The organism is Streptomyces sp. LBL (assembly GCF_029893585.1).
In the GTDB taxonomy this organism is placed as follows: Bacteria; Actinomycetota; Actinomycetes; order Streptomycetales; family Streptomycetaceae; genus Streptomyces.
Genome location: NZ_JARXYX010000034.1, coordinates 56,036 through 113,706 on the forward strand (window position 1 = coordinate 56,036; position 57,671 = coordinate 113,706).

Genomic DNA, 57,671 nt, shown 5'->3' on the forward strand with positions numbered 1-57,671 from the left:
AGCTGCTGTGTCGTCGTGCGAGCTGTTGCTTACAGCTTCTCGATCACGTAGTCGACGCACTTGGTGAGCGCCTCGACGTCCGCCGGGTCGATCGCCGGGAACATCGCGACGCGGAGCTGGTTGCGGCCGAGCTTGCGGTAGGGCTCGGTGTCGACGACGCCGTTGGCGCGCAGGACCTTGGCGACGGCGGCGGCGTCGATCTCGTCGCCGAAGTCGATCGTGCCGATGACCTGGGAGCGCTGGGCCGGGTCGGTGACGAACGGGGTGGCGTACTTGCTCTCCTCGGCCCAGCTGTACAGGCGGGTCGAGGAGTCCTTCGTACGGCCCGTGGACCAGGCGAGGCCGCCCTGGCCGTTGATCCACTCCAGCTGCTCGTTGAGGAGGAAGAGGGTGGCGAGGCCCGGGGTGTTGTACGTCTGGTTCTTGCGGGAGTTGTCGATCGCCGTGGGGAGCGAGAAGAACTCCGGGACGTGGCGGCCGGAGGCGTGGATCCGCTCGGCGCGCTCGATCGCGGCCGGGGAGAACACGCCGATCCACAGGCCGCCGTCGGAGGCGAAGGACTTCTGCGGGGCGAAGTAGTAGACGTCGGTCTCGGCGATGTCGACGGGGAGTCCACCGGCGCCGGAGGTGGCGTCCACCAGGACGAGGGACCCGGCGTCCTCGCCCGCGACCCGCTTGATGGGGGCGGCGACACCCGTGGAGGTCTCGTTGTGGGTGAAGGCGTACACGTCGACGCCCGCCTCGGCCTGCGGCTCGGGGTGGGTGCCGGGGTCGGCGGAGATGACCGTGGGCTCGGCCAGCCAGGGCGCCAGCTTGGCGGCCTTGGCGAACTTGGAGCTGAACTCGCCGAAGCTGAGGTGCTGCGACTTGTTCTCGATCAGACCGTGGGTCGCGACGTCCCAGAAGGCGGTGGAGCCGCCGTTGCCGAGGATGACCTCGTAGCCCTCGGGGAGCTGGAACAGCTCGGCGATGCCCTCGCGGACCTTGCCGACCAGGTTCTTGACGGGGGCCTGACGGTGGGACGTGCCCATGAGGGACGTCCCGGTGGAGGCGAGTGCGTCCAGCGCCTCCGTCCGCACCTTGGAGGGACCCGCACCGAAGCGTCCGTCGGCGGGCTTGATGTCAGCGGGAATCTCGATGTCAGCCACGAGGCGGAGGGTATCTCTTCGGCGAAACCGGACGGAAACGTGTCCGTTCGATGAGACAAGTCCTCCGGCCCGTGGACTTGTGAGGTTGTACCACCAGCTGCGCGCGTCTACGAGGACGGAGCTACGAGGACGGAGCTACGAGGACGGAGCTACGAGGACGGAGCTACGAGGACGGAGCCAAGGATTCGGATCTACGCGTTCGGATCCGACGGCGGATCTGCGACGGCGGACTACGGGGTCAGCCGTATCGGCAGCTCGAAGAGGTCGTTCTGGGTGACCACCGGCTTGTTGCGCAGTTCGCTCGCGGGGACCGCCAGGTCCAGCCCGGGGAAGCGCTCGTACAGGGCGGGCAGCGCCACCCCGGCCTCCAGGCGGGACAGGGCCGCGCCGGGGCAGACGTGCGGGCCGTGCCCGAAGGAGATGTGACGGTTCTTCGTGTTCTTCGTCTGACGGGTGATGTCGAAGTCGCCCGCTGTGGGGCCGTGTGCCCGCTCGTCGCGGCCTATCGCGCCGTACGAGACGATCAGCGCGTCGCCCGCGGGGATCACCTTGTCGCCGACCGGTACGTCCTCGGTGGCGAAGCGGATCAGGACGTGGGAGGTGGGGGTGGAGTAGCGCAGGGTCTCCTCGACCACCGCCGACCAGTCCACTTCGCCCGAGAGGACGAGGGCACGCTGGTCGGGGTGGGTGGAGAGGTTGACCACGGCGTTGACGATCAGCGAGATCGTCGTCTCGTGGCCTGCGGCGACCATCAGCTGCAGGGTGGAGACGATCTCCTCGTCGGTGAGGTGGTCGTCGTCCTCGGAGGCAAGGATCAGGGCGGACGTCAGATCGTCGCCGGGCTGCGCGCGCTTCGCCGCGACCGTCTCCGTCATGATGTGCGCCAGCTCGGTGAGCGTGGCGATGACCTCCGCGGGCGGGGTCAGGGTCGAGAAGAACTTCTCGAACAACGCCTTCAGACGCGGCAGCGTCGACTCCTCGATGCCCATCAGGTCGGCGATGACGTACATCGGGAGCGGGTAGGCGAAGGCCGCCTTCAGATCGACGACGTCACCGGAGGGGGTGGCGTCACCCGAGGGGCTGATGTCACCCGAGAGATCGTCGAGCAGTCCCTGCGTGAGCTTGGTGATCCGCTCCCGCAGCCGCTCCACGCGGCGCGGCGTGAGCGCCTGCGCGACGAGCGTGCGCATCCGCCGGTGGTCGGCGCCGTCCACGGTGAGCATGGAACGGCCCGGGTTGGCGAGGCCGATCAGCGGCCAGTCCGCGGGAATCTCGCCGCGCTGCCAGGCACCCCAGACGTTGATGTCCTTGACCAGTCTGGGGTCGGTGAGTAACTCCTTGGCTTCGGCGTGGTGGGTGACGGCCCAGACGGGGACGCCGCCCGGCAGTTCGACGGCGGCCAGCGGGCCCGCCTCGCGCAGCCTGGCGCTCTCGCCGCCCAGGTCGGCGACCAAGGGGTCGAGGGCGATACGGGTCGCTGCGGTGCCGGTCTCTTCGATGCCGATCGTCATGGGGAGTGCCTCCAGAGGCGGGAGTCGGTGTACTGCGTCATTACGGAGCAGCACGGACCCGGCCGGAGGAAGGCCGGCCGGGGACGGCCACGTGTCAGATCAACGCCCGGGCGTCAGATCAACGCCCGGGCGTTCATCAACATCCGAGCGTCAGATCAACGCCAAGTGCCAGGTCAACACCCAAGTGCCAGATCAACACCCAAGTGTCAGACCACAGGCACCGGCGTGAAGCGGACCGGCAGCTCGGTCAGTCCCCTCAGCCAGGGCGAGGGTCGGCGCGTGAGGGACTCGGCGGGTATCGCCAGGTCGATGTCCGGCAGCCGGTCCAGTACGACCTCGATGGCCGTCCGCGCGATGACCTCGGCGATCTCCTGCGCCGGGAACGGGCAGCGGTGGTCACCGTGCCCGAAGGAGAAGTGCGCGTTGTTGCCGCCGGTGAGCGCGGACCCGTCGGTGCGGACCTGCGGGTCGGAGTTGGCGCCCTGGAGGCCGAGCAGCAACAGGTCGCCCGCGCGGATGCGGCGCCCGCCGAGGTGGGTGTCGCGGGACGCCCAGCGGCCGGCGACGGTCTGCGAGGGGGTGTCCTCCCACAGCACCTCGTTCATGGCCTCGGCGACGCTGTTGCGGCCGCCGAAGAGGGAGGCGGCGAAACGGTCGTCGGTGAGCATCAGCCGCAGCGAGTTGCCGATCCAGTCGGCGGTGGGCTGGTGGCCCGCCGCCAGCATCACCATGAGGTCCTGGACGATCTCCTCGTCGGTGAAGCCGGCGGGGTCGGCGAGCATCCGGGACACGACGTCGTCGGCGGGGTCCGCCTTCCGGTCGGCCAGCAGCTCGGCCATGGAGGTGCCCAGGTGGACCTGGCCCGCGATCGCCCCCTCCCGGCCGTTGATCATGTCGTTGAGGGCGGTGACCAGGCCCGGGCCCTGCTCGTCGGAGAAGCCGAAGAGGCGGGCGAGGACCCGCACCGGCAGCAGCATCGCGTAGTCGGCGACGAGGTCCGTCTCACCCTTGGCGCACACCGCGTCGATCAGTTCGTCGGCGAACCGCTCGGCGTGGCCGCGCAGTTCGGAGGCGTCGACCTCCTCCAGCGCATTGCTGATCATGCCGGCGCGTTCGCGGTGCGCTTCGCCGACGGTGTAGAGGATCGACGGCTGTTTGCGGCCGATCATCGGCAGCATCGGCCAGTCGTCGGGGATGGTGTCCCACTGGTTCCACAGGTCCGAGTCCCGGCTGAACAGGACCGGGTCGCCGGTGACCTGGTGCAGCTCGCGGTAGCCGAGGACCAGCCAGGCGGGCACGTCGCCGTCGAGCAGCACCGGCGTCACGGGACCGTGCTCGCGTCGCAGCTCCCGGTACAGGCGGGCGGGTTCGGACTGGAACCGGGGCCCGCTGAGCGGGACGGCGTCGGTGGTCACGCGAACTCCTGTCGGGGCAGGGCGGCTTGGGCGGCCTGACCGGCGTACCGGCCCTTGCCGGCGTACTCGTCCTTGATGTGCTGGACCAGCGTGATGAGGACCTGCTTGCTGGACGCGCGGGAACGAGCGTCGCAGTCGACCAGCGGCACGTGCGGGTCGAGGTCGAGGGCCTCGCGGACATCCGCCCGGGCGAAGGCGGGGCCGCCGAAGTCGTTGCAGGCCACGATGAACGGCGTGCCATGGTGTTCGAGGCGGTCGATGGCGTACCAGGAGTCGTCGATACGGCGGGTGTCGACGAGGACGACCGCGCCCAGCGTGCCGGAGAACAGGCGGTCCCACAGGAACCAGAACCGTTCCTGGCCGGGCGCGCCGAACAGGTAGAGCACATTGCGGGCGTCGAGCGTGATGCGGCCGAAGTCGAAGGCGACGGTGGTCGCGGTCTTGCCGCTCACCTCGCTGATGTCGTCGACCGCTTCGCCCGCCCGGGTCATCGTCTCCTCGGTGTTGAGGGGACGTATCTCGCTCACCGAGCGGACCAGGGTCGTCTTGCCGACGCCGAAACCGCCGACGACCACGATCTTCAGGCCGTTGTCGGCGGAGGCACCCAACGGGGTGCGCGCGTCAGAGATTGCGGAGTCCAACGAGCACCTGCTCCAGGAGGTCGGGTTCGGGTACGGCTGCCGTGTACGGGTGGCGGGCGCTGACGCGGCCCGCCGCGAGGAGGTCGGAGAGCAGGACCTTGGTGATGCTCACCGGCAGCCGCAGTTCGGCGGCGACCTCGACGACCGCGGTGGGGCGTTCGGCCATTTTGAGGATCGCCACGTGCTCCGACTGCATGCCGGGCCGCGGGTCGCCCTCGGCGACGACGAGGGTCACCAGGTCGAACGGGCTGTCGGGCCCGGACCGGGTGCGCCCTCCGGTGAGGGTGTAGAGGCGGTCCGGGGCGTCGTCCCTGCCGGGCCGGCTCATGACGTACGCGGCTGCGCGGTCAGATGCTCGCCGAGCTGCTCCACGAGTTCGCTCATGTTGTGGCCGACGAGACCGACGTCCGCGTCCTCGGTGGTGACCACGGCGAGGTGCGCGCCCTGGCCGGCCTCGACGATGAACAGGACGCCTCCGTAGAACTCCGTCATCGCCGACCGCACACCCCCGCTGCCGTCACCGAACTCGACGGACGCCCCGTGGGACAGCGACTGGATGCCGGCGGCGATCGCGGCGAGCTGGTCGGCCTGGTCGACGGTGAGCTCCGGCGTACGGCACAGCTTCAGGCCGTCGCGGGACAGCACGAGGGCGTGCCGTGCGCCCGGGGTCCGCTCCAGAAGGCCTTCTATGAGCCAGGTGAGCTTCTCGTCGGCGGTGGTTGTGCCGGTCATGAGGTGGGGTCGCCTTCCGGGTGCGCGTGCTGGTGGGACGGAACGTCGGCGGTCGCTTCGGTCGCTTCGGTCGTCTCGGCCGCTTCGGGTGCCGTGGCGGTGGCGTCAGGTGGGCCGCCGTCCCGGTCCGGGGCGTCCCGGTCCGGGGCGGCGGGGTCCGGGAGCGCGCCGATCCGGTCCGAGGCAGCCGCGGGCTGCGGATCGGTCTGGTCCGGCGCGGCGGCCCGTACGGCCTGACGGAAGCTGTTGAAGCGGGTCGCCCGGGTCTTGGCGTCGTCGACGGCCGGCGCGGGTCGCGGCTCGGTGGTACCGGCCGAACCGAGCCGACGCTCGGCCTCGGCCAGGGTCCGGCCACGGCGGCGCTTGGGCAGCCCCGAGGGCCGCTCGTCGGCCGCACGGTCTACGGCCGCGCGGTCTGCGGAGGCGCGGTCTGAGGCGCGGTCTGCGGAGGCGCGGACGGGCAGCGGGTCGGGGTCCGTGGAGTCGTGCCGGGGTACGGGTTCGGGGTCCGCGGAGTCGTGCGGTCGTACGGGATCGGGGTCCGGGCCGGTGGCGGAGTCGGCCGGGGCGGGGGTCGCCCGGGGGCGTGACTGCTCGGCGGGCGGTTTCGACTGCTCGGCGGACGCCTTGGCGGGCGGGCTCGGCAGCGTGGCGGGCGCCTCGGCCGCGGCCGGGTTGGTGAGGATGTCCTGCGGAAGCAGCATCAGGACGCCCGTTCCGCCACGCGCGGACGGCCGGAAGGAGACCTTCAGGCCGTACTTGCGGGCCAGCCGTCCGACCACGCCGAGACCGAGCCGGGTGCCGGTGAGACCGCCGATCCCGGCGGACTCGCCGGAGACCGCCTCCTCGGCGCGGCGCAGCTGCACCTCGCCCATGACGAGTCCGCTGTCCTCGACGGACACGATCACACCGGCCGGCACCTCCTCCACGTACACGTGGACCTCGGCGGTCGGCGGCGAGAAGTTGGCGGCGTTGTCGAGGAGTTCGGCGAGCGCGTGCATCACACCCTCGGCGGCGTGGCCGGCGACGGCGGCCTCGCTGGCCGAGTGGACGCGCACCCGTTGGTAGCCGCTGATACGGCCCATCGCGCCCCGCAGGATCGACTCCATGACGATGGGACGCGCCCAGCGGCGGCCGGAGCGGGCGCCGGTGAGGACCGCGACGGAGTCGGCGAGCCGGCCGGCCTGCGCGGTGCGGTGGTCGAGGTGGAGGAGGTCGGCGAGGACCTCCTCGTCGCTGTGCCGTTCCTCCATCGTCCGCAGGTCGGCGAGCATGCCGGTGGAGAGGGCCTGCATCCGGCCGGCCGCGTTGGCGGTGGCGGAGACAGCGGCGGTGCGCTCGCTGGTGGCCCGGCGGAGCTGGACGGTGAGCCGGGAGTTCTCGCCGGCGAGGCGGTCGCGTTCGTCGGTGAGCTGGGTGCGCTCCTCGGCGAAGGACTTGGTGAGGCGTTCGCGTTCCTCGGCGAGGGACGCGGTGAGCTGGGCACGTTCTTCGCCGAGGGACGCGGTGAGGCGTTCGCGTTCCTCGGCGAAGGATTCGGTGAGCTGGGCACGTTCTTTGCTTGCGGACTCGGTGATCCGGGTGCGTTCCCAGTCGAGCTCGGCCGTCAGCCGGGTGCGTTCCCGGGCCAGTTCGCCGGTCAGACGGTCGTGCTCCCGGCGGGACTCCTCGGTCAGGCGGACCCGTTCCTGGAGCAGCCGTCCGGCGTCCAGGGTGACGGCCTCCAGCCGGCGGCGGGTGAGGCGGACCGTCTGGATGCTGTGGGCGGCCAGGGCGACGGCCGCGCACAGCAGGAGGGCGGCGGCGCTCGCACCCCAGGCGAGGGGCGTGCGCACCGACGAGGGTGCCGCGGCGACCGCGCCGGCGACCGCCAACGCGGACAGGGCGGCGGTGAGCAGCAGGGCCGGCGCGACGGTGCGGAAGACGGGGCGGTCGCCGGAGAGGGTGGGCGCGGTCATGAAGGGGATCCTCGGTCGGGTGCTCGGGCGGTCGCCGTCGTGTCGTGGGCGGCCCTCTGTCGGGTCCTTTGGGTGCGGGTGGGTGGTCTTGGGCAGGCTAAGAAACACCACTGTCTGTTCAATGTGCTCAACTGGCGGTCACTATATGAGACTTCCTGATTGAATTGGGAAGGTCCTGGTTCCGTATTTGAAAAGTGGCCTCGGACCGGACGCGGATCGGGATCCCACCTGTGGACAAACGACGCCGCCTGTGGATAACCGGCCTCGTCGTCGGTGGTCGGATGCACCCTGGGTGCATGACGGATCTCGAGGCAGAGCTGCGCAGGGCCGTCCGGGGTGAGGTCGGGTTCGACGTCACGTCCCGGGCGCTGGTCACCATGGACGCGTCGAACTACCGGCGGGTGCCGCTCGGGGTGGTCGCCCCGCGGGACACCGACGACGTGGCGGCGGTCCTCGCGGTGTGCCGGGCGCACCGGGTGCCGGTCGTGCCACGCGGCGGGGGCACGTCGATCGCGGGGCAGGCGACGGGGACGGGCGTGGTGCTGGACTTCACCCGGCACATGAACCGCCTGCTGGCCCTCGACCCGGAGGCGGGCACCGCGGTCGTGCAGCCCGGCCTGGTCCTCGACCGCCTCCAGGAGGCCGCCGCCCCTCACGGTCTGCGCTTCGGCCCCGACCCCTCCACCCACAGCCGCTGCACGCTCGGCGGAATGATCGGCAACAACTCGTGCGGCTCGCACTCGGTGGCGTGGGGGACGACCGCGGACAGTGTGCGGGAGCTGTCCGTGGTCACCGCGCGCGGTGAGCGGCTGCGGCTGGGGCAGGGGTGGCAGGGCGCTCCCGAGGGCCTGCGAACTCTGGTGGAGGGAGAACTGGCGAGGTTGCGTACCGGCTTCCCCGAACTGCCCCGCCGTATCTCCGGATACGCGCTGGACGCGCTGCTGCCCGAGAAGGGCGCCGACGTCGCCCGTTCCTTCTGCGGTGCGGAGGGCACGCTCGGCGTGCTGACGGAAGCGGTCGTACGCCTGGTTCGGGCCCCCCGCGCGCGTGCGCTGGCCGTGCTGGCGTACGCCGACGAGAGCGCGGCGGCGGAAGCGGCGGCGGGCCTGCTCGTGCACGGTCCGCTCACCGTGGAGGGGATGGCGGCCGACCTGGTGCCGTCCGCGGCCCGGCTGCCCCGGGGCGGGGCCTGGCTGTTCGTGGAGACCGGCGCCGACAGCGAGCCGGAGGCACGCGCGCGTGCGGAGAGCATCGTGCGGGCGGCGGACGTCGTCGACGCCCTGGTGGTGACGGACCCGGCCCGGCAGCGGGCACTGTGGCGCATCCGGGAGGACGCGAGCGGAACGGCGACGAGGATGCCCGACGGCTCCGAGGCCTGGCCCGGCTGGGAGGACTGCGCGGTCCCGCCGGCCCGGCTGGGCGCGTATCTGCGGGACTTCAGGGGACTGCTGGGAGAACACGGGCTGCGCGGCACGCCGTACGGCCACTTCGGGGACGGCTGCATCCACGTCCGCATCGACTTCGACCTGCTGACGGAGCCGGGCGTGGCCCGCTTCCGCCGCTTCTCGGAGGACCTGGCCGACCTGGTCGTCGAACACGGCGGTTCGCTGTCCGGGGAGCACGGCGACGGGCAGGCACGGGCCGAGCTGCTGCCGAGGATGTACGGCGAGGAGACGGTCGCGCTGTTCGAGCGGGCGAAGGGGATCTGGGACCCCGACGACCTGCTCAACCCGGGCATGCTGGTCCGCCCGGCACCCCTCGACACCAACCTCCGCTTCTCCGTGCTCCCGCGCGAACCGGTGGACGTGGCCTTCGGCTACCCCACGGACGGCGGTGACTTCTCGGCCGCGGTACGCCGCTGCGTGGGGGTCGCGAAATGCCGTACGACGTCCGTGTCCGGGTCGTCCGTCATGTGCCCGTCCTTCCGGGCGACCGGCGAGGAGCAGCACTCCACGCGCGGGCGGGCCCGGCTGTTGCACGAGATGCTCGCGGGTGAGCTGGTGACGGACGGCTGGCGATCGGAGGAGGTCCGGGGCGCCCTCGACCTGTGCCTGTCCTGCAAGGGCTGCCGCTCCGACTGCCCGGTCGGCGTCGACATGGCCACGTACAAGGCGGAGTTCCTCCACCACCACTACGCGGGCCGCCGCCGCCCGGCCGCCCACTACAGCATGGGGTGGCTGCCGGTGTGGCTGCGGTGGGTGTCCCGTATGCGGGCGGGGGCGCTGGTCAACGCGCTGGCGGCGGTGGGCCCGTTGGCGGCGGTGGTGAAGCGGGTGGGCGGTATCGCCGGGGAGCGGGGGATCCCTCGGGTGGCGGGGGAGACGTTCAGCGGGTGGTGGCGGGGAAGGAGTACGCCGGTGAAGGGCCGGGCGGGGGTGGGGGTGGGGGCACGGGTGTTGTCGCGCGCGAGGGTCCGGTCGCAGATCCGGTCGCAGGTACAGGTGCAGGTGCAGGTGCAGGTGCAGGCCGAGGTTCAGGCCCCCGGTGACCTGGTGGTCCTCTGGCCGGACACGTTCACCGAGCACCTCTCGCCGGCGGTGGGCCGGGCGGCCGTACGGGTTCTGGAGGCGGCGGGCCTGAGGGTGGCGCTCCCGCCGACGCTGCGGCTGCGGGGACGGCCGGTGGGTGACGGCAGGTCGGCGGCCCTGAACCCCCTGACGGTGTTCCGCACGCGCGGCCGGGTCTGCTGCGGCCTGACCTACGTCTCCACCGGACAGCTCGACCGCGCCCGTACGGTGCTGCGCCGCACGCTCGACCTCATGACCCCGGTACTGGAGACGGACACCCCGGTCGTCGTCCTGGAACCCAGCTGCGCGGCCGCGCTCCGCACGGACCTGCCCGAGCTGCTGCACGACGACCCGCGCGCGGCCCGCCTCGCCGCGAGGGTCCTCACCTTCGCCGAGGCCCTGCAACGCCTGGCCCCCGACTGGACCCCGCCCCGCGTCGACCGCCCGGTGACCGGCCAGACCCACTGCCACCAGCACGCGGTCCTCGGCGACAAGGCCGACCGCCACCTGCGCGAAGCCGCGGGCCTCACCGGCGAGCTGGCGGGCGGCTGCTGCGGCCTCGCGGGTGACTTCGGCTTCGAGAAAGGCCACTTCGAGGTGTCGGCCGCGTGTGCGGAGGACCAGCTCCTGCCGGCCGTCCGGGAGGCCCCGGACGGCACGGTGATCCTCGCCGACGGCTTCTCGTGCCGGACACAGTTGGCGCAATTGGCGGGGGTACGGGGACGGCATCTGGCGGAGGTGCTGGCGGAGGGGCTGATGGAGGGACGGGACTGACGGGCCCCGGGACGGACCTGCGGGTGCCGCCGTACGACATACCCGCTGCGGTGGGCCGGCTCGTCACGGAGTGCGCCTACCCGGAGATCGCGGAGTGGGCCGACCACCACCTCAACGCCCGGGCCACCGACACCGACGCGCTGAAGGCGTTCGGACCCCGGGACAGCCGTGCCCGACCTCCTAATCTGGCCGGACCAGCCACGCCATCCGGGGGGATCAGTCACGTCAGGAGCCTGCGCATGCCTCTCCGCCTGCGGACCATCACGCGCGACGAGCACCTCGCGTTCGTCGCGGCCCGTCCCTCCGCCAGCCATCTGCAGGTCCCCTCGTGGGGCGAGGTGAAGCCGGACTGGCGGGCGGAGAGCCTGGGCTGGTCCGACGAGGAGGGGCGCCTCGTGGGGGCGGGGCTGGTGCTGTGCCGGCCGGTCCCGAAGCTGAGGAGATACCTCGCGTATCTGCCCGAGGGCCCCTTGATCGACTGGCACGCGACCGACCTCGACCGCTGGCTGGAGCCGCTGCTCGCCCACCTCAAGCGGCAGGGCGCCTTCTCGGTCAGGATGGGGCCGCCGGTCGTCGTACGCCGATGGAGTGCCGACGCGGTCAAGGCGGCGATCGCCGATCCGGACGTCCACCGGCTGCGGGACGTCGCGGCCACCTCGTACGAACCCGGTGCCCTCGACATCGCCGAACGCCTGCGCAGGGCCGGGTGGCGGCAGTCCGAAGCGGGCGCCGAGGACGGCTTCGCCGCCGGTCAGCCCCGGTACGTCTGCCAGGTACCGTTCGCCGGACGGTCGTTGGAGGACATCCAGGGCGGCCTCAACCAGCAGTGGCGGCGCAACATCAAGAAGGCCGAGAAGGCCGGCGTGAAGGTCGTCCGCGGGGGATACGCCGACCTCCCGGCCTTCTACGAGCTGTACGCCGAGACCGCCGACCGCGACCGCTTCCTCCCGCGCCCTCTGCCCTACTTCCAGCGCATGTGGACCGCGCTCACCGCCGAACACCCCGACCGGATGCGGCTCTATCTCGCCCACCACGACGGCGATGTCCTCGCCGCCGCCACCATGCTCACCGTCGGCGACCACGTCTGGTACTCCTACGGTGCCTCCACCGCCCGCAAACGCGAGGTCCAGCCCAACAACGCCATGCAGTGGCGGATGATGACCGACGCCCACGAACTCGGCGCCGCCGTCTACGACTTCCGGGGCATCACCGACACCCTGGAGGAGACCGACCACCTGCTCGGCCTGTTGCGTTTCAAGACGGGCGCGGGCGGCGAGGCCGTCGAGTACCTCGGGGAGTGGGACTTCCCGCTCAACCGGCTGCTGCACAAGGCTCTGGGGCTGTACATGGCACGGCGCTGACCGCACGGGCGGGTACGCGCGGACCTCTCGCGTTACGCCGGGGTGGCCGGAGAGGCCGTTGAGACAGTGGCGAAAAAGGTGCACACCCCTGACGAAGTCCACTACTCTGGACTTCAACGTACAGCGAGATGAACGAACCTCGAGTCGCCCCGGAAGGCCCCTCCGTGAGTACCCCCTCCGCCCCGACCCCGACCCCGGTCACCTCAAGCCAGGCCGGCACCGGCGCCCCGGTCGGCGCCCCGCCCCGCCGCGGCTCCCTCGGCCCGGTGGGCATGGTGCTCGCCGGAGGGATCTCGGTGCAGTTCGGCGCGGCCCTCGCGGTGACCCTGATGCCGAGGGTCGGCGCGCTCGGCGTGGTCACGCTGCGGCTGCTGGTGGCGGCCGTCGTGCTCCTGGGGGTCTGCCGTCCCCGGCTGCGCGGCCATTCCCGTGCGGACTGGGGCACGGTCGTCGTCTTCGGCGTCACCATGGCCGCGATGAACGGCCTCTTCTACCAGGCCCTCGACCGCATCCCCCTCGGCACCGCCGTCACCCTGGAGGTGCTCGGCCCGCTCGCCCTCTCGGTCCTCGCCTCCCGGCATGCGATCAACGTGCTGTGGGCCGCGCTCGCCCTGGCCGGCGTCTTCCTCCTCGGCGGCGGAGGCTTCGACGGCCTTGACCCGGTCGGCGTGGCCTTCGCTCTCGGCGCGGGCGCCATGTGGGCGACGTACATCCTCTTCAGCGCGCGTACGGGCCGCCGCTTCCCGCAGGCCGACGGGCTCGCGCTCGCCATGGTGGTCGCGGCGCTGGTGTTCCTGCCGCTCGGCATCGCCGAGGCGGGTACGAAGCTCCTCGACCCGACGGCCATCGCCCTGGGTTCGGCGGTCGCCCTGCTCTCCACCGTCCTCCCCTACACCCTCGAACTCCTCGCCCTGCGCCGCCTGCCCGCCTCCACCTTCGCGATCCTCATGAGTCTGGAACCCGCCATCGCCGCCACCGCCGGCTTCCTGATCCTCGACCAGGCCCTGACGGCCACCGAGGCCGTCGCGATCGCCCTGGTCATCGTGGCCAGCATGGGCGCGGTGCGGACGCAGGTGGGGCGGACGAGGGCGAAGGGGACCGAGGCCTGAGGGCGCGTCGGACCCGCGTCGACCCGCGTCGGACCCGCGTCGACCCGCGTCGGACCCCGCAGGGCTACGCCGACACCGCCACCACCTGCTTGCCCACGGACCCGCCTCGCTCGAACGCCTCGTGTGCCGCCGTGATCTCCGCGAGCGGGTACACCCCGTCGACCACCGGGCGCAGCGCGCCCGAGGTGACGTGAGCGGCCACATCGCGGAGCACCGCCGTGCCGGGGTTCGCGCTGAACGTGCGGATGCGGCGGGAGCCGTACACCGTCGACGCCGCGATGGCGGCCATGGCGGGGGCCGACAGGCCGACCGTGACCATCCGGCCGCCCTTGGTCAACCGGCTGCGGTAGCAGTTCAGTTCCGTGCCGACCGTGTCGACGATGACGTCGAACGGGCCGAGCCGGTCCGAGGTGGTGGTGCCGTAGTCGAGGACCTCGTCGGCGCCCAAGCTGGTGAGGACCTGGGCGTGGCGCTCGCGGGCCAGTGCGGTCACGTGACAGCCCAGCGCGTGGGCCAGTTGGACGGCGGCCGTGCCGACTCCGCCGGCCGCGCCCCGGACGAGGACCCGTTCCCCCTTCGCGGCGTGCACGGAGTCCCGCAGCGCGAGAAGCGCGGTCGCGCCCGCGACGACCAGGGAGGCCGCGTCGACGGACGAGACGCCCTCCGGGGCGGGCGCGATCCGGTCCGCGAGGACCACGACGTACTCGGCCGCCCCAGCGGTGGTGTGCCGCTGCCGGGGATGCACCATGCCCCACACGCGGTCCCCGGCCCGGTAGCCCTCGACACCGTCGCCGGTCTCCACGACGACACCTGCGAAGTCCAGCCCCGTGCCGATCGGGAAGCGGCGTCCCGACATCATTTTCAGCTCCCCGGCGCGGACGACCGCGTCGTGTCCGTTCACGCTGGACGCCTCCACCGACACCAGCACCTCGCCCGCGCCCGGGGCCGGGCGGGCGACCTCGTTGACCCGCAGGACGTCCGGGGCACCGAAACTCGTGATCTGGGCTGCCTTCATGGGGTGTCCTTCCGGGGTCGGCTGGTGTCGATCTGATTCTGGGCCCTGCGCGCGGCATCACGGTCGTTCGGCTTTTCCTGGGACTGGCAGACCCACCCTCCGGGTCCGCACCGGCGCCATACTGACGCGGTGACCGATGACTCCGCCGCCGTGCCCCTCGCCCTGACCGATGACTCCCTCGCCATGCCCGCCGCCGTGACCGACGATCCCCGGCGTGAACTCGCCGAGTTCCTGCTGACCCGCCGGACTCGCGTACGCCCGGAGGACGTCGGGCTCGAACCCGGCCCGAGGCGGCGCGTCGCCGGGCTGCGGCGGGAGGAACTGGCGCTGCTGGCGGGGGTGAGCTCGGACTACTACCAACGCATGGAGCAGGGACGGCAGGTGCACCCCTCCGAGCAGGTTCTGGACGCCCTCGCGCGCGCCCTCAACTTCACCGCCGAGGAGTCCCGGCACCTGCACGGCCTCGCCGCCGCGGCCCGTACGCCCGCCCGCCGTCCGCGTGAACACGCGCCGGAGGAGGTGCCGTCGACCACGCTGCGGCTGCTGAACACCATGCCCGCGCCCGCGCTGGTCGTCGGCCGCTTCCTGGACGTGCTGGCCTGGAGCCCGCTGGCCGGGGCGCTGCTGGGCGAGTTCACCCGGCTCCCGCTGACGGAACGGAACCTGCTGTCGCTGCTGCTGCACCCGGAGGCCGACCAGACCTGCCCGAACCGGACGGCCACCGTCGCCGAGTTGATCGCGATGCTGCGCACGCAGGTCGCCGCCTGCCCGGGGCACCCGCGCGCCGTGCAACTGATCGGTGAACTCGCGGTCAACAGCGACGAGTTCGCCACGCTGTGGGCCCGGCACGATGTGGAGGAAACGACGCGCGGCCGGATGCGGGTGAACCACCCGCTGGTCGGGGAGCTGAATCTGGACTGGGACGCGTACCCGCTGCCCGGTGATCCCGGTCCCATGCTGATCGTCTACACCGCCGAGGAGGGCGGCCCCGACGCCGAGCGACTCCAACTGCTCGCCGGTCTGGTGCAGGGCTCGTGACCTCTGGTCCGGTGTAGGGCTTGTGCTCCCGGCCTGGCGGGGGGCCGTGACCTCTGGTCCGGTGCAGGGCCCGTGCCTCCGCCTGGAGTAGGGGGTCCCCGTAGTAATCGCCGAAAAAACAACGGATTTCCCTGACCTGCGCGGATGTGGTCTGGCTCGTTGATCAGCCGTCCTGCCCGACAGGTTCGGCAGCGGCGCCGTCGCGGTGCTTGCGCAGTTCCCGGTAGAGCGTGGAGCGGCTGACGCCGAGTTCGGCGGCGACTTGCTCGGGGATCGCGCCATCCTTGATCCGTTGGGCGGCTCCAGCGCGGGTGGTCGCGTTGAGCTTCCCGGGGCGGCCGGTCGGCAGGCCGCGGGCTTCCTTGGCCGCGCGGGCACCGGCGGCACGTTCCCAGCATGTAGATCCGCTCCATCTGGGCGAACATCGCCAGCAGTGCGATGGCCATGTCGGTGCCGAGTCCCGGCTCGCTGGTGTCCACGGCGAGCTTGTCGCCGAGCGTGCGCAGGAAGACACTTCGCTCGGTGAGGTCGTGCACGAGGTTCAGGGTCTCGCGCATGTTCCGGCCAAGCCGGTCCAGCGTCAGCACGTTGATCCGGTCCCCGGGACGGGCGAAGCCAAGCAGAGCCCTCAAGCCCTCGCGTTCCATGTTGGCGCGGGTGCGCTTGTCGACGTAGACGTGTTCCTCGGCGACGCCGGCATCCCGCATCGCGTCGATCTGCCGGTCGAGGTCCTGAGCGGTCGTGCTTACACGGCAGTACGCAAGATCCATCCCGCGACTGTCCTCCCATAACTTGACGCCGTGACGCAGGTTTTGACCAAGCCTTATGACACCAGCTTCTGAGACAGTGCGACCTGCGGCAATGCGATCACGTGTCGACGGTCGGCCTCCTGTGTCACATCCATGCTTGTGACACACGGAACCGGGGGTTCAGGACCCGCGGCATGTGGTGGATCTGCGTTGTTCGCTTTCCTGGACGACCACAGCCGAGTGATGGTCGGGCACCGCTGGGGCTTTATGGAGGACTCCGTCCGTCAGTCCCGCACCTTACTTATTAGTAGGCGTCGCGGCTCAGCGCCGCCCTGAGCCGCCGGGCCTGCTTGATCAGCTGTGATGAGCCCTTGCGTGCCGCCAGCTCGTCGATCTCCGGTATCGCGCCGCGGGCCCCGGACCGCTCCGCGCAGTCGGCCGCGAGCGTGAGCAGAGCGCCGCCGGCGGGTGCCGGTTCTCCCGCCAGGAGCCCGGGGAGGGCGCCCGAGAACACTGCCCACACCGTGGCGTAAGCACCGGTGCGCGCCGCTTCCTGCAGCGCCGCCACGACCCGCTTCAACGTGAGGCGGCGCAGGCCGGTCAGCTCGGCGATGTCCCGGCCGAGCCCTTCCGCGTCGAGCTGTCCGCGAGCGGCCAGCACGAGCATCGCGTCCACCGCGAAGAGTTGTTCCTCGATGCGCCGTGCCCCGAGCCCGTACGCCACCAGCAGATGGGTCGCGGGCCCGGCCGGCCCGCCCGACTCGGCCAGCGCGGGCAGCACGGGCACCCCGTGACCGAGGTGGTCGGAGTCGGCCAGGGCCGAGAAGGCCGACAGCATCCGTGCCGCGATGATCTCCCGGTGCTGGGGCAGGAGGGCCAGGGCCTGCGGGGTGCACTGCCCGCCGCCCCGGCACTTGCATGGAGCGCCGATGGGGTCATGCGCGCCGAGCAGGGAGCGGAACGGCTCGGGATAGTCCTCGTGCCCGGGAAGGGCCTCGGTGCGCACGAGCACACCGGGGCGGGTAATCCTGAGCCTCAGCCCCTCGGTTTCCCGGGAGAGGACGGGATCGGGCAGGCCGCCCGAGGCGAGCCAGGCGGCCAGCCGCCGCCCCGCCGGGGAGGTGAGCCGGTCCGCCGCGGCCCGCGCTTCGAGCGGCACCTCCCGGTCCAGCCGCAGCAGGGCCTGGTCGAGGTCCGCCGGGCCGGGCTCGGTGCCCGAGTCCTCGTACGCGGCGAGCCGGGCCGCCAGCTCCGACGGGTCGATGGTCCCCGTCGTCCAGGTGGGCGTGGCCAACAGGAACGGCAAGGGGTCCCCGAATTCCAGCCGCGCCCCGATCTCGGCCACGCGGCTGAGGCAGACGGACCAGATCGCCGTGTGCGGGCACTGGTGCTCCTGGAACCGGAAACGGAGGGCGCCCAGGCCGGACTGGATGCGGAGGGTGCGGGTCTTCTCCTCCGCAGCCTTGCCCATGACGAACATGACGACAGCTTCGAGCGCTTGTGCGAAGACGTTGTCGCTCAGCCATGAGGCAGGCTGCCGGTGCGCTGCGACGACCGGTTCCAGGGCCGTGCGGAGCCCCGCCAGGTCGGCGTGGGCGTGGACCACGAGGCTGTTCAGCGCCCGCTCCTCCTGCGTCGGGGTGCCCTTGCCGCGCAGCAGCGCGACGACCTCCTCGGCGAGTTCGGCAGGGGCGAGCGGTGCGGGATCCAGGCGCTCGGGGTACGGCACGGGCGGCAGGACGTCGCCCTCTGCGGCGGGCGGATCGGCCTCCTCGTCGGCCACGGCGCCGCCGAACGCCTCGACCGCGCGTTCACGCAGGTCGGAGGGGAGCAGCTCGGCACTCGCCGCCAGTTCGGCGAGGATGGCGTCGCCCGCGTGCTTGCGGTGGCGGACGGCCAGGGCGAGGGCTTTGCCCTGGAGGCTGTGGTCCTCGTGGCCGAAGGCCTCGGCGGTCACCGGCAGCAGCTCGTCCGTGAGAGACCGATCGTGCTTGATCGCCTTGTCGAGCATGGCCAGTTGGGCGCGCACGATCTTCTTCTCGGGCCGGAACAGGGCGGCCCTGGATGCCTCGACCAGGTGCTCGGTCTCCAGACGGCCCGCCTCGTCGAGTTCGGCCAGCTTCTCCTGGGCGCGGGCGGCCGCCAGCGAGTGCCCGCCGGAGAGCATCCGTACCCAGGTGAGGGTGTGCGCCGCCCGCTCGTCCGCGGTCAGGTCCAGGGCGGTCAGCAGGGCGAGGAAGCCCTTCACGATGCCGAGCCTGCCACCGCGCAGCAGCCGCGACAGACAGCCCTCGACCAGCATCTCGCGGCTGAGCAGTCCTTCCCGGGCGAGTGCGGCGAGCGCGTCGGGCCATCCGGGGTCGGTGTCCCGGGTGTACTGGAAGTCCGAGCCGGCCTCGTCCACCTCGAAGAGCCGGGGGACCGCCGCTTTAAGGAACGGATCGTCCCGCAGCCTTTCCTCGATCGTCTTACCCCGCTCCGGGATGTCCCTCTCCCAGCCGAGGATGAAGCTGTCCGTCATGGGCGGCTCGCAGCCGGCGATCAGCGACAGCCGCTTGATCAGCCCGTACTCCCACCCGCCGACGATGCGGCGCTCCGCCAGCCGGCGCGCCACCTCGGCCAGCCACTCGGGGGCACGGTCGCCCATCACGCCGACGACCACCTGGGGATCCTCGGGCCCGAGCCACCACAGATCGCGGCTCGTGAGCCACTGGACCGCGGCCGCCGCGCCGGTGCAGCACCCCGCCCCGGCGAGCAGCAGGCCCCGGCGCACCAGCAGGTGCCCCTCGCCCCAGAAGTCCGGGGTGTCCTTGCGCCACTGCTTGAGCACCGGCAGCCCCTTCCGCCGCTCCGCGTCGGTCAGGGCGCCGACCAGCTCGGGGATGTCCTCGACGCGGCCCTCGCGCACCGCTTCCAGCAGGGCGCGGATGCCTTCCACGGTCCCGTCGGATATCCGGTAGTCGGGGAAGTCGTGGGTGAAGGTCATCGGGTGTCTCCGGTGGGGGTGTCGGCCTTGTCCTGGGCGGTGGCGGTCGTACGGGGCGCGGCCGCGCGGCGGGCGATGCGGACGGCGAGGGCGTGCTTGCACGGGCCGCGTCCGCCGCGGTATTCGGCCCACCAGCGGCAGGTGCAGGTCAGCCGCCCTTCGGCGGACCTCACGCGGTGGCTGTGGTCCTCGACGGTGACGGTGGCCGTCTCACCGTCGACGCGCACCGCGCCCGCGTCGACGAGGGCGCGGGCGGCGCGCAGCCGGGGGTTGTCCCGCTCGGCCCGTCCGGTGTCGTATGGCAGCTCCCGGTGGAAGTATGCCGCCTCCGCTGTGTCGTAGCCGATGCGCCCGGCCGTTGCGAGGCGGGTGAGCGCGGCCCGTACCCGCTGCGGGGTCAGCCCGGACTGCGCGGCGAGGTCGGCGATGTCGACGGCGGGATCCCAGGCGAGCAGCACGGACACCAGGTCGGCGTCCTCGGCCGACTCGTCCGCCGCCAGGGCGTCGAGGACGCCGCCCTCGCCGGAGAAGCCCCGTGTCGTGTCCGGGGACAGGGTGAGGGTCAGCCGCATCCCGGGGAGTCCGATCTCCCACGCGCTCGCCACCGGGCCGCTGCCCGCCGTGACGGCCGGGCCGTGGATCCGCAGCCCCGTCGCATGGCGCAGCACCCGGGTCAGCGCGGTCAGCCGCTCGGGCCCGGGCAGGCAGACCGCGCCGGGGACCGGCCGGGTGGTGGCGCGCAGCGAGCGGCCCGCCGGGACGACCCAGCGCGCTCCCTTGGAGGCGCCGCGGGTCGTGCTGGGGCGTGGCAGCGCGCGGAGGAAACGTACGGCCTCGGCCGCGGGGAGTTCGGCCCGCAGGTCGAAGCCGGAGGTGATCACCTGGGTCTCGGCGAAACCGCGCAGCCAGCGCTCGGGCAGCGGCACCTTCTTCTCCACCACCGGCCCGTCGAAGGTGGTGACGGTCATCTCGTCGGGCCCGACCTCCAGACGCAGCGGATCGCTCGCGCCCACCCGGGTCAGGGCGTCCCGCAGCGGGATGTTCACGTCGACGTTGGTCGTGCCGTGCCCGATATCACCGTCGAGGGCGTCGCCCAGCATGTCGAGCCGCGCGTACACCCCGCAGCAAGCGGAGAACGACTCTAACCTCAGCCGGTCCCCGTTCCCGGTGACGACCGGGTCACGCCAGTGGTCGAGCTGCGGCTGGTAGTAGCGGGCGGCGGCGATGTCCGCGACGCACAGCAGCCCGGCGGCGGTGGCCTGGGGGTGGGTCAGGAAGCCGCTGAAGAAGCGCGGATGGGCTTCCTGTCCGGCCGGGGTGGCGCCGCCGGAGGTCTCCAGACCGATGCTCCGTCCCTCTGCCGTGCTGTGCACGGCAGAGGGACGGAGATAGGTGTACGTCTGTGCCGTTCTCGTCATGGCCGAGATGCTAGGGGCCACCACTGACACTTCGCTGGGGTGCGTGCCAGGTCGGACATCAGCATGTCGAAGACCTCGATCGCCTCGTCCGCGGCCCGGTTCCGCATCGCGGCGGCGAACGCCACCAAGTGGCCATCCGCCGGGGTTCGGCGAGGTCGGCGACCGAGGACTGGAGCCGGCGTTATGGCCGCGCGACCCGGCTGTGGAAGAACCGTTCCTCATCAGTGAGCAGGAGTGAGTCTTGGACCCACTGCCTGTCGCTGCGCGCATCCCGAACGGTTTTGGATGCACTGGTCGCCCGCGTTCCTTGTTTTCTCCCTGTCCGGGCCGGTGGCTCTTGACCACGGTCCGTGACGGGGCGGCGGGTTCCCTCACACCCAAGAGCACGCCGGTCGGCCTGGACGGTCCGATGCCCGTAACGATCACTCTGGTCGTTACGGGGCGGTGTCGTCCTCCCCCAGCTACCGCTGGGAGGTGCCCCCAGCCGGATCGGGTGCATCTCCAGGCGGTCCGAGAGCCGGGCCACCGCCGCCGGCGGAGCCGAGGCGACATCGTCCGGCACGAAACCGAGCCAGGGCAGCGTGCACAGCTGGACGGCCAGCCCGATCCGGTCCTTGGGACTGCGGCCACGCCCCGGGTCGATGAACCCCACGTCCGCCGGGGTCAGCGTGAAGAACCGGATCAGCTCTTCCTTGTTGATCTCGGGGAAGCCCCGCAGCCGTTCCAGCTCGTCATCCGCGAACACACGGGTCGCCACCCGGAACCTCCACCGTAACCGCCCACGTCTCGTGGGCACCGTGCGCCACGCCGTAGAAGCCCCGGCGGGACACGGTCAGACAAACGGCCACATCGCGGCGTATCAGATGCCAAGCCGGCCATGGCCGTTGCCCATCTGCGCGACCAAGCCGACCATCCCCAGGCCACATCACCGCAGGCCAGGGATATCCGTTGTTTTTTCGGCGATTACTACGGGGACCCCAGTAGGGCCCGTGCTCCCGAGCACTCCCCGCAAATCCATGCAAGCACGCTTGATTGTTTCCGACCCCGCTGCCATGCTCCCCCCCATGGCCGACCCGACGCCCGTGTTCGACGACCTGTGTGCCGAGAGTGACGAACTCGACCTCCTCGTGGCCGAGTTGGCGCCGGAGCGGTGGAGGCTTCCCACCCCCGCGCCCCGCTGGACCATCGCCCACCAGATGGCGCACCTCGCCTGGACCGACCGGTCGGCGCTGACGGCGGGCACCGACGAGGGCGCGTTCGGAGCGCCGGCCGGGAAGGCACTCGCGGCCCCCGCCTCGTTCGTCGACGAAGGAGGGTCAGGCCGGCCGGAAGGGTCAGGCCGGCTGCTCGAGGCAGCTCCGCTGCAAGGGTCAGGCCCGCTGCAAGGGTCAGGCCCGCCGGAAGGGGCAGCTCCGCCGGAAGGGTCAGGCCCGCCGGAAGGGGCAGGGCAGTGACCACCGCAGCCCTGCGCATAGGCAACGCGTCCGGCTTCTACGGCGACCGCTTCGACGCGATGCGCGAGATGCTCACCGACGGTGAACTCGACGTCCTCACCGGCGACTACCTCGCCGAACTGACCATGCTCATCCTCGGCCGGGACCGCCTGAAGGACCCCGGCGCCGGATTCGCCCGCACCTTCCTGCGGCAGGCGGAGGAGTGCCTGGGGCTCGCCCATGAGCGCGGGGTCAAAATCGTCACCAACGCGGGCGGTCTCAACCCCGCCGGACTCGCCGGCCGGGTGCGGGAGGTGGCGGACCGGCTGGGACTTCCCGTCCGGGTCGCGCACGTCGAGGGCGACGATCTCACCGCCGCCCACCCCGGCAGTCTCGCCGCCCACGCCTACCTCGGCGGTTTCGGTATCGCGGCCTGTCTGCGGGAGGGCGCCGACGTCGTGGTCACCGGCCGGGTCACGGACGCCGCGCTCGTCACCGGTCCCGCCGCCGCCCACTTCGGCTGGCAGCCCGGCGACCACGACCGGCTCGCGGGAGCCGTCGTCGCCGGGCACGTCCTGGAGTGCGGGACACAGGCCACCGGCGGCAACTACGCCTTCTTCACCGGCGGCAACGACGCCTTTTTCACCGGCGGCAACGACGCCTTCTTCACCGGCCACGCCCCACGGCGGTCGGCCCGCCCCGGCTTCCCGCTCGCCGAGATCCACGAGGACGGCACCGCCGTCATCACCAAACACCCCGGCACCGGCGGCTTCGTCGACGTCGGCACGGTCACCGCGCAGCTCCTCTACGAGACGTCCGGCGCCCGGTACGCCGGCCCGGACGTCACCGCCCGCCTCGACACCGTACGGCTCACGCAGGACGGACCCGACCGGGTACGGATCGAGGGTGTACGCGGGGAAGCCCCGCCCCCGACGCTCAAGGTCGGCCTCAACCGCCTCGGCGGCTTCCGCAACGAGGTCACCTTCGTGCTGACCGGCCTCGACATCGAGGCCAAGGCCGCCCTCGTCCGGGAGCAGATGACGGACGCCCTGGCCACGTCACCGCCCGCCGACGTCCGCTGGGACCTCGTCCGCACCGACCGGCCCGACGCCCCGACCGAGGAGACCGCGAGTGCCCTGCTGCGGCTCGTCGTACGGGACCCGGAGCAGGAGGCCGTCGGGCGGACGCTGAGCGGGGCGGCGATCGAACTGGCCCTCGCGAGCTACCCCGGCTTCCATGTGCTGGCGCCACCTGGAAAGGGCGCCCCCTATGGGGTCTTCGAGGATGTGCACGTCCCCCATGGTGCCGTCGACCACAGGGCCGTCCTCCACGACGGACGCCGGATCCCTGTGGCGCCGGCCCACGAGACCGTCGTACTCGACGACGTACCGGAACCGCCTCTGCCGGAGCGGCTTCCCCCCGGACCCGCCCGCCGTGCCCCGCTCGGTCTCGTCGCCGGCGCCCGCAGCGGGGACAAGGGAGGGAACGCCAACGTGGGGGTGTGGGTCCGGTCCGAGGACGCCTGGCGATGGCTCGCCCATGAGCTGACCGTCGACCGCTTCCGGCAGCTGATCCCCGAGAGCGGCCCGCTGAAGGTCACCCGGCACACCCTCCCCGGCCTCCGCGCCCTGAACTTCGTCGTCGAGGGCATCCTCGGCGAGGGTGTCGCCGCCCAGCACCGTTTCGATCCGCAGGCCAAGGCGCTCGGCGAATGGCTGCGCTCCCGCCACCTGGACATCCCGGAGGCCCTCCTTTGACGGTCATCACCTCCACCCTGGACACCTCCGGCGCCGACTACCGCGCCCACCGCGAGACCATGCTCGGCAAACTCGCCGACCTCGACGCCGAGCACACGAAGGCCCTCGCGGGCGGCGGCCCGAAGTACGTGGACCGGCACCGCGAACGGGGCAAGCTTCTCGCTCGTGAGCGCATCGAGCTGCTCCTCGACCCCGACACGCCCTTCCTGGAGCTGTCCCCGCTGGCGGCCTGGGGGAGCGATTACACCGTCGGCGCCTCCCTGGTCACCGGCATCGGGGTCGTCGAGGGCGTGGAGTGCCTGATCACCGCCAACGACCCGACCGCGCGCGGCGGCGCCAGCAACCCCTGGAGCCTGAAGAAGGCCCTGCGCGCGAACGACATCGCGCTCGCCAACCGGCTGCCCTGCATCAGCCTGGTGGAGTCGGGCGGCGCGGACCTGCCCTCCCAGAAGGAGATCTTCATCCCCGGCGGCGCGATCTTCCGGGATCTCACCCGGCTCTCCGCCGCCGGGATCCCGACCGTCGCCGTCGTCTTCGGCAACTCCACGGCCGGGGGCGCCTACATCCCCGGCATGTCCGACCACGTGATCATGGTCAAGGAGCGCGCGAAGGTCTTCCTCGGCGGGCCGCCGCTCGTGAAGATGGCCACCGGCGAGGAGAGCGACGACGAGTCGCTGGGCGGCGCGGAGATGCACGCGCGCGTGTCGGGTCTCGCGGACCACCTCGCCGTGGACGAACAGGACGCCCTGCGGCAGACGCGGCGTGTGGTCGCCCGCCTCAACCACCGCAAGGCGTACGGCGACCCCGGCCCGGCCATCCCTCCGAAGTATGACGAGGACGAGCTCCTGGGGATCGTCCCCGGCGACCTGAAGACCCCCTTCGACCCGCACGAGGTCATCGCCCGGATCGTCGACGCCTCCGACTTCGACGAGTTCAAGCCGCTCTACGGGACCAGCCTCACCACCGGCTGGGCGACCCTGCACGGCTATCCCGTCGGCGTCCTGGCGAACGCCCAGGGGGTCCTCTTCAGCGCGGAGTCCCAGAAGGCCGCCCAGTTCGTCCAGCTCGCCAACCAGCGCGACATCCCGCTGCTGTTCCTGCACAACACCACCGGCTACATGGTCGGCAAGGAGTACGAGCAGGGCGGCATCATCAAACACGGCGCGATGATGATCAACGCGGTGAGCAACTCGAAGGTCCCCCACCTGTCGGTCCTCATGGGCGCGTCCTACGGCGCCGGCCACTACGGGATGTGCGGCCGCGCCTACGACCCCCGCTTCCTGTTCGCCTGGCCCAGCGCCAGGTCCGCCGTCATGGGTCCGCAGCAACTCGCGGGCGTCCTCTCCATCGTGGCCCGGCAGTCGGCCGCCGCCAAGGGAGCGCCGTACGACGAGGACGCCGACGCCGCGCTACGCGCCATGGTGGAGCAGCAGATCGAGTCCGAGTCGCTGCCCATGTTCCTGTCCGGGCGGCTCTACGACGACGGCGTCATCGACCCCCGCGACACCCGCACCGTCCTCGGACTGTGCCTGTCGGCCATCCACACGGCGCCGTACGAGGGTGCGCGCGGCGGCTTCGGCGTCTTCCGGATGTGAGGAACAACGTGATCACGACACTCCTCGTCGCCAACCGGGGCGAGATCGCCTGCCGCATCGTCCGCACCTGCGCCGCGCTGGGAATCCGGACCGTCGCCGTGCACTCGGACGCCGACGAGAACGCGCTCCACGCGCGCGTGGCCGACGCCACGGTACGACTGCCGGGCGCGGCGCCCGCCGACACGTATCTGCGCGGCGACCTGATCGTGAAGGCGGCCCTCGCCGCCGGAGCGGACGCCGTGCACCCCGGCTACGGCTTCCTCTCCGAGAACGCCGACTTCGCCCGCGCCGTCCTCGACGCGGGCCTGCTGTGGATCGGCCCGCCCCCGGAGGCGATCGAGGCGATGGCGTCCAAGACGCGCGCCAAGAAGCTGCTGGGGATCCCGCCGCTGACCCAGGTCACCGAGACCGACCTGCCGGTCCTGGTGAAGGCGGCGGCGGGCGGTGGCGGGCGCGGCATGCGGGTCGTACGCCGCCTGGAGGAGCTGGACGCCGCCCTGGAGAGCGCCGCCGCCGAGGCCGCGAGCGCCTTCGGTGACGGCGAGGTGTTCGTCGAGCCGTATCTCGGGGGCGAGGCGGGCGGCCGCCACGTCGAGGTGCAGATCCTCGCCGACACCCACGGCACCGTCTGGCCCCTCGGCACCCGGGACTGCTCCCTCCAACGCCGCCACCAGAAGGTCATCGAGGAGGCCCCCGCACCAGGACTCCCCGAAGAGCTCACCCGGGAGCTGTACGACGTGGCCGTACGCGCCGCCCGGTCCGTCGACTACGTCGGCGCCGGCACGGTCGAGTTCCTGATCGCGGACGGCCGGCCCCACTTCCTGGAGATGAACACCCGCCTCCAGGTCGAACACCCCGTCACGGAAGCCGTCTTCGACCTCGACCTGGTCGCTCTCCAGCTCCGCATCGCCGAGGGCGCCGCACTGGAGGGCACCCCGCCGCTCCCGTCCGGCCACGCCGTCGAGGCCCGCCTCTACGCCGAGGACCCGGCACACGACTGGACCCCCCAGACCGGCATCCTGCACCACCTGACCGTCCCGGACGGCGTCCGCCTGGACACGGGCTACGAGGCCGGCGACCCCATCGGCGTCCACTACGACCCCATGCTCGCCAAACTCGTCGCCCACGCACCCACGCGCGCGGAGGCCGTCCGCACACTCGCCGGCGCCCTGGAGAGGGCGACCCTCCACGGCCCGGTCACCAACCGTGACCTCCTCGTACGGTCACTACGGCACCCGGAGTTCACCACCGCCCGCATGGACACCGGCTTCTACGACCGCCACCTCCCGGACCTGACCGCCCTCGGCCAGGGCGACCCCCACGCCCCCCTGGCCGCCGCCCTCGCCGACGTCCACGCCCGCTCCCGCTCCCGCTCCCGCTTCGGAGGCTGGCGCAACGTCCCGTCCCAGCCTCAGACCAAGCGCTACGCCATGGCGGGCGAGGAACACGAGGTCCACTACCGGCACACCCGGTCGGGCCCGGAGGCGGACGGAGTGCGGGTCGTCCACGCCGACGCGCGTCTCGTCGTACTCGAAGTCGCCGGCGTACGACGGAAGTTCGAGGTGACGCGGTACGGCGACCAGGTCTTCGTGAACGCCGACGCCCTGACCGCCCTGTCCCGCTTCCCGGATCCGACGGCACAGCACGCACCCGGCTCCCTCCTGGCCCCCATGCCGGGCACGGTGGTCAGGATCGCCGAGGGCGTCGCCGTAGGAGCCACGGTGCGGGCCGGAGAGCCCCTGCTGTGGCTGGAGGCGATGAAGATGGAACACAAGGTCGCCGCGCCGGCCACGGGGACGCTGAGCGCCCTGCACGTGACATCCGGCCAGCAGGTGTCGGTCGGATCTCTGCTGGCGGTAGTACAGCCAGCCAGAGAGCCGGCCAGAGAGCCAGCCACAGAGCCGGCCACAGAGCCGGCCACAGAGCCAGCCATACAGCCCACTTAGGGACACGGGGCGGTATCGGACACGCACTCTGCCGCGCGAGCGGGACCAGCCACGACGAAGGAGCCACAGCCACATGGCCGTCACCGAAACCGAGGAACACCAGGCCCTGCGCGCCGCCGTCGCCGCCCTGGGCCGACGCCACGGCCGCAACCACGACCGAGAGGCCCTCTGGGCCGAGGCCGGAAAGCTCGGCTACCTAGGCGTCAACCTCCCCGAGGCACACGGCGGTGGCGGCGGCGGAATCGCCGAACTCTCCATCGTCCTCGAAGAACTGGGCGCCGCCGGCTGCCCCCTGCTCATGATGGTCGTCTCCCCGGCGATCTGCGGCACCGTGATCGCCCGCTTCGGTACCGAGGAACAGAAACGCGAGTGGCTCCCCGGACTCGCCGACGGCACCCGCACCATGGCCTTCGGCATCACCGAACCCGACGCCGGCTCCAACTCCCACCGCATCACCACCACGGCCCACCGCGCCCCGGACACCGGCGACTGGCTGCTCACCGGCCGCAAGGTCTTCATCTCAGGTGTCGACATAGCCGATGCCACCCTCATCGTCGGCCGCACGGAGGACTCCCGCACCGGCCGGCTCAAGCCCTGCCTGTTCATCGTCCCCCGCGACGCCCCCGGCTTCGAGCACCGCCAGATCGACATGGAACTGACCGGCGCGGAGAAGCAGTTCGAGCTGACCATGAACGACGTACGGCTCCCCGCCGACGCCCTCGTGGGCGACGAGGACGCCGGTCTGCTCCAGCTCTTCGCAGGCCTCAACCCCGAACGCGTCATGACCGCCGCCTTCGCGATCGGCATGGGCCGTCACGCTCTCGGCCGAGCGGTCGCGTACGCCCGTGACCGCACGGTCTGGAACACCCCCATCGGCGCCCACCAGGCCATCGCCCACCCTCTCGCGCAGGCACACATCGATCTCGAACTCGCCCGCCTGATGATGCAGAAGGCCGCCCACCTGTACGACGCCGGCGACGACACCGGCGCCGGCGAGGCCGCCAACATGGCCAAGTACGCCGCCGGAGAGGCCTGCGTGAAGGCCGTCGACCAGGCCGTGCACACCCTCGGCGGCAACGGCCTCACCCGCGAATTCGGGCTCGCTTCGCTGATCACGGCCGCCCGCGTGGCCCGTATCGCCCCGGTGAGCCGCGAGATGATTCTCAACTACGTCTCCCACCAGACCCTCGGCCTGCCCAAGTCGTACTGAGTCCTGCTGAGCCCTACTGAGTCGTCCTGACGAGTCGTACTGACCGAGTGCCGTGTCGCGCGAGGAGGATCCATGATCCGCAGCGAGTCGCAGACGTCCCGCCCATCCGGCAAGATCCCGCGCCTTCGACTCCGGGAGACCGGCGAACGCTTCGACGCCGCCGAGGCCGCCCGCATCGGCCTGCTGACGGCGGCGGGCGACGACGTGGACGCCGTACTCGCACCCATCCTGGACGGCCTCCGCAAAGCCGCACCCCGGGGGCTGGCCGAGACGAAACAGCTGCTCACGGCTAGGGTGCTGGAAGCCTTCGACCGGGACGCGGCCGACCTCACCGCGCTCTCGGCCCGGCTGTTCGGCTCCGCCGACGCCCGCGAGGGCATGACGGCCTTCCTCGAACGACGGGATCCCCCATGGGTGCTGTGAGCGCGGCCGAACGTGTACCGGGCGAACGTGCACCGGCCGAACGCGTCCCCAAGCAGGACCGCAGCCGGGCCACCCGGCAACGACTCCTCGAAGCGGCCGTCGCCTGCCTCGCCGAACACGGCTGGGCAGGCTCCACCGTCACCGTCGTCGCCGAACGCGCCGGCGTCTCCCGCGGCGCCGCCCAGCACCACTTCCCCACCCGCGAGGACCTCTTCACGGCAGCGGTCGAGTACGTCGCCGAGGAACGCTCCACCGCCACGCGCGCCCTGTTCCCCCAGGGCGTGCAGGGCGCGCAGGGCGGTGGAGCGCCCGGCGACCGCCACGCGGTCGTCTCCGCGCTCGTCGACCTCTACACCGGCCCCCTCTTCCGCGCCGCCCTCCACCTCTGGGTCGCCGCCTCCAATGAGGAGCAACTACGGCCACGGGTAACGGAGTTGGAGGCCCGCGTCGGCCGCGAGACCCACCGGACAGCGGTCGACCTGCTCGGCGCCGACGAGTCCCGCCCCGGCGTACGCGAGACCGTCCAGGGCCTGCTGGACATGGCCCGGGGCCTGGGCCTCGCCAACCTGCTCACGGACGACACCGGGCGGCGAGAAAGGGTCGTGGCGCAGTGGGTGGAGATCCTGGACACGGTCCTCAGGGACTGACCCGCCGTCCTCAGCGACTGACCCGCCGCCCTCAGGGACTGAGTCACCCTCGGGGACTGACCCGCCCTCAGGGACTGAGCCGCTCCACCCGCCAACTCCCGTCCGCCTCCGCCACGTACCGCAACCGGTCGTGCAGCCGGTTCTCGCGGCCCTGCCAGAACTCCACGGTCCGCGGCGCCACCCGGAAACCACCCCAGTGCGGCGGCACCGGCACCCGCTCGCCCTCCGGATAACGGGCCAGCAGCTCCGCGTACGCCGCGTCCAGCCCGTCGCGGCCCGCGATCACCGACGACTGCCCGCTCGCCCAGGCACCCAACTGCGAGCCGTGCGGGCGGGTACGGAAGTACGCGGCGGTCTCGTCCCGGCCGGTGCGCCGGGCGACGCCCGTCACGATGACCTGCCGGGCCATCGGATGCCAGGGGAACAACAACGCGACGTGCGGATTCCCCGCCAGGTCGCGGGCTTTGCGGGAGTCGTAGTTGGTGTAGAAGACGAAGCCCTGATCATCGAAGTGCTTCAACAGCACCGTACGAGAACTGGGCCGGCCCTCGGTGTCCGCCGTGGAGACGATCATGGCGTTCGGCTCGAACAACCGGCCCTCCGTCGCGGCCTGCTGGAACCAGCGCGCGAACTGCTCCACGGGGGCGGCGGCCAGGTCGGTCTCGGCGAACCCTTCCGCCCGGTACTGCTTGCGCATCGAGGCGGGATCGATCGAGGCGGGATCGGTGGAGACGGCGTCTGGGTCGTTCACGGGGTCATCCTGCCGTATCCAAGGCGACCGCACGGGAAGGTGGCACTGAGTGCCGCAAGGGCTGCCCAAAGGTGGCACTCGGAGTTATGGTGAGAGGCCATCCCGGGTGAGGTGACCGCCGACCGCACGGGGCATCACCGGGGTGACCGCCAGGACCGCCAGGACCGCCAGGACCGCCAGGACCGCGAGTCCCGCACCGACCGTGGATCCACCGATGCCACACCGGCACCACGCCCTACACCACAGCGACGCCACACCGGCGCCACCTGCCGCCCACATCATGAGGAGCCGCCTGATGTCCGACTTCGTACCCGGACTCGAAGGAGTCATCGCGTTCGAAACGGAGATCGCCGAACCGGACAAGGAAGGCGGCGCCCTGCGATACCGGGGCGTCGACATCGAGGACCTGGTCGGCCACGTCTCGTTCGGCAATGTCTGGGGCCTGCTCGTCGACGGCGCCTTCAACCCCGGCCTGCCGCCCGCCGAACCCTTCCCGATCCCCGTCCACTCCGGCGACATCCGCGTCGACGTCCAGTCCGCGCTCGCCATGCTCGCCCCCGTCTGGGGCCTGAAACCCCTGTTGGACATCGACGCCGAACAGGCCCGTGCCGACCTGGCCCGAGCCGCCGTCATGGCCCTCTCCTACGTCGCCCAGTCCGCCCGCGGCCAGGGCCGGCCCATGGTCCCGCAGCGCGAGATCGACAAGGCCCAGTCCGTCGTCGAACGCTTCATGATCCGCTGGCGCGGCGAGCCGGACCCCAAGCACGTCGCGGCGGTCGACGCCTACTGGACCTCGGCGGCCGAACACGGCATGAACGCCTCCACCTTCACCGCACGCGTGATCGCGTCCACCGGCGCCGACGTGGCCGCGGCCCTGTCCGGCGCCGTGGGAGCCATGTCCGGCCCCCTGCACGGCGGCGCCCCCTCCCGCGTCCTGCACATGATCGAGGAGATCGAACGCACCGGCGACGCCGAGGCCTACGTCAAGCAGGCCCTCGACAAGGGCGAACGCCTCATGGGCTTCGGTCACCGCGTCTACCGCGCCGAGGACCCCCGCGCCCGCGTCCTTCGCCGCACCGCCCGCGAACTCGGCGCCCCCCGCTTCGAGATCGCCGAGGCGCTGGAGAAGGCCGCCCTCGCCGAACTCCACGCCCGCCGCCCCGACCGCGTCCTGGCGACCAACGTCGAGTTCTGGGCCGCGATCATGCTCGACTTCGCCGAGGTCCCGGCCCACATGTTCACCTCGATGTTCACCTGCGCACGCACGGCAGGCTGGTCGGCCCACATCCTCGAACAGAAGCGCACCGGCCGCCTGGTCCGCCCGTCGGCCCGCTACATCGGTCCGGGCACCCGCGACCCGCGGGAGGTCGAGGGCTACGACGCCACGACGGCGATCGCGCACTGATTCCCACCTGCATCAGCCCCCCAACGCAGGCCCCCAACGCAGCCCCCCAACGCAGGCGACCCGCGAACTCGAGGTCTCCCCGCCTGACGGCGGAGAAGCCGGCCGGACGTACCGGCGAGCTCGCGGGTCGGGTGACTGCTTGGGATTGGGCCGGCTGCAACGCGTCGTTCACGCGCTGGTCCGGCACCGCACTCAGTGTGGTGACGGGCGCTAGCCCGCAGCCACCTCGCACGTCCGGGTTTCATACATGTACCCGATCACCTCCTTTCTCAGCGTGAGAACACCTTAAGAAGAGGCCGGGCACGGGATCAACCGATTTTCTGGGATGTCGGCTGTGCCGGTTCCGGCCGACTGCTGTACCCGTATCTGCCGGCCCGCTGCGGGACCCGAAGATTCTGGTGGCGGACGTTGATCCGGCCCGCCGGTGAGGATCGAGATCGAAGTGTGGGGGAGAAGGGTGCCGGTGCCGGGTCCGAACTGCGCCGGGGGGCGACCGTGGTCTCTGGGTTGACCTGGGGTTTCTGTGGGTTTTCGGCGGCTCTGGGCGGGCTCGGGTGCGTTTCCGGCGTACAACGATTTTCTTAATCTTGCGGGAACACGATGTGCGCTGCGTCACGTTCCAGTTGAATGATTGTTAGTGAGCGAACCGATGTGCGGTACGTGCGGACGTGGCAGCCTGCAGGGGGTCCAGGTGAGTGCTTCCCGGCATAGTGGGACCACCGACGAGATCGGGCCGGACGAGCCCGAGCGGGACGGCCCGGAGGGTTCGGACGGCTCGGATCTACTGGCCGCGCTGCTCGACGGGATGGACGCGGCCCTGTGCGCCTTCGACGCGGACGGGGTGGTGACGCACTGGAACCGTGAGGCGGAGCGGATCCTCGGCTGGACCGCCGAGGAGGCCGTGGGACGGCGCGGCTTCGCCGGGTGGGCGGTGCGCAGCGCCGACGCGGAGGAGGTCGAGGGGCGGCTGCTGTCCGTGATGCATGCCTCCGGGAGGCAGGTGCACGAGTTCGCGCTGCTGACCAAGGACGGCGGCCGGGTGCTGGTGCGGACGCAGTCGGCGGCCGTGCGAGGGCCCGACGGGAAGCCGGCCGGGGTGTACTGCGCGTTCAGCGAGGTGCACACGCAGATCGACCTGGAGCGGTCGATCGCGCTGAGTGAGGCGTTGTTCGAGAACGCGTCCTGGGGTGTCGTGCTCGTCGACGTCGATCTGCGGCCCGTCGTGGTCAACGCGCACGCGGCCCGGGCGCTGGGCATCGGGCGTACGTCCGCGCTGGGGCGGCCGCTCGGTGATCTGCTCGTGCAGGGTGTGGAGGAGTTGGAGGGCGCGCTCGCGCATGTGCTGGCCGAGGGCGCGCCGCCGGCGCCCGCCGAGATCTGGGTGAGTGTGCGTACCCCGGAGGGTGAGAAGCGGCGTTGCTGGCGCTGCGGGTTCGTCCGGCTGGCTTCGCCGCTCGCGGAGGAGCCCGTGCCGTTGGGCGTGGGCTGGCTCTTCGAGGACGTCACGGAGGCCAAGCAGGGCGAGCAGGAGGCGTCGCTGCTGCGGTTCCGGGCGAACCAGCTGCACCGGGCCGCGCGGGCCGCCGCCGAGTGCGAGGACCCGCGGGAGGCGGCCACCGTCCATCTCGACTTCGCGCTCGCCGGCTTTGCCGACCACGCGCTGATCGACCGGGTCGCGGGCGGTGCGGTGGCTGACGAGGAGGCGACGGGGCCGGTACGGCTGGTACGGGTCGCCGCGACGCCCTCCGGGGCGCCCGGGCCGAGTCCGCTGACCGGGGAGGCGGGGCTGCCGGTGCGGTATGCGGAGGGGCATCCGGCGTTGCAGTGCGTGGACCGGATCGGGGCCGTGCGGGCGAGTGTGGGGGCCGTGTCGGCGGAGGAGGCACGGGAGTGGGCGCTGGCCCGGCAGTGGCCGGGGGATGTGGTGCACGCACTGTGCGCGGTGCTGCGGAGTCGGGGGCGGACGCTCGGGGTCGTGACGTTTCTGCGGGGGGCCGGGCGGAGTCAGTTCGAGCGTGGGGACGCGGTGTACGCGGAGGACGTGGCCGTGCGGATCGCCTGTGCGTTGGATCTGGGCGAGGTGGTGGGCCGGAGGTAGGCCCCGGGTGGGTGGTCGGTACTGGCTGGGGATTGGCCCCGGGTGGGTGGTCGGACCCGGCCGGTGGTCGGCGCCGGCCGGGGGCGGATCCCGGCCGGCGGTCAGTGCTGCCAGAAGATCCGCTCTCCGTATTTCTCGAGCACCCGCCCGTTCCATTCGTGTCCCCCGTCGACGTTCCCCGACCGCAGGAGCGGGGGCTCGATGCCCCGGTCGGCCAGACTTCCGGCTGCCGTGGCCATGACCGCCTGGAGGATGGCCGAGGTGACGACGGTGGAGGCGGGGGCGAAGGGTGCGGGGACGGCGTCGAGGGTGAGTTCCGCGTCGCCGATCGCGATCTTGGAGTCGAGGACGACGTCGCAGTGGTCCTTCAGGTACGTGCCGGAGGCGTGCCGGGAGCTCGTCTCGGCGGCGTAGGCCACCGACGTGACGCCGATGACCCGTACGCCCAGGGCGCGGGCGCTCATGGCCATCTCGACGGGGAGTGCGTTGCGGCCGCTCAGGGAGATGATCACCAGGGTGTCGCCCGCGCGGAGGGGTGAGGAGTTCAGGACGGCGCTCGCGAGGCCGTCGACGCGTTCCAGGGCCGAGCCGAGGGTGGCCGGCATGACGTCGACGCCGACGACACCGGGGACGGTCAGCAGGTTCATCAGGGCGAGGCCGCCCGCGCGGTAGACGATGTCCTGGGCGGCGAGCGAGGAGTGCCCGGCGCCGAAGGCGAACAGACGGCCGCCGGAGGTCACGGTGTCGGCGAGGAGGTTCCCGGCCGCCTCGATGGACGAGGCCTCCTCGTCCCGGGCCCGCTGCAGCAGGCCGATCGCGGCGTCGAAGAACTGACCGGACAGCGTGCCGTCGCTCATGCGGGCCCCTTCGGAGCGTCAGGGTGGATCCAGATGGATCCATCTGGATCGGGGTGGATCGGGGTGAGGCGTCTGTGCCGCGGATCACGGTGCGGTCTGGACCAGTGGGATGTCAATACGGCCGGGGGGTGGTTCACCCCCGAGTGCAAGCCCCCGGACTGCGGCATCACGCCGATCCTGTGGTGCGGTTTCTCCGCGTAACGTCTGGGTCTCCACGGCACGGCACGGTTGTCGGTGGTATCCGGCAGAATTGGTTCCAGGGCCAGCGCCAGCGCACGAGCCGCGAAGCTGTCTTGCTTCCGGCGGATCTCATCAAGGGGCACGTATGTCCGGACTGATCGACACCACGGAGATGTATCTCCGCACCATCCTTGAGCTGGAGGAGGAAGGTGTGGTCCCCATGCGCGCCCGGATCGCCGAGCGACTCGACCAGAGCGGGCCGACGGTCAGCCAGACGGTGGCGCGGATGGAGCGGGACGGCCTGGTGTCCGTCGCGACCGACCGTCACCTGGAGCTCACCGACGAGGGCCGCCGGCTGGCCACGCGTGTGATGCGCAAGCACCGCCTCGCGGAATGCCTCCTCGTCGACGTGATCGGTCTGGAGTGGGAGCAGGTGCACGCCGAGGCGTGTCGCTGGGAGCACGTGATGAGCGAGGCCGTCGAGCGCCGTGTCCTGGAGCTGCTCCGGCACCCCACCGAGTCGCCGTACGGCAATCCGATCCCCGGTCTGGAGGAGCTCGGCGAGAAGGACGGCGCGGATCCGTTCCTGGACGAGGGCATGGTGTCGCTGTCGGATCTCGATCCGGGCATCGACGGCAAGACGGTCGTGGTGCGCCGGATCGGCGAGCCGATCCAGACGGACGCGCAGCTGATGTACACGCTGCGCCGGGCGGGTGTGCAGCCCGGTTCGGTGGTGAGCGTGACGGAGTCGGCGGGCGGTGTGCTGGTGGGCAGTGGCGGCGAGGCTGCCGAGCTGGCGTCGGCCGTGGCCTCGCACGTGTTCGTCGCCAAACGCTGACCGCAAGTACGGATCGTCAGCACGGCCCGCAAGCGCTGAGCGGAAACGCGGCCCGCAAGCGCTGAGCGGAAGCGGCGAACGCAAGTGCGGAACCCAAGCGCTGTGCCGTTTTCCCAGGAGGCCGTCAACTCCTGGGGACAGGGAGGTAGTTGTGACGCCTCGGTGATCTTGTCGAATCCGAGGTTCAGTGCGCCGAATCGCAGCGCTCGGACGTTTCGCGTGCGAGGCTGTCGCGTGAGGCATATGACCTGAGGGACTCTTGGCGGGGGATGGCGGTGACGCCGTCCGGCCGGGGAGGGGCGGGGATGGTGTGCCGTGAACGTGGAGAGGGCCCCGGCGCCGTGTGGCGCCGGGGCCTGTCCTCCCCTGTGCTGACCCGGAGCCCCGAGCTCCCAGGGTCATCCCCTTCGGACCGATGTCCCCGAGCGGTCCGCCTCCCGCTGAAGATCTCCCCCCGGCGGCGGCGATCATTCCTTGAACGCGGTCACTCGAACGAGGGGTGTTGTCGGCGAGAACGGACTTTTCGAATACATTTTCGATAGTCTGCGGGTGACGCATCACGTGGAATCCGCGCTTCAGGGGTGTGGACAGGCACGAAGAACAGAGCAGGCAGGACGCGGTTCACAGGACCGTCCGCCCCGAGCGGGAGCGAACGGTCCGAGCGGAGCTAGGGGGGTGCCATATGGCGCGACGCATCGATGTGACCGGGGCGGGCGGCGTACGCCTCGCGGCCTGGGAATTCGGAGACCCTCCCAAGACCGATCCGGCGAAGGACGGTCCGGGAGAGGGCGAGCGCGAGCGGGGCGCCGGGGTGCTGTTACTGCACGGGCTGATGGGCCGGGCCTCCCACTGGGCGTCCACCGCCCGCTGGCTCTCCGAGCGGTACCGCGCGGTCGCCCTCGACCAGCGGGGCCACGGCCAGAGCGACAAGCCCCCGCGCACGGCCTACACCCGCGAGGCCTACGTCGAGGACGCCGAAGCCGCCCTCGAACAGCTCGGACTCGGCCCGGCCGTCCTCATCGGTCACGCCATGGGCGCCCTGACCGGCTGGCAGCTCGCCGCGAAGCGGCCCGACCTGGTCAGCGGTCTGATCATCTGCGACATGCGGGCCTCCGCCCTCGGCGCCGCCTCGCAGCGCGAATGGGAGAACTGGTTCAAGGCCTGGCCCACCCCCTTCGCCGCCCTCGCCGACGTCCGCAAGTGGTTCGGTGAGGACGACCCCTGGGTGGAGCGCCCGAACCCGACCCGCGGCGAGTTCTACGTCGAGGTCATGCACGAGTCCTCCGACGGCTGGCGCCCCGTCTTCGACCCGGAACAGATGCTCGAGTCCCGCGAGACCTGGGTGTACGACGCACACTGGGAGGAGCTCACCCAGGTCCAGTGCCCCACGCTGGTCGTCCGTGGTCTCGACGGCCAGCTGGGCCGCGCGGAGGCGCAGGAGATGGTCCGCGTCCTGCCCCGCGGCGAGTACGCGGAAGTCGCGGAGGCCGGCCACCTCGTCCACCACGACCAGCCGGAGGCCTGGCGGGGCGCCATCGAGCCCTTCCTGGACGGCGTCCTCGCGGACCTCAGGACCTGACGTTCCCCGGCACAACAAAGCACGGCACGGCACGGCACGGCACGACACGGCACCGCACGTCTCCGGGCCGCCCGGCACCACACACCCCGGGCCGGCCCGACACGCCCCCGGCACGGCACCGCACGCCCCGCCCAGCCCCGGCATGCCCACGCCCACGCCCCCCACCCCCGACCGGCAGGTCACCCCTTGCTGACCGCCAGCAGAATCTCCGGCAGCTGCCGAGCCGTCCGAGGCGCCGCCAGCCGCAGGCCTCCCACCGTGATCGCCGTCCCGTAGACCACGCCCACCGGCAGCAGCAGCCAGCTCCACCGGTCGCCGCCGTCGCTGACGTTCAGCCAGATCGTCCCGGCGATGACCGGGGCGCACAACAGGGCGGCCGCGCCCATGCCGCCCAGGACGGCCATGAAGGCGAGCCCGGACTGCCCGGGGGCCACGTTCTTGTACCCCTCCTGCGGGATGGAGTACGGAAAGCGTGCCGAGGCCCACGCCCCGGTCGCCAGCATCGCCCCGAGCAGCGCGAAGGACAGCCCGAGCACCTCGGGCAGCTTCGGCCAGTCACCGAGCAGCGCCGTCGTCAGAACGGTCACGAGGGTGGCGTACGGCAGGGTGATCACCAGCAGCGCCAGCGCCCGCGCGCGCAGCTCGACGTACGCGTCCCGGGGCGACGAGATCGTCATCACGACCATCCAGAACGCGGACGAATCCTGTCCGAACTGGTTGTACATCTGCACGCCGAGCATCCCGGCGGCGAAGCACGCGAAGTAGATCGAGCCGGTGCCCTGGAGGGCGTTGAACACGGGCACGATCAGACCGATGGCGAGGGAGGTCACCCAGGCCGCCTTGGTCTTGGGGTCGCGCCACACATAGCGCAGGCTGCGTTCCATGACCGTGCCGGTCCGTCCGGGCGGCAGGAGCCGGGACAGGCCGGTCGCGTTCCGTTCGCGGGTCCTGGCGTCGGCGGCCTGGAGGGTGGAGCCGTCCGGTGCGGTCATCAGCCGGGTCAGATGCCGCGACCACAGGGCGATCAGCGCCGCCAGGGCGAGCGCGCTGATGCCGAGTTGCAGGGCGGCCACGCCGTACGACCCTTCGCTCGCGGAGTCCGTCGCCCCGATCGCCGAAGCCGGCGGCACCCACTTCAGCACGTCGGCCGGACCGTCGAGCTGGGCCAGCCCGCCCGAGCCCAGCCGCTGCGCGCCGAAGTTCACCACCTGCGCCCCGACCGCGATGACCAGGCCGCTGAGCACCGCCAGATCCCGGCCCTTGCGGCTGGTCAGCAGCCGGGTGTTGGCGACGGCGACGGCCCGCGCGAGGGCCACGCACACCAGCAGCGCGAGGACGACACCGACGACGCCGACGACGTACGCCACACCCCCGTGCGCGACCGACACGACGGAACCGGCCAGCATGCACACCGTGAACAGCGGCCCGATGCCGACCAGCGAAGCCACGAGCAGCGCCCGCACCAGCGCCCGCGGCCGCAGCGGCAGCATCACCAGCCGGCTGGGATCCAGGGTCTCGTCGCCGCCGGGGAAGAGCAGCGGCATCACCGCCCAGCCGGCCGCCAGCACCGCCACCAGCGGCACCACCACGGAGGCGGCGTGCGCGTGTCCGCGCAGCGCGATCAGGCCGAGCAGCTGCAACGCGGAGAAGAGCAGCACGGCGACGACCGAACCGATGTACGCGGCCCGCCGCCCGGCGGACTGCTTGAGCCCGTTCCTCAGCAGCGACACCTTCAGCCGTACGACGACAGGGGTGATGTTCGCCGTGGTGGTGCCGTAGGCGCTCACCGGGCCGCTCCGCCGCCCAGCCAGTCCAGGTCGGACCCGGCGTCCCGGCTGTGCGCGCCGACGAGTTCGAGGAACGCCCGCTGCAAGGAGGGTGCGTCGCCGCGCACCTCGGCGAGTGTCCCCTGGGCGCGGATGCGTCCGGCGGCCATGACGGCGACCCAGTCGCACAGCGACTCGACGAGCTCCATCACGTGGGAGGAGAAGACGACGGTGGCGCCGGAGGCGGTGTACCGCTCCAGCACTCCGCGGATGGTCTGGGCCGACACCGGGTCGACGCCCTCGAACGGCTCGTCGAGGAAGAGCACCTCGGGATTGTGGAGGAGGGCGGCGGCGAGCCCGATCTTCTTCCGCATGCCGGTCGAGTAGTCGACGACGAGTTTGTGCTGGGCCCCGGCCAGATCGAGCACATCCAGAAGCTGTGCGGCCCGCTTGTCGACCTCGGCCCCGGGCAGCCCGCGCAACCGGCCGGAGTAGGCGAGCAGTTCACGCCCCGACAGTCGCTCGAACAGGCGCAGCCCCTCGGGCAGCACCCCGATCCGCGCCTTCACCTCGACCGGATCCCGCCACACGTCGTGCCCGACGACCTCGACGGAGCCCTGATCCGGCCGGAGCAGCCCGGTCACCATCGACAGCGTGGTGGTCTTCCCGGCCCCGTTCGGCCCGACCAGTCCGATGAACTTCCCCGCGGGCAACTCCAGATCGATCCCGGCGACAGCGACCTGCTGCCCGAACCGTTTCCAGAGTCCTCGCACACGTACGGCGGCTGAACCCATCACTGCTCCCGACGTCATGCCAGAACCCTACGGTCGGGGAGCGTGCCGCTTCGGTGCGGGTTATCGATCCCGGCCACAGGCGTAGGCGAGTGGCGAGATCAACTCCTCCGCGTCCGGCAGCCACCGGTTCGCCGGCGTCGGCCGGCAGGCCCACTGCACGGCCCCCGAGGACCCGAACCGGGTCGGCGGTCCGGCCACGTACGCGCCCTCACCCAGGGCGACCAGATCGAGCGACGACGGGGACCAGCCGAGCTTGCGCACGAGCTCCGGAACCTTCACCGACGCGCCCGGCAACACGAAGAACTGCATCCGCCGGTCCGGCGTCAGCGTCACCGGACCGAGCGTCAACTCCATCCGCTCCATCCGGGCCAGTGCGAGGAACCCGGCCGTCTCCGGCACGGTGATCGCGTCGAACGTCCGCCCCGTCGGCAGCAGGATCGATGCCGTCGGCTGTTTCTGCCACATCCGGCGCGCGACGGTCGCACTGCCGGTCGCCTGCGTTCCCCAGTCCGCGCGCGCCGGATGCGCGCCGGGTGCGGCGCACGCGGCGTTCCCGCACGAGCAGCGCGGCACCCCGTCGACGTCTACCAGCCAGGTCCCGGGAAAGACGTCCCAGTGGCGCTCCTCGGCATAACGTACGGCTGTCTCCAGCAGCGATTCCCCGCGCTGCTTCGGAATCTGAACGGCTTCGGTGCCCGCGATCGTCTCTTCCACGCTCCACTCAACTCCCCCGTCCACCTCGGGTTACGGCTGTAGCGCGCGCGGGGGAGGAGCATCGGTTCCTCATCTGGGGCGCATGGGTGCATGTGTGGGGGCGCGCAGGAGGAACCGGGGCGTGGGGTGGGTAGCCAGGTACGGGGGCGGCAACCGCCATCACCCCGGCAATCCTCGCATGCCTCGCATTTTCGCCGCATTCGCGGGGCATTGATCTTCACGGCCGGATCTTTTCGTTCCTGACGAGAGCAGCGAGTTCAGGAGTCCGTCCGTTGAAGACACGTCAACTCGGTGCGTGGGCAGGCACCGCAGCCACAGGGGGTACGCCATGGCCGCCAGGCCTCTCATCGCGCGGCAGCCGAACGAACGGCTGCAGGCGCTCATCCAGGAAGCGGGCTGTTCGAACGCCGGGCTCTCCCGCAGGGTCAACATGTGCGGCGCCGAGCACGGTCTCGATCTGCGGTACGACAAGACGTCCGTGGCGCGCTGGCTGCGCGGCCAGCAGCCACGCGGACGCGCTCCGGCGATCATCGCGGAGGCGCTCGGCCGCAAACTCGGCCGGACGGTCACGATCGACGAGATCGGCATGGCCAACGGCAAGAACCTCGCTTCGGGCGTGGGTCTCCAGTTCTCGCCGACGGTGCTGGGGGCCATCGAGCAGGTGTGTGAGCTGTGGCGCAGTGACGTGGGCCGCCGGGACTTCCTGTCCGGCTCGTCCGTCGCCTCGTCCGCGCTGGTCGAGCCCAGCCGCGACTGGCTGATCTCCTCGCCCGACGCGCAGGTCGCGCGCTCGGCCGGACCCCGGGTGGGGCAGTCCGACGTGGCGGCGGTCAGGGCGATGACGCAGGCCCTGGTCGACCTGGACCACCAGTACGGCAGCGGGCATGTGCGCCCGGTCGTCGTGCACTACCTCAACAGTGTGGTCTCCGGGCTGCTGGCGGGCTCGTACCGGGAGGCGGTCGGGCGGGACCTCTTCGCGGCGGTGGCCCGACTCACCGAACTCACGGGCTACATGGCCGTCGACACCGGCCAACCGGGCCTGGCCCAGCGGTACTACATCCAGGCGCTGCGGCTCGCACAGGCGGCGGGCGACCGTGGCTACGGCGGATACGTCCTGGCCGCGTCCATGAGTCACCTCGCCGCGCAGCTCGGAAACCCGCGGGAGATCGCGCAGTTGGCGCGGGCGGCGCAGGAGGGGGCGCGTGGGCGCGTGACCCCGCGTGCGGAGGCGATGTTCCATGCGGCGGAGGCGCGGGGGCACGCGTTGATGGGTGACGCACGGTCGGCCCAGGTGTCCGCCGGGCGGGCGGTGGACGCGCTGGAGCAGGCGGACCCGTCGGCGGGTGACGACCCGGCGTGGATCGCGCACTTCGACGAGGCCTATCTGGCGGACGAGTTGGCGCACTGCCACCGGGACCTGGGACAGGCCGAGGCGGCGGCGCGGTGCGCCCGGGAGTCCCTGGACGGACACCCCGAATCGCGGGCCCGCCGCCGGGCGATCGGCTACGTCCTGCTGGCCACCGCGCAGGTGCAGCAGCGGGAGGTGGAGCAGGCCTGCAACACGGGCCTGAAGGCGGTGGAGTTGCTGGAGACCCTCCGCTCCAACCGCGGCGCCGAGTACCTGGACGACTTCCAGCAGCGGCTGGAGCCGTTCCGGGACGAGGCCGTGGTAAGGGAGTTCGGGGCGCGGCTGGATCTGCAGGCGGCGGCGTGAGATTCGGCGCCATGAGGACTTGAACGAACAGAAACGAAAGCGGGAGTGAGACGCGAGTGGGAGAGGGGTGAGCGAGGAGCGAGAGTAATGGGGCCGTATAAGGGGCCATATGCAGCGGATAGGGGCGCGTTGGTGTCACGGTGGTGTCACGGCGACCGCCGGATTCGTCTGTGGATCTGTTACGGCGGTCACAGGGACGCAGGTCAGGGCCTGAGCTGCGTAGCACCTGGCTCCGGGGACCCGGTAGCGTGAACCGACGATTCCGAAGGTCCCCCATTCGTAGGAGTCCCGGTGACGCAGAGTGGACAGGGCGAGGAGCCCCCCGCGCGCGAAGCGCGCGAAGGCATCGTGCTGCCCTCCGACGGCGGGGAACCCCTGCTGCCGGGCATGACAGGCGGATACGGCCGGCCGAGCAGCCCCACCCCGCTGGCCCCCGGCACGTCGCACGGCCAGCCGTCGTCGGGTCGCTCGTACGACCAGGCGCAGGGTTCGACATACGGCCAGGGCTCCGGTTCGACACAGGACCAGGGTTCCGGTTCGGTGTACGGCCAGGGTTCCGGTTCGGCGCACGATCAGGCGCGGAATGCGGCATACGGCCAGAACTCCGGTTCGGATTACGGCCGACAGGACGGGTCCGGGTCCGGCTACGGTCAGGCTTCCGGGTCCGGTTACGGCCAGGGTTCCGGCCCCGGCTATGGCCGGGAATCCGGTTCGGCCTATGGCGACGGGGCCGGTTCGGCGTACGGCGACGGTTCGGCGTACGGCCAGGCGCCGGAATCGGCGTACGGGCAGCTGGACGGCCGGACGCCGGGGCAGGCGCCCGGGTCGGCCGGGGCGCCGGCCGGCGGTCAGGCCTGGGGTACGCCATGGGGCCCGGACCAGCAGCAGGCACCAGCCCCGCAGCCGGGGCAGGGCTGGCAGTCCTCGGCCGACCAGCCCTGGAGCAGCCCCGAGTCCGGCCCGTCGGCCTACGGCGCCGACAGCTACGGTTCCTCGGGTGCAGGCGCCTCGCCGCAGTCCACGGGGCACAGCGATGACCCGCCCACCTCCTACTACCTGCCGCCCGTCGGCCAGGGCAGCCCCCCGGACACCTCCGCGCAGTCGGCCGGCGCGTACGGCCCGGCCGCTTCCGGTGCGCCCGTGCCGCCGTCCGGTGGCGCGTACGACGCTCCCGGCGCCGGTGCGCCCCTGCCGCCCGAGACCGCCGGCTCCGCGCAGGTGCCCGTCCGGTACAGCGCGCCCGGCGGCTCCCCGCTGCCCCCCGCCGGCGCGTACGACGCCCCCGGCGGGGCTCCGCTGCCGCCCGCCGCCGAAGGGGCCACCCCGTACATCCCGCCGGTCGCCCCGGGGGCCGACGAGGGTGCCACGCAGTACCTGCCGCCGGTCGGTCCCGGCGCGCTGCCGCCCGAGGCGGGGCCCGAGTCACCAGCCGAGGGGACCCAGTTCCTCGGCCGCGCACCGCACGGCGGCTCCCCCCGGCCCGGCGCCGGGGCGCTGCCGCCGGCCACCGGCCCCGACGCCGAGCCGACGCAGTTCATCGCGCCCGTGCCCGGACAGCAGCCTCCCGGGGCGTCCTACGGCGGACCGAGCGGCGGGGACCGGCAGCCGCCCGCCGAGTTCGACAACCTCTTCCGCAGCGGCCCGGGCGCCGAGCCCGGCCAGGCCGCGGCGACCCAGCAACTGCCGCTTCTCCAGCAGCCCCAGGCCGCCCCCGGCGCCCAGCCGCCGTACGGACAGTCCGCGCAGCCGTCGTACGGCGCGCCCGGCGGCGGCGGACGGCAGGGTACGCACGACGACGGGGACGGCGGTCACGGCGGTGGCCGGGGCGGTCGTAGCCGATCGCGGGTGCCGGTGATCGCCGCCGTCGGCATCGGTATCGCCGTCCTCGGCATCGGCGCGGGTGCGCTGCTCGCCGGCGGGGGCGACGACAAGGGCGACGCCAAGAATCAGACCGTCTCCGCGACGGCCTCCACGACCGACGGTTCCGCCTCGCCGTCGGCCGATCCGGCCGAGCAGCAGGCCGTGGCCCTGGACAAGCTGCTCGCGGACAGCGGCGGCAGCCGGACCACCGTGATCAACGCGGTGGAGGACGTGAAGTCCTGCAAGAACCTGGGCCAGGCGGCCAAGGACCTGCGGGGCGCGGCCCAGCAGCGCACCGATCTGGTGACCCGGCTGTCCAAGCTCTCGGTCGACAAGCTGCCCGCCCACGCGGCGCTGACGGACGCCCTGACCCAGGCATGGCAGGCTTCCGCGTCGGCGGACAACCACTACGCCGCCTGGGCGGGCCAGGCGGCCGGCAAGAAGGGCTGCAAGAAGGGCCAGGCTCGCATCACCGGCCAGACCCAGGCCGGTAACCAGGCGAGCGGCACCGCCAGCAAGGAGAAGGTCAAGGCGGCCAAGCTGTGGAACGCGATCGCGACGACCTGGAGCCTGACCGAGCGTCAGCCCACCCAGCTGTGACCCGGATCCGCACCGACTGAGGAATCCGCGCCGGCTGAGGGACCCGGGCAGGCTGAGGGACCCGGGCAGGCTGGAGGCGCCGAGTCGACTGAAGGATCCGGGCCGGCTGAAGGACCCGGCCGACCGGTCCCTCAGCCCAGGTCCGCGTCCTTCAGCGTCTTGGTGACGTCGGTGAAGCCCTTCTTGGCCAGCACCAGCTGGCCCTGCCTGACGATCTGCAGGGACACCTCGGTGTTGGCCAGGCGGGGGAAGCCGACGGAGGCCAGCGAGCCCTGGAACTTCCACTGCAGGGCCGGCGTCAGCCCGCCCGTGGTGACCTTCTGCCCGTGGTCCAGGGCTCCCCGTACGGTGTCGGCGGTCACCTCGCCGTCCAGCGACTCGACGATCTCCTTGAAGACGGTGTACGCGATCCACGTGGTCTGCACCCCGGTGTCCGCGGCGTCGATGCGGTTGTCGCCGAAGGCCTCCGCGCTGATGACCTTCTTCATGGGGTTCCAGCGCGGGTCGCTCTCCACGGGGTACCAGCCGGTGATGTACGAGCCCTCGTACGGCCCGGACCGCCCGCCGGAGGCGTTGATCTCCGTCTGGTCGACGTTGCCGAGCACCATGGCGGTCCGTACGTCGGGGTAGTCCTCGCGGGTACGCCGGAAGGAGTCCATGAAGGTGCCTGTGGCGTCGCCGAGCGCGGGCACCACGCAGCCCTTCTTCGCCGAGTCGGTCGTCGTGCGCGCGAGCGCCCGGCCGGCCTTCTCGGAGTACTCGGTGGCTTTCTCCGGCGCCCGCACGTCCTGCGCGGCCGGGTGTCCGCCGACGGTGAGCCCGGAGTCGAGCAGCGTGGGCAGTTCGTCGCCGGCGATGGTGTCGGGCCGGACCAGCGCGACCGGCCCGCAGTCGGTGAGCGCCCGGCCGAGACCGGCCAGGAGGGTGGGCTGTCCGCCGTTGACGGGGTAGGACAGCGGGCTGGTGAACTCGGCGGCGGTGACGCCGTAACCGCCTATGTAGGGGATGCCGGCGCCCTCCAGGGGCGCCAGGAAGGAGTCGGCGTGCTGGCTGTAGGAGCCGAGGACCGCGACGACGCCCTCGTCGACCGCGCGCTGGGCGCACTTCGCCGCGGTCACGCTGTCGTTGTGGTCATTGCAGGTCAGGACGGTGAGCTTGCGGCCATCGAGGCCGCCGTGGGAGTTGATCCAGCGGGCGTAGGCCTTCGCGAAGGCGGGCATGCCCGGCTTGTTGGTGGCGTTGGTGTTCTCCGGGGCCCACGTCATGACCTTGATCGGTTCGTCCCCGACGTCCCCGGTGACACCGGGGATGGCCCCGCAACCGGTGGTGAGCGACGCACACGCCACCAGGGCCGCCGCCGAGACGGCGGCCGCTCTGACGCGCCGGGTGAACGTGGGGAGGAAGGTGCTGCGGGTGCGTCGCCTGCCGGTCATGGACACACACGCTTCCGCCACACCGCCAACCCGGGGGTGACTCTCGGTTATGGACAGGTGACGTAAAGGTGAACAGCGAGGGGTGGTGAGCCCCCCGAGGAAAGGAACGTACGATCGATGACCGTGCAAGGTTCGGAGAACTCTTCCCGTCGCGGCCGTCGCTCAGCCACCATGGGCGGCATGCCACAGAACGACATGCCCTGGTGGCGCTGGCGCAGCAACGTGCGCTCCGCGCTGCACATGCTCTCCGACCCGGTGTTCCAGCGGGATGTCTGGCTGGCGGGGGTGGAGGGGTACGGCGACGTCACCGACGCCGTGTACCGCCTCGTCGAGGACACCTGGCTGGACAACTGGTCCGCCGAGAAGTACGTCGGCACGATCTTCCGGGACTCCCAGGAGGCGGCGCTCGTCGACAGCGCCGTCCTGCGGGTGCTGCGGATCATGCACCAGGTCGGGCCCGACGCCCCGGTCTCCGCGTACGTCGACCACCCCGGCTGGCCGGAGGCGGTGCGGGCGGCGCGGGACGCGCACGTGCGGATGGCGGCGGCCGACGGCGACGACGCGGACGCCCAGCCGCGCACGCTCGAGGTGCTGCGGATCATGACGCGCTCGGCGTAGGGCCGTACCCGGTCCGCCGTACCCGGTCCCCCGCCCCGGTCTGCGGAGCGAGACGGCACCACGCCCCGGTCACCGATATGGGACCCTGTCCCGCATGAACGAGCAGTCCACCCGAGTCGTCGCCCCCGCGGACCAGTACGTCCTCACCCTGTCCTGCCCCGACAAGCAGGGCATCGTGCACGCCGTGTCGAGCTACTTGTTCATGACCGGTTGCAACATCGAGGACAGTCAGCAGTTCGGCGACCACGACACGGCACTGTTCTTCATGCGGGTCCACTTCTCGGCGGACGCGCCGGTGACCGTGGACAAGCTGCGGGCGAGCTTCGCGGCGATCGGTGACGCCTTCCACATGGAATGGCAGATACACCGAGCCGAGGACAGGATGCGGATCGTCCTGATGGTCAGCAAGTTCGGGCACTGCCTGAACGACCTGCTGTTCCGCGCGCGGATCGGCGCACTGCCGGTGGACATCGCGGCCGTGGTGTCCAACCACACCGACTTCGCCGAGCTCGTGGGGTCGTACGACGTTCCCTTCCACCACATTGCGGTGACGAAGGACACCAAGGCCGAGGCCGAGGCGCGACTGCTGGAGCTGGTGCGCGAGCAGGACGTCGAGCTGGTGGTGCTCGCCCGGTACATGCAGGTGCTCTCCGACGACCTGTGCAAGCAGCTCAGCGGGCAGATCATCAACATCCACCACTCGTTCCTGCCGAGCTTCAAGGGTGCGAAGCCGTATCACCAGGCGCATGCGCGAGGTGTGAAGCTGATCGGGGCCACGGCTCACTACGTGACGGCGGATCTCGACGAGGGGCCGATCATCGAGCAGGAGGTCGAGCGGGTGGGCCACGAGGTGACACCGGAACAGCTGGTGGCGGTCGGGCGCGATGTGGAGTGTCAGGCGTTGGCCCGGGCCGTGAAGTGGCATGCGGAGCGGCGGATCCTGCTGAACGGGCGGCGGACGGTTGTGTTCGCCTAGTCCACACCTGGTCGCACACCTGGTCGTGTTCGCCTGGCAGCCGCTGTCGCCCGGCAGCTACATCCTGCTCAGCGACGATGCCGCGAACAGGACGTCCCTGATCGCCTCCCGGTCCCCGTCCTGGCCTGCCGCCGCCTCCGTCGGTGACACATGGCCCGCTGCCAGGCGGCAGAACTCGACGCCGTCCAGGGCCACGTGGGCCACCTCGTGGTCGGCGGAGCCGATCGCGGCGGGGGAGTCCAGGGGGATCAGCCAGTCGCCGCCGCCCAGGCCCTCGATCTCCAGTCGGAGGCTGCGGCCGGGTTCGCCCGCGGGGACGAGGCGGCGGCCGAGGGCCGGTGAGGCCAGCCCCGTACGGCGTCGGAGCGCCAGCACGCCGGGAAGCATCCGGGCCGCGAGGTCGATCATGCGGTTGAGGTGGCGCGGCGAGGGCGGATCGTACGGGTAGTCCACCGCATCGGCGATGTCCTCCGCGTGCACCCAGCACTCGAAGGCGCGGTCCAGCATCGCGTCGTGCAGCGGCAGCTCGAAGTCGCCGTACGGAACCGCCGGTCTGCCGGTGCCGCCGCCCGTGAACGACACCGTGCGCACCAGGTCGTGGCTCTGCTCCCGCCAGGGCACGCGCACCGCGCGGGTCGGCGGGAAGTGCGAGGCCCGCCAGTACGCCTCGGTGCGCGCGGCCGGCGTCGGCTCCCGCGCCTCCACGTCGCCCAGCGGGTCGTCGAGGCCGAGCGCGACCGCGACCAGGCCGTCGACCGTCAGCAGATGCGCGATGACCCCGGCGACCGTCGTACGACGGCTCGTCGCACCCGCGCCCTCGAACCAGCGCAGCCGCACGGGCGCGTGCCACTCTGCGACGCCTATGTCCTGGAGCAGGGCGTCGAGCCGGGCGGTCTCGGCGTCGTACGGTGTCGCCCACTCGGGCACCGGGATGCGCGGCGGGCGCCGGCCGAGGCAACTGCCCAGGACGCGGGTGCGCAGACCGGGATCGAGGTCGAGGCTCTCCGGGCGGCGCAGCAGGCCGACCGCGTCACGCAGCCGCAGGGCCTCGTCGGCGCAGGTTCCGCAGTCGCTCAGGTGCTCCTCGACGGCCTCCGTCTCCTCCGGCGAGCAGGCGGCCAGCGCCCACGCCCCGAGGAGGGACTTCAGGACGTGGTGCTCCAGGACCAGCGGAGCGGGCGGGGGCGCCGCACCCCCCAGCTCCGCCGGCGAGGGCAACGGACGTCCGCCGTCCTCGACGGAGGCGCGGGGGAGGGGGATGGGGAGGGGGATGGGGGGCGGACGGTCCGCGTCGTTCACGCCGCGCCCCCGTATTCGGGCGGTGCTCCGGGTGCGGCGGCGTCGTGGGCCGTGGAGAGGAGCTGCAGGCCCAGGCGGAGGCGGCGGCGGGCCTCGTCCTCGGTGACGTCCAGGTCGATGGCGGCCTGGCGGTAGTCGCGGCGCTGGAAGTAGGCCAGCTCCAGAGCGGCACGCAGCGGGACGGGCATGGACTGGACGATGTAGTCGGCGCGGGCGGCGACCGAGGCATGGCGGACCTTGCGCTCCAGGTCCTCGGTGCTGCCGTGGTCCTCCTGGGGCAGCGCGGCGGCCTCGGTGGCGCGCAGTCTCTGCACGGCGAGGCGGTGGGTCAGGGCGGCGACCCAGGAGCGCAGGGGGCCCTGCTGGGGATCGTAGGAGTCGGGGTGTTCCCAGACAAAGGCGAAGACCTCGCGGGTGACGCCGTCGGCGGCACGTTCATCACCGAGCACGCGGTGGGCGAGTCCGTGCACGAGTGAAGCGAAGCGGTCGTAGAGCTCGCCGAGGGCGGCCGCCTCACCGCGCGCGAGACGCTGCTGCATCTTGCGGTCCCAGCGGGGCGGTGCGTCTTTCTTCGCCATGCGGCTCCCTCGGCCTGCCCTTGTCCCTGCCCTCGGCATGCCTTTGTCCCGGCCTTTGTCTCGGCCTTTGTCCCTGCCTTTGTTCCGGGCCTTGTTCCGCCCTTGTCTCGCCCTTGTCTCGCCCTTGTCTCGCCCTTGTCTCGCCCTTGTCCCGCCCTTGTCCCGCCCTTTGTTCTGGCCTTTGTCCCGGCCTTCGTCCTTGGAGAGCCGGAGCCCACCGTCTCCTCGAATGTAGTCGGCACCTCCGACAGCCCACGCCCCTTTGTCGCAATGAGCGCCCCCGGGGAGCCGTGGGTGGTAATGGCCCTCCGGCCCGGCGCCCTGGGGCGTGCCTACCCGGTCGTCCACCGATCAGAAGCGATCGAACAGGATCGAAGGCGCCTAGAACAAGCCTCTTCCCGTCGGCTTCCGTTTCTGGGCGGGTGTTTCAGGGAACGGCCGCTGGGCAGCCGCGCTGCAAGGAAGCGTAGGGAAAGCTTCCGTTTAGGTTCGGGCGAGCGAAGGGCATGGTGGTGGCGTTCAATGTGACCAACGGTGGGCAGGGCGAGTGGGCCGTGCTCCAGGTGTCGGGCGAGCTGGACCTGGTGACGTCGCCGGTGCTGCGTCAGCGGGTGCACGACGAGGTGGCCGAGGGCCGCCACAGTCTCGTCCTCGATCTCTCCGAGGTGTTCTTCTGCGATTCCAGCGGCGTCGGCGTGCTCATCGCCTCCCGCCGCCTCATGAGCTCCTGCCAGGGCCGGCTGCGCCTGATCCTCCCGGCCCACGGCGCCGAGGACGGCTCCCACGTCAACCGGGTGCTGGGCGCGCTGGGTGTCCGCCGTCTGTTCGACGTCCATCCGGATGTGGACTCGGCGGTCCGGGAGGATGCGAACCCGCTCTCGGCGTGAGCGGCGCCCCATCGGCCGACCTCGGGCAACGTGGCTGCTACGCGGTTGTCCCGAAATTCCGTCGGTCTCGGCACAAGCGTCGCTTTCGCGCGCCCGGAGAGGCTTTCCCGTCGTACGCTCCGTGCCAGATGCACCCGACGGTGAGGTAAGGCGGTCCGAACAGACATGGCCAGCAACGAGTACGAGCGCAGGATCGCCGTCCGGTTCGCCACCTTCGACCAGGATGGCAACGGCTACATCGACCGCGCGGACTTCAGTGTGGCGGCCAAGGCGGTGCTCGCCGAGTTCGGTACGGCGGCCCGCTCCGACAAGGGGCAGTCCCTGTATGGCGGTGCCGAGGCGTTCTGGCAGGGCATGGCCGGCATCGCGGACCGGGACGGCGACCAGCGGATCACCCGGGGGGAGTTCGTCAACTGCGCGGTCAAGCGGCTGCGCGACAACCCTGACCGGTTCGCCGAGATCGCCCGCCCCTTCCTGCACGCGGCCCTCGCCGTCGCGGACGCCGACGGGGACGGCCGGGCCACCGTCGAGGACACCGCCCGGGTACTGAAGGCCCTCGGCGCGACCGAGGAGGCCGCCCACACGGTCACCTCCGCCCTCGACACGGACGTCGACGGCAAGATCGGCGAAACAGAGATCGTGACGGCGTTCGCCCGCTACTTCACGGTTCCCGAGTAGCCGCTGCCTCACGGTCCCCGAACCCGCCGTTACTCCACGGCTTCCGAACAGCCGTCATGTCAAGGGCCCCGGCGACTACTCCGCGGTTCCCGAACAGCAGTTACGTCAAGGGCCCCCAGCGACCACGGCCGCCGCTCGGAGCTCACGCCCCCGCGTACCGCTCACGCCCCTGCGCACCGCTCACGCCCCCGCGTACCGCTCACGCAGCTCGTACTTCAGTACCTTCCGCAGTGTCTCGCCCCGTGGAAGGGCGTCCACCACCTCCAGCTGCTCGGGCAGCTTGTGCGGTGACAGACCTTGCGCGCGCAGATACGACGTCACCGCCTCCAGGGTCAGCTCCTCGGCCCCCGGCGGCTGCTCCACCACCGCGCACACCCGCTCCCCGCGCTCCGCGTCCGGGAGCCCGACCACGGCCGCGTCGCCCACCGAGGGGTGTGCGTGCAGCAGGTCCTCGATCTCCTTGGCGGAGATGTTCTCCCCCTTGCGGATGATCACGTCCTTGAGTCGGCCGGTCAGCACCAGATGCCCGCTGCCGGTGACGTACCCGAGGTCCCCGGTGCGCAGGAAGCCGTCCTCGTCGAACGCCTCCGCCGTCTGCGCCGGGTCCAGATAGCCCTGGCAGACGGCCTCCCCGCGCAGCCGCACCTCCCCGTCGACGATCCGTATCTCCATCCCCTCCGGCGGCCGCCCCTCCGTCGTCGCGAGGTTCTCCGCGGTGTCGTCCGGCGCCCCCATCGTGATCATCGGCACCTCGGTCATGCCGTACCCGTGGGTGAGCTGCACCCCCATCTCCCGTACGACGGCGCGGTACACCTCCGGTGGCTTGGGCGCCCCGCCGCCCGCGAGCAGCCGCAGCGAGGGAATGACCGGCGCTCCCGGCTGCTTGCGCTGCTCGGCCAGGAACATCGTGTAGAAGGCCGTGGAGCCGCCGGCCACGGTCACCCCGTGCCTGCGGTACTCCGCCAGCGCGTCCGGCAGCGCGAACTGCTCGAACATCACCGCCGGGAAGCCGTACAGCAGCAGCATGACCGTGTAGTCGGGCCCGGCGATGTGCGCGTACGGGAAAGCCATCGAGCCGACGTCGTCCGCCGACAGGCACAGCGCGTGGGCGAGGCACGATCCGCCCGCGATCAGTGAACGGTCCGTGTGCAGGACGCCCTTGGGGGCGGAGGTCGTCCCGGAGGTCCAGTGGATCCAGCGGACCGAGGTGCCGTCGGCGGGCGGGGCGGGGAGGACGGACGGGTCGCCGTCGGGCAGGACGTCGTACGCCTCGAAGATCCCCTTGGCGCCGAGCCGCCGGGCCATCTCCGTGTGGTCGAAGCCACGCCACTCGCCCGGCACCGCGAAGTACTCCGCCTTCGACTCGCGCAGCGCGAACCCGACCTCGCGGTCCCGGTAGAACGGGATGACCGGGCTCTGTACGGCGCTCAGGCGGGCCAGCGCGAAGGACAGCAGGGCCGTCTCGATCCGGGTGGGCAGCTGCCAGGCGACGACCGTGCCGGGGCGTACGCCCATGTCGTACAGGCCCGCCGCCACCCGCTCGGCCCCATCGCGCAGCTCCCCGAAGCTCAGTGAGCGGTCGTCCTGGAGGAGGGCGGGGCGGTCAGGGGTGAGGTCGGCGCGGCGGGCGACCAGGTCCCAGAGGGTGCGTGAGGTGCTGAGCGCACGGGCGGTGTCGGTCACGGCGGCCCCCTCGTATAACTGACGGGCAGTCAGATAATGGGCAGAGCGTAGGGCCCGGCGCCTTGTCGGTCCAGAGGCGCGCGACTAGCCTGCTGGGGGAGGTTGATCTGACGACCCGTCAGATGACTGTGTCAGGCGGAGGGGATCCATGACCGAACTGCCCCGCATCATCAGCGTCGACGACCATGTGATCGAGCCCGCGCACCTCTTCGCGACGTGGCTGCCGCAGAAGTACCGGGACCGCGGGCCCCAGCCCCTCACCGCCGGGATCGGTGAACTCGCGTACGTGGGCGGCAAGTACCAGATCACGATGGATCCGGACGGCCAGCCGACCGACTGGTGGATCTACGAGGACCTGAAGTTCCCGTACAAACGCAACATCGCCGCCGTCGGCTTCGACCGGGACGAGATGACCCTGGAGGGGATCACCCGCGAGGAGATGCGGCGCGGCTGCTGGGACCCCGTCGCGCGACTCGCGGACATGGACCTCAACCATGTCGAGGCCTCCCTCTGCTTCCCCTCCTTCCCCCGCTTCTGCGGGCAGACCTTCGCCGAGGCGCACGACAAGGAGGTCGCGCTGGCCTGTGTGCGCGCCTACAACGACTGGATGGTCGAGGAGTGGTGCGGGGGCAGCGGCGGCCGGCTGATCCCGCTGTGCCTGATCCCGCTGTGGGACATCGGCCTCGCGGTCGAGGAGATCCGGCGCAACGCGGCCCGCGGGGTGCGTGCGGTGACCTTCTCCGAGATCCCCACCCATCTGGGGCTCCCGTCGATCCACTCCGGCTACTGGGACCCGTTCTTCGCCATCTGCCAGGACACCGGCACGGTCGTCAACATGCACATCGGCAGCAGCTCCCAGATGCCGGCCGCCTCGCCCGACGCCCCGCCCGCCGTCCAGGCAGCACTCAGCTTCAACAACGCCATGGCGTCGATGATGGACTTCCTCTTCAGCGGCGTGCTGGTGAGGTTTCCCCGGCTCAAACTCGCCTACTCCGAAGGGCAGATGGGCTGGATCCCGTACGCCCTGGAACGCGCCGACGACGTCTGGGAGGAGCACCGCGCCTGGGGCGGCGTCCGCGACACGATCCCGGAGCCGCCGTCGACGTACTACTACCGGCAGATCTTCTGCTGCTTCTTCCGCGACCAGCACGGGGTCGCCTCGCTGGACGTCGTCGGCCGGGACAACGCGACCTTCGAGACCGACTACCCGCACGTCGACTCGACCTTCCCGCACACCAAGGAAGTCGCCCTGGACCATGTGAAGGGCCTCGACGACGAGACGGTCTACAAGCTGATGCGGGGCAACGCGATCCGCATGCTGGACCTGGACTTCGACCGGTAGACAGCCAGGCAGACCGGCAGCCAGGCAGATAGAGAGGCAGACGGGAAATGGACCTCTCGTACACCCCGGAGGAGGAGGAGTTCCGGGCGCGGCTGAGGGAGTGGCTGGGCAAGGTGCTGCCCGTGCTGCCGGACCGGCCGTCCCCCGACGACTGGCCCGGACGCCGCGCCTACGACCTCGGCTGGCAGCGGATGCTGTACGACGCCGGATACGCCGACGTCCACTGGGACGCCTCCCCGACCACCCGGCTGATCTTCCTGGAGGAGACGGAGAAGGCGGGCGCCCCCTATGTGGGCGCGAGCTTCGTGGGGCTGTTGCACGCGGGGCCGACGATCGCCGCCGAAGGGACCGACGTCCAGCGGGCGCGCTGGCTGCCGCCGATCCTGCGCGGGGAGGAGGTGTGGTGCCAGGGCTTCAGCGAACCGGACGCCGGGTCGGACCTCGCTGCGCTGCGCACGCGCGCGTGCCGCGACGGCGACGACTACGTGGTGACCGGCGCCAAGGTCTGGACCTCGCACGCGGAAGTCGCCGACTGGTGCGAGCTGCTGGTCCGCACGGATCCTTCGGCACCCAAGCACCGGGGTATCACCTGGCTCGCGATGCCCATGGACGCGCCGGGCGTCACCGTACGGCCGCTGCGGACCCTCGCGGGGTCGGCGGAGTTCGCGGAGGTGTTTCTCGACGAGGTGCGGGTGCCGGTGGCCAACCGGGTCGGCGCGGAGAACGACGGCTGGCGGGTGACGATGGTGACGCTGTCCTTCGAACGCGGCACGGCCTTCGTCGGCGAGGTGGTCGCCTGCCGCCGGGTGCTGGGCGAACTGGCCCGCGAGGCGCGGAGGAACGGCCGCTGGGACGACCCGGCGCTGCGGCGGCGACTGGGCAGGCTGAACGCCGAGTTCCGCGCGCTGTGGCGGCTGACTCAGTGGAACGTCAGCGAGGCGGAGGCGAGCGGGGGTGTCCCGGGCGTAGGGGGCTCGGTCTTCAAGCTGAGGTACTCGCACGCCCGGCAGGAGCTCTACGACACCGCCGCCGACGTCCTCGGCCCGGACTCCCTGGACCTCGACCGGCCGTGGACGCTGGACCGGCTCTCCTCGCTGTCGTACACCATCGCCGCGGGCACCTCCCAGATCCAGCGGAACATCGTGGCCGAGCGGATCCTCGGGCTGCCGAAGGGGCGGTGACGGTACCTATGCGATTCCACCCCACCGAGGACCAGCGGGCCTTGCGGGACGGCGTACGACAGCTGCTGGCCCGCCGATTCGACAGCGAGGCGCTGCGGGCCGCCGTGGCGGCACCCCGCCTGGACCGGGTCCTGTGGCGCGAGCTCGGCGAGGCGGGGTTCTTCGCGCTGCGGCTGCCCGAGACGGAGGGCGGGGTCGGACTGGGGCTGCCCGAAGCGGCGCTGGTCTTCGAGGAGGCGGGCCGCGTCCTGCTGCCCGGACCACTGATCGCCACGCATCTCGCCGCCGGGGCGGTGCCGGGGGCGGCGGAGGGCGAGGTGGTCGTGGCGGCCGTCGACGGGGGGTTGGTGGAGTGGTGGGGGGAGGCGGACGTCGTGCGGGGAGCGACTGCCGAGGGCGCCGGTCCGGAGGGGGTGGTCCCGCTGCGGTCGGTGGACCCGCTGACACCTCTGCACCGGGTGTCCGGGACCTTGGCGCGGTCCCTGGGACCCTCCTCTGCTTCCGCCTCTGCTTCCGCTTCCGCCGCCTCCCCTGCTTCCGGTTCCGCCTCTGCTTCCGCTTCCGCCGCCCCCGTCGCCATCGCCAGCCTCCTCACTGCCGCCGAGCAGCTGGGCACCGCCACGCGCGCGTGTGAGCTGGCCGTGCAACACGCCCGGGCGCGGGAGCAGTTCGGGCAGCCGATCGGGGGGTTTCAGGCGGTCAAGCATCTCTGTGCCGACATGCTGGTGCGGGCGGAGGTGGCTCGGGCGGCCGTGTACGCCGCCGCCGTCACCGCCGACCCAACGGACATCGCGGCGGCGCGGCTGCTCGCCGACGAGGCGGCTCAGCGGAACACGCGGGACTGTCTCCAGGTGCACGGCGGAATGGGGTTCACCTGGGAGAGCGACGTGCATCTGCACCTCAAGCGGGCCTGGGTGCGATCCCGACGCGGCGGTGGCGGCACGGAGAGTGAGGACAGGCTCGCCGAAGAGCTGGTGACCTGAGCGTGGCGCCGAGGCCGCTGGGCTGGTCCGTCGGCAGGACGCCCCGGGCGGTTGTCACGGATCGTGGATCACCGTAATCACTCAGCGTTGATACCAGGTTGTGTCCTGGGTCCGACTCCTCACGTCTCGGAGTCGGTCTTCCCCTGCGGTGTCCTGGGTGAGATTCCGGTACCTTGTGTGAGATGCGAGTGGTCCCGAGCACCAGTGATGCCGGTGTTTCCCCTGCTTGTTCGACCCCTGGTGGAGAGCGTCGCACAGTATGCCGCACGGGTACTCCTTCGCGCTGGAATATGCCCGAAGCGCTTGTTGCCGTGACTGTACGTCAACCAGGCTGTTCCACAAGGGATTCACGTTCCGTGACCCTGGCTCAGGTCGTTGTTCTGGTCATGCAAAGAATGGCTGCGATCGTGGCCCTCGGGAGGCGCGAGGCTATGTGCCCGCCGGTTCGGATGGTGTGAGCGGTGCAGGTGCTTCAAGTGCAGCTGGAAATCCGGCCAGACCCCGCTGAGGTGGGAAGAGCCCGGATGTGGGCCCGCTCGCGGCTCGCCGGGTCCGGGATAGGGGCCGACGAGGCGCTCGCCGAGACCCTGATCCTGCTCGTCTCCGAACTCGTCACCAACGCCGTGGTGCACACCGGCTGTCCGGCCGTGCTGCGGCTGTCCCTGCCCGGCGTCGCCGCGGAACCGGGCACCGTCCGCCTTGAGGTGGACGACATCAGCAACCGCGCCCCGGTGCCGCGGTGCGCGGACAGCGACGCGACCGGCGGCCGGGGCCTCGCCCTTGTCGACGGTCTCGCCGACCGCTGGGGCTGGAGCGCCGAAGGCGCGGGCAAGCGCATCTGGTGCGAACTGGACCGGTGCGCGGAGACCCGGGAGAACGCAGCGGCCTGCGCCGGCGCCACCTCGGCGCGCGAAGGGCTGGCCTACGAGGCCGTGTGACGGGCGCCGGGTCGCGGTCGCTGCTGCGGGTGCGCGGGTGCGCGGGTGCGCGGGTGCGCGGGTGCGCGGGTGTGGCGGGCCCATGGCTGTGCGGGCGCACGGCCGTATGGGCACACGGGCGCACGGCCGTATGGGCACACGGGCACACGGGCGCACGGCCGTATGGGCGCACGGGCACACGGGCGCACGGCCGTATGGGCGCATGGGTGTACGGGTGTACGGGTGCACAAGATCCCCGTATCCCCTGCGGGGGTGAGAGGGGTGCGCCGGGAAGTGCTTCGATGTGCGCCCGCGGCAAACCGCGCATAAGTGGTGAATTGCTGATGGGGTGTTGACGCCCCGTATCCGTCTGACCACGCTTGAGGGAGCGATTCGCCGCGAGGGGACGTCGAGGGATTCGGTGACGGAAGTCCTCGTCGAGTGCGCGTCGTGAGGCGGCGTCGGTTCCCTCAGGGGGAAGCAGGGGACAGGGGTGGGGACGCCGCAGTCGGATGGCGGTGCGCGCTGCCCTGCTGCCGTCGCGACAGCCGGGGCCGGGCGGAGGTG

General features: G+C 71.7%; 44 protein-coding genes and 2 pseudogenes. 26 read left to right on the forward strand and 20 right to left on the reverse strand.

What is annotated here, in order from left to right; all coding sequences use genetic code 11:
* Positions 1 to 29: 29 nt before the first annotated feature.
* From serC to M2271_RS33535, 7 genes are all read right to left on the reverse strand, one after another.
* Complete coding sequence (gene serC, locus M2271_RS33505) at positions 30 to 1,148, reverse strand: phosphoserine transaminase (protein WP_280891172.1); 1,119 nt, start codon at positions 1,146 to 1,148, stop codon at positions 30 to 32.
* Between the two features lie 230 nt (positions 1,149 to 1,378).
* Positions 1,379 to 2,659: a cytochrome P450 gene (locus tag M2271_RS33510; RefSeq protein ID WP_280891173.1), complete on the reverse strand. Its 1,281-nt coding sequence runs from the start codon at positions 2,657 to 2,659 to the stop codon at positions 1,379 to 1,381.
* A 206-nt stretch (positions 2,660 to 2,865) separates the two neighbouring features.
* Positions 2,866 to 4,074, reverse strand: a complete 1,209-nt coding sequence (locus tag M2271_RS33515; protein WP_280891174.1) for a cytochrome P450 — start codon at positions 4,072 to 4,074, stop codon at positions 2,866 to 2,868.
* Positions 4,071 to 4,682, reverse strand: coding sequence for an ATP/GTP-binding protein (locus M2271_RS33520; protein WP_280891218.1), 612 nt, complete (start codon positions 4,680 to 4,682; stop codon positions 4,071 to 4,073). The genes M2271_RS33515 and M2271_RS33520 overlap by 4 nt, the downstream gene beginning before the upstream one ends.
* Positions 4,683 to 4,695: 13 nt before the next feature.
* Positions 4,696 to 5,043 carry a DUF742 domain-containing protein gene (locus M2271_RS33525; RefSeq protein ID WP_280891175.1) on the reverse strand — a complete coding sequence of 116 codons (348 nt, stop codon included), beginning with the start codon at positions 5,041 to 5,043 and terminating at the stop codon, positions 4,696 to 4,698.
* Entirely contained in the window at positions 5,040 to 5,447 is a 408-nt protein-coding gene (locus M2271_RS33530; protein WP_217236904.1) for a roadblock/LC7 domain-containing protein, read from the reverse strand. The genes M2271_RS33525 and M2271_RS33530 overlap by 4 nt, the downstream gene beginning before the upstream one ends.
* On the reverse strand, positions 5,444 to 7,405 hold the full coding sequence (locus M2271_RS33535; RefSeq protein ID WP_280891176.1) for an ATP-binding protein: 1,962 nt from the start codon (positions 7,403 to 7,405) through the stop codon (positions 5,444 to 5,446). The genes M2271_RS33530 and M2271_RS33535 overlap by 4 nt, the downstream gene beginning before the upstream one ends.
* 296 nt (positions 7,406 to 7,701) lie before the next feature.
* On the opposite strand from M2271_RS33535, the gene M2271_RS33540 reads away from it, so the two are divergent.
* The 3 genes from M2271_RS33540 to M2271_RS33550 all read left to right on the forward strand — a co-directional run bounded on the left by M2271_RS33540 (position 7,702) and on the right by M2271_RS33550 (position 13,156).
* Positions 7,702 to 10,686 carry an FAD-binding and (Fe-S)-binding domain-containing protein gene (locus tag M2271_RS33540; RefSeq protein ID WP_280891177.1) on the forward strand — a complete coding sequence of 995 codons (2,985 nt, stop codon included), beginning with the start codon at positions 7,702 to 7,704 and terminating at the stop codon, positions 10,684 to 10,686.
* Between the two features lie 239 nt (positions 10,687 to 10,925).
* Positions 10,926 to 12,047 (forward strand): peptidoglycan bridge formation glycyltransferase FemA/FemB family protein, encoded by a 1,122-nt coding sequence (locus M2271_RS33545; RefSeq protein ID WP_280891219.1) that lies wholly within the window; start codon positions 10,926 to 10,928, stop codon positions 12,045 to 12,047.
* A gap of 164 nt (positions 12,048 to 12,211) precedes the next feature.
* Entirely contained in the window at positions 12,212 to 13,156 is a 945-nt protein-coding gene (locus M2271_RS33550) for an EamA family transporter (RefSeq protein WP_280891178.1), read from the forward strand.
* Positions 13,157 to 13,220: 64 nt separating this feature from the next.
* Here M2271_RS33550 and M2271_RS33555 read toward each other — a convergent pair whose 3' ends face one another.
* A complete protein-coding gene (locus tag M2271_RS33555) occupies positions 13,221 to 14,171 on the reverse strand; it encodes an NAD(P)-dependent alcohol dehydrogenase (RefSeq protein WP_280891179.1) in 951 nt (316 codons plus the stop codon).
* 183 nt (positions 14,172 to 14,354) lie between these two features.
* On the opposite strand from M2271_RS33555, the gene M2271_RS33560 reads away from it, so the two are divergent.
* Positions 14,355 to 15,209 carry a helix-turn-helix transcriptional regulator gene (locus tag M2271_RS33560; RefSeq protein ID WP_280891220.1) on the forward strand — a complete coding sequence of 285 codons (855 nt, stop codon included), beginning with the start codon at positions 14,355 to 14,357 and terminating at the stop codon, positions 15,207 to 15,209.
* A 362-nt stretch (positions 15,210 to 15,571) separates the two neighbouring features.
* Entirely contained in the window at positions 15,572 to 16,000 is a 429-nt protein-coding gene (locus tag M2271_RS33565) for a hypothetical protein (RefSeq protein WP_280891180.1), read from the forward strand.
* Between the two features lie 262 nt (positions 16,001 to 16,262).
* On the opposite strand, the gene M2271_RS33570 is transcribed toward M2271_RS33565, so the two are convergent.
* The 3 genes from M2271_RS33570 to M2271_RS33580 all read right to left on the reverse strand — a co-directional run bounded on the left by M2271_RS33570 (position 16,263) and on the right by M2271_RS33580 (position 21,119).
* Positions 16,263 to 18,944, reverse strand: a complete 2,682-nt coding sequence (locus tag M2271_RS33570; RefSeq protein ID WP_280891181.1) for a DUF6493 family protein — start codon at positions 18,942 to 18,944, stop codon at positions 16,263 to 16,265.
* Positions 18,941 to 20,362: an SWIM zinc finger family protein gene (locus tag M2271_RS33575; RefSeq protein WP_280891182.1), complete on the reverse strand. Its 1,422-nt coding sequence runs from the start codon at positions 20,360 to 20,362 to the stop codon at positions 18,941 to 18,943. The genes M2271_RS33570 and M2271_RS33575 overlap by 4 nt, the downstream gene beginning before the upstream one ends.
* Before the next feature lie 181 nt (positions 20,363 to 20,543).
* Complete coding sequence (locus tag M2271_RS33580; RefSeq protein ID WP_280891183.1) at positions 20,544 to 21,119, reverse strand: DUF4158 domain-containing protein; 576 nt, start codon at positions 21,117 to 21,119, stop codon at positions 20,544 to 20,546.
* A 307-nt stretch (positions 21,120 to 21,426) separates the two neighbouring features.
* Between M2271_RS33580 and M2271_RS33585 the strand changes: the two are divergent.
* From M2271_RS33585 to M2271_RS33615, 7 genes and pseudogenes are all read left to right on the forward strand, one after another.
* Positions 21,427 to 21,690 (forward strand): annotated as a pseudogene (locus M2271_RS33585) (maleylpyruvate isomerase N-terminal domain-containing protein); the annotation flags it as partial.
* Positions 21,691 to 21,812: 122 nt separating this feature from the next.
* On the forward strand, positions 21,813 to 23,552 hold the full coding sequence (locus M2271_RS33590) for a DUF1446 domain-containing protein (protein ID WP_280891184.1): 1,740 nt from the start codon (positions 21,813 to 21,815) through the stop codon (positions 23,550 to 23,552).
* The gene (locus M2271_RS33595) at positions 23,549 to 25,147 is read left to right on the forward strand and encodes a carboxyl transferase domain-containing protein (protein WP_280891185.1); all 1,599 of its coding nucleotides are present in this window, start codon (positions 23,549 to 23,551) and stop codon (positions 25,145 to 25,147) included. The genes M2271_RS33590 and M2271_RS33595 overlap by 4 nt, the downstream gene beginning before the upstream one ends.
* Positions 25,148 to 25,155: 8 nt before the next feature.
* Complete coding sequence (locus tag M2271_RS33600; protein ID WP_280891186.1) at positions 25,156 to 27,093, forward strand: biotin carboxylase N-terminal domain-containing protein; 1,938 nt, start codon at positions 25,156 to 25,158, stop codon at positions 27,091 to 27,093.
* Positions 27,094 to 27,166: 73 nt separating this feature from the next.
* Positions 27,167 to 28,303 (forward strand): acyl-CoA dehydrogenase family protein, encoded by a 1,137-nt coding sequence (locus tag M2271_RS33605; protein ID WP_280891187.1) that lies wholly within the window; start codon positions 27,167 to 27,169, stop codon positions 28,301 to 28,303.
* A gap of 138 nt (positions 28,304 to 28,441) precedes the next feature.
* A pseudogene (locus M2271_RS33610) lies at positions 28,442 to 28,726 on the forward strand (enoyl-CoA hydratase); the annotation flags it as partial.
* Entirely contained in the window at positions 28,714 to 29,373 is a 660-nt protein-coding gene (locus M2271_RS33615; protein WP_280891188.1) for a TetR/AcrR family transcriptional regulator, read from the forward strand. The pseudogene M2271_RS33610 and the gene M2271_RS33615, both read left to right, overlap by 13 nt.
* A gap of 67 nt (positions 29,374 to 29,440) precedes the next feature.
* Here the strand turns inward: M2271_RS33615 and pdxH are convergent, their stop codons facing one another.
* Entirely contained in the window at positions 29,441 to 30,142 is a 702-nt protein-coding gene (gene pdxH / locus M2271_RS33620; RefSeq protein ID WP_280891221.1) for a pyridoxamine 5'-phosphate oxidase, read from the reverse strand.
* A gap of 277 nt (positions 30,143 to 30,419) precedes the next feature.
* Here pdxH and M2271_RS33625 point away from each other — a divergent pair, with 277 nt between their 5' ends.
* The gene (locus M2271_RS33625) at positions 30,420 to 31,529 is read left to right on the forward strand and encodes a citrate synthase 2 (protein ID WP_280891189.1); all 1,110 of its coding nucleotides are present in this window, start codon (positions 30,420 to 30,422) and stop codon (positions 31,527 to 31,529) included.
* A 691-nt stretch (positions 31,530 to 32,220) separates the two neighbouring features.
* Positions 32,221 to 33,627, forward strand: coding sequence for a PAS domain-containing protein (locus tag M2271_RS33630; protein WP_280891190.1), 1,407 nt, complete (start codon positions 32,221 to 32,223; stop codon positions 33,625 to 33,627).
* 101 nt (positions 33,628 to 33,728) lie between these two features.
* On the opposite strand, the gene M2271_RS33635 is transcribed toward M2271_RS33630, so the two are convergent.
* Positions 33,729 to 34,484, reverse strand: a complete 756-nt coding sequence (locus M2271_RS33635) for an SIS domain-containing protein (RefSeq protein ID WP_280891191.1) — start codon at positions 34,482 to 34,484, stop codon at positions 33,729 to 33,731.
* A gap of 325 nt (positions 34,485 to 34,809) precedes the next feature.
* On the opposite strand from M2271_RS33635, the gene M2271_RS33640 reads away from it, so the two are divergent.
* Positions 34,810 to 35,502 carry a metal-dependent transcriptional regulator gene (locus M2271_RS33640; RefSeq protein WP_280891192.1) on the forward strand — a complete coding sequence of 231 codons (693 nt, stop codon included), beginning with the start codon at positions 34,810 to 34,812 and terminating at the stop codon, positions 35,500 to 35,502.
* A 682-nt stretch (positions 35,503 to 36,184) separates the two neighbouring features.
* Positions 36,185 to 37,081, forward strand: coding sequence for an alpha/beta hydrolase (locus M2271_RS33645; RefSeq protein WP_280891193.1), 897 nt, complete (start codon positions 36,185 to 36,187; stop codon positions 37,079 to 37,081).
* Between the two features lie 179 nt (positions 37,082 to 37,260).
* On the opposite strand, the gene M2271_RS33650 is transcribed toward M2271_RS33645, so the two are convergent.
* Genes M2271_RS33650 through M2271_RS33660 form a run of 3 tightly spaced genes read right to left on the reverse strand, consistent with a single transcriptional unit; the run spans position 37,261 to position 40,355 of the window.
* Positions 37,261 to 38,868, reverse strand: a complete 1,608-nt coding sequence (locus M2271_RS33650; protein WP_280891194.1) for a transporter — start codon at positions 38,866 to 38,868, stop codon at positions 37,261 to 37,263.
* Positions 38,865 to 39,659 carry an ABC transporter ATP-binding protein gene (locus M2271_RS33655; protein ID WP_280891195.1) on the reverse strand — a complete coding sequence of 265 codons (795 nt, stop codon included), beginning with the start codon at positions 39,657 to 39,659 and terminating at the stop codon, positions 38,865 to 38,867. The genes M2271_RS33650 and M2271_RS33655 overlap by 4 nt, the downstream gene beginning before the upstream one ends.
* Positions 39,660 to 39,701: 42 nt before the next feature.
* Entirely contained in the window at positions 39,702 to 40,355 is a 654-nt protein-coding gene (locus M2271_RS33660; RefSeq protein ID WP_280891196.1) for a bifunctional DNA primase/polymerase, read from the reverse strand.
* A 328-nt stretch (positions 40,356 to 40,683) separates the two neighbouring features.
* On the opposite strand from M2271_RS33660, the gene M2271_RS33665 reads away from it, so the two are divergent.
* Both M2271_RS33665 and M2271_RS33670 read left to right on the forward strand, forming a co-directional pair.
* Complete coding sequence (locus M2271_RS33665) at positions 40,684 to 42,069, forward strand: transcriptional regulator (RefSeq protein ID WP_280891197.1); 1,386 nt, start codon at positions 40,684 to 40,686, stop codon at positions 42,067 to 42,069.
* A 792-nt stretch (positions 42,070 to 42,861) separates the two neighbouring features.
* Complete coding sequence (locus M2271_RS33670; RefSeq protein WP_280891223.1) at positions 42,862 to 44,529, forward strand: hypothetical protein; 1,668 nt, start codon at positions 42,862 to 42,864, stop codon at positions 44,527 to 44,529.
* Positions 44,530 to 44,660: 131 nt separating this feature from the next.
* Here the strand turns inward: M2271_RS33670 and M2271_RS33675 are convergent, their stop codons facing one another.
* A complete protein-coding gene (locus tag M2271_RS33675; RefSeq protein ID WP_280891198.1) occupies positions 44,661 to 45,962 on the reverse strand; it encodes an ABC transporter substrate-binding protein in 1,302 nt (433 codons plus the stop codon).
* Positions 45,963 to 46,079: 117 nt separating this feature from the next.
* Between M2271_RS33675 and M2271_RS33680 the strand changes: the two genes are divergently transcribed.
* Both M2271_RS33680 and purU read left to right on the forward strand, forming a co-directional pair.
* Positions 46,080 to 46,580, forward strand: coding sequence for a hypothetical protein (locus M2271_RS33680; RefSeq protein ID WP_280891199.1), 501 nt, complete (start codon positions 46,080 to 46,082; stop codon positions 46,578 to 46,580).
* 94 nt (positions 46,581 to 46,674) lie between these two features.
* The gene (gene purU / locus M2271_RS33685) at positions 46,675 to 47,556 is read left to right on the forward strand and encodes a formyltetrahydrofolate deformylase (RefSeq protein WP_280891200.1); all 882 of its coding nucleotides are present in this window, start codon (positions 46,675 to 46,677) and stop codon (positions 47,554 to 47,556) included.
* Between the two features lie 57 nt (positions 47,557 to 47,613).
* Here purU and M2271_RS33690 read toward each other — a convergent pair whose 3' ends face one another.
* Entirely contained in the window at positions 47,614 to 48,855 is a 1,242-nt protein-coding gene (locus tag M2271_RS33690; RefSeq protein ID WP_280891201.1) for a zf-HC2 domain-containing protein, read from the reverse strand.
* Positions 48,852 to 49,433 (reverse strand): sigma-70 family RNA polymerase sigma factor, encoded by a 582-nt coding sequence (locus M2271_RS33695; RefSeq protein ID WP_280891202.1) that lies wholly within the window; start codon positions 49,431 to 49,433, stop codon positions 48,852 to 48,854. The genes M2271_RS33690 and M2271_RS33695 overlap by 4 nt, the downstream gene beginning before the upstream one ends.
* 506 nt (positions 49,434 to 49,939) lie before the next feature.
* On the opposite strand from M2271_RS33695, the gene M2271_RS33700 reads away from it, so the two are divergent.
* Both M2271_RS33700 and M2271_RS33705 read left to right on the forward strand, forming a co-directional pair.
* Entirely contained in the window at positions 49,940 to 50,320 is a 381-nt protein-coding gene (locus tag M2271_RS33700) for an STAS domain-containing protein (RefSeq protein ID WP_280891203.1), read from the forward strand.
* A gap of 165 nt (positions 50,321 to 50,485) precedes the next feature.
* Entirely contained in the window at positions 50,486 to 50,998 is a 513-nt protein-coding gene (locus M2271_RS33705) for an EF-hand domain-containing protein (protein ID WP_280891204.1), read from the forward strand.
* 180 nt (positions 50,999 to 51,178) lie between these two features.
* Here the strand turns inward: M2271_RS33705 and M2271_RS33710 are convergent, their stop codons facing one another.
* Positions 51,179 to 52,681, reverse strand: coding sequence for an AMP-binding protein (locus M2271_RS33710; RefSeq protein WP_280891205.1), 1,503 nt, complete (start codon positions 52,679 to 52,681; stop codon positions 51,179 to 51,181).
* A 148-nt stretch (positions 52,682 to 52,829) separates the two neighbouring features.
* On the opposite strand from M2271_RS33710, the gene M2271_RS33715 reads away from it, so the two are divergent.
* The 4 genes from M2271_RS33715 (at position 52,830) to M2271_RS33730 (ending at position 57,125) form a co-directional block, all read left to right on the forward strand.
* Positions 52,830 to 54,023 (forward strand): amidohydrolase family protein, encoded by a 1,194-nt coding sequence (locus M2271_RS33715; RefSeq protein ID WP_280891206.1) that lies wholly within the window; start codon positions 52,830 to 52,832, stop codon positions 54,021 to 54,023.
* Positions 54,024 to 54,070: 47 nt separating this feature from the next.
* Positions 54,071 to 55,204 (forward strand): acyl-CoA dehydrogenase family protein, encoded by a 1,134-nt coding sequence (locus M2271_RS33720; RefSeq protein ID WP_280891207.1) that lies wholly within the window; start codon positions 54,071 to 54,073, stop codon positions 55,202 to 55,204.
* 8 nt (positions 55,205 to 55,212) lie between these two features.
* Entirely contained in the window at positions 55,213 to 56,187 is a 975-nt protein-coding gene (locus M2271_RS33725) for an acyl-CoA dehydrogenase family protein (RefSeq protein ID WP_280891208.1), read from the forward strand.
* 476 nt (positions 56,188 to 56,663) lie between these two features.
* Positions 56,664 to 57,125 (forward strand): ATP-binding protein, encoded by a 462-nt coding sequence (locus tag M2271_RS33730; protein WP_280891209.1) that lies wholly within the window; start codon positions 56,664 to 56,666, stop codon positions 57,123 to 57,125.
* Positions 57,126 to 57,671 lie beyond the last annotated feature (546 nt).

What these genes read in the sequence shown, in the direction of transcription:
- M2271_RS33510 (WP_280891173.1), bottom strand. Translation starts at nt 2,659, where the DNA reads ATGACGATCGGCATCGAAGAGACCGGCACCGCAGCGACCCGTATCGCC.
- M2271_RS33525 (WP_280891175.1), bottom strand. Translation starts at nt 5,043, where the DNA reads ATGAGCCGGCCCGGCAGGGACGACGCCCCGGACCGCCTCTACACCCTC.
- M2271_RS33530 (WP_217236904.1), bottom strand. Translation starts at nt 5,447, where the DNA reads ATGACCGGCACAACCACCGCCGACGAGAAGCTCACCTGGCTCATAGAA.
- M2271_RS33535 (WP_280891176.1), bottom strand. Translation starts at nt 7,405, where the DNA reads ATGACCGCGCCCACCCTCTCCGGCGACCGCCCCGTCTTCCGCACCGTC.
- M2271_RS33540 (WP_280891177.1), top strand. Translation starts at nt 7,702, where the DNA reads ATGACGGATCTCGAGGCAGAGCTGCGCAGGGCCGTCCGGGGTGAGGTC.
- M2271_RS33545 (WP_280891219.1), top strand. Translation starts at nt 10,926, where the DNA reads ATGCCTCTCCGCCTGCGGACCATCACGCGCGACGAGCACCTCGCGTTC.
- M2271_RS33555 (WP_280891179.1), bottom strand. Translation starts at nt 14,171, where the DNA reads ATGAAGGCAGCCCAGATCACGAGTTTCGGTGCCCCGGACGTCCTGCGG.
- M2271_RS33560 (WP_280891220.1), top strand. Translation starts at nt 14,355, where the DNA reads ATGCCCGCCGCCGTGACCGACGATCCCCGGCGTGAACTCGCCGAGTTC.
- M2271_RS33570 (WP_280891181.1), bottom strand. Translation starts at nt 18,944, where the DNA reads ATGACCTTCACCCACGACTTCCCCGACTACCGGATATCCGACGGGACC.
- M2271_RS33575 (WP_280891182.1), bottom strand. Translation starts at nt 20,362, where the DNA reads ATGACGAGAACGGCACAGACGTACACCTATCTCCGTCCCTCTGCCGTG.
- M2271_RS33605 (WP_280891187.1), top strand. Translation starts at nt 27,167, where the DNA reads ATGGCCGTCACCGAAACCGAGGAACACCAGGCCCTGCGCGCCGCCGTC.
- M2271_RS33615 (WP_280891188.1), top strand. Translation starts at nt 28,714, where the DNA reads ATGGGTGCTGTGAGCGCGGCCGAACGTGTACCGGGCGAACGTGCACCG.
- M2271_RS33625 (WP_280891189.1), top strand. Translation starts at nt 30,420, where the DNA reads ATGTCCGACTTCGTACCCGGACTCGAAGGAGTCATCGCGTTCGAAACG.
- M2271_RS33635 (WP_280891191.1), bottom strand. Translation starts at nt 34,484, where the DNA reads ATGAGCGACGGCACGCTGTCCGGTCAGTTCTTCGACGCCGCGATCGGC.
- M2271_RS33640 (WP_280891192.1), top strand. Translation starts at nt 34,810, where the DNA reads ATGTCCGGACTGATCGACACCACGGAGATGTATCTCCGCACCATCCTT.
- M2271_RS33645 (WP_280891193.1), top strand. Translation starts at nt 36,185, where the DNA reads ATGGCGCGACGCATCGATGTGACCGGGGCGGGCGGCGTACGCCTCGCG.
- M2271_RS33655 (WP_280891195.1), bottom strand. Translation starts at nt 39,659, where the DNA reads ATGACGTCGGGAGCAGTGATGGGTTCAGCCGCCGTACGTGTGCGAGGA.
- M2271_RS33665 (WP_280891197.1), top strand. Translation starts at nt 40,684, where the DNA reads ATGGCCGCCAGGCCTCTCATCGCGCGGCAGCCGAACGAACGGCTGCAG.
- M2271_RS33675 (WP_280891198.1), bottom strand. Translation starts at nt 45,962, where the DNA reads ATGACCGGCAGGCGACGCACCCGCAGCACCTTCCTCCCCACGTTCACC.
- M2271_RS33680 (WP_280891199.1), top strand. Translation starts at nt 46,080, where the DNA reads ATGACCGTGCAAGGTTCGGAGAACTCTTCCCGTCGCGGCCGTCGCTCA.
- purU (WP_280891200.1), top strand. Translation starts at nt 46,675, where the DNA reads ATGAACGAGCAGTCCACCCGAGTCGTCGCCCCCGCGGACCAGTACGTC.
- M2271_RS33695 (WP_280891202.1), bottom strand. Translation starts at nt 49,433, where the DNA reads ATGGCGAAGAAAGACGCACCGCCCCGCTGGGACCGCAAGATGCAGCAG.
- M2271_RS33700 (WP_280891203.1), top strand. Translation starts at nt 49,940, where the DNA reads ATGGTGGTGGCGTTCAATGTGACCAACGGTGGGCAGGGCGAGTGGGCC.
- M2271_RS33705 (WP_280891204.1), top strand. Translation starts at nt 50,486, where the DNA reads ATGGCCAGCAACGAGTACGAGCGCAGGATCGCCGTCCGGTTCGCCACC.
- M2271_RS33715 (WP_280891206.1), top strand. Translation starts at nt 52,830, where the DNA reads ATGACCGAACTGCCCCGCATCATCAGCGTCGACGACCATGTGATCGAG.
- M2271_RS33720 (WP_280891207.1), top strand. Translation starts at nt 54,071, where the DNA reads ATGGACCTCTCGTACACCCCGGAGGAGGAGGAGTTCCGGGCGCGGCTG.
- M2271_RS33725 (WP_280891208.1), top strand. Translation starts at nt 55,213, where the DNA reads ATGCGATTCCACCCCACCGAGGACCAGCGGGCCTTGCGGGACGGCGTA.